The sequence below is a fragment of the Streptomyces sp. NPDC100445 genome (genome assembly GCF_044759735.1).
Classification (GTDB): domain Bacteria; phylum Actinomycetota; class Actinomycetes; order Streptomycetales; family Streptomycetaceae; genus Streptomyces.
In genome coordinates, this window is sequence record NZ_JBIVZV010000003.1 from 487930 (window position 1) to 540599 (window position 52670).

Here is a 52670-nt window from a genome sequence, read left to right on the forward strand (position 1 = left end):
AGGAGCGGCACCTGCCCCCGGGGGGCGTACTGGCGTACGGCGCGACCCGCCGAAGGGCACCGGCAGGCAGTGCACCCACCGGCTGCGCACGGCGGCACCTGCGTGCGGCAGGTGGGGCGGCCGCGGGCGCGTGCCGAACGCAGGACCCGGGGCGTGCGGCGGGAGCCCGCTGGGGTTGCCGACGGGCCGTGCCGCCGGCCGGTGAGCGCGTGACAGGCGGAGCCGGCCGCGGGGACCCCGGACCGGTCGGGTGGTTATCGGCGGCGTAGGTCGGCGACCCGGCCGCGGTCGGGCCCGGCTGGTTGCTCCCCCAGCCCCGCGGAGCGGAGCGGCACGTGGCCTCGCCTGGGCCCCGGCAGGGGAGCGCGCCGCGCCGAGGGCCCCGGATCACCCCCCGGGTTCCCGCTCGCCCCGGTGACGGCGATCTGCACCCCCTGGTCGGCCAGCGCCTGGAGCTCCGTGGCGGCGCGGTCGTCGTGCGGTGGCGGCTCGTCGGTGACCAGGCGGGTGATGAGGTCCGTCGGCACGGTCTGGAACATGGTGTCCGTGCCGAGTTTGGTGTGGTCGGCGAGGACGACGACTTCGGCGGCGGCCTGCACGAGTGCCCGGTCGACGGAGGCCGAGAGCATGTTGGACGTGGACAGCCCGCGCTCGGCGGTGAGCCCGCTCCCGGACAGGAAGGCCCGGGAGACGCGCAGCCCCTGGAGGGACTGTTCGGCGCCGGAGCCGACCAGGGCGTAGTTGGACCCGCGCAGGGTGCCTCCGGTCATCACGACCTCCACCCGGTTGGCGTGGGCGAGGGCTTGCGCCACCAGCAGGGAGTTGGTGACGACGGTCAGTCCGGGCACCCGCGCGAGCCGTCGGGCCAGCTCCTGCGTGGTGGTACCCGCGCCGACCACGATGGCCTCGCCCTCTTCGACGAGGCCCGCGGCGAGGTCGGCGATGGCCGTCTTCTCGGCCGTCGCGAGATGGGATTTCTGCGGAAAGCCGGACTCCCGCGTGAAACCGCCCGGCAGTACCGCACCGCCGTGCCGGCGGTCGAGGAGTCCTTCTGCCTCCAGTGCGCGCACGTCCCGCCGTACGGTCACTTCGGAGGTCTGGACGACGCGGGCGAGTTCACGGAGCGACACCGCACCGTTCGCTCGCACCATTTCGAGGATCAATTGGCGACGTTCAGCAGCGAACACGAAACTGACAGTAACCCCAGCGACCGTCTGGTTTCAGCAGTATGCGCCGAATAACAGAAGTTGTTCGCATGGTGGGGGCGGAAGTGATATAGGGCCTATCCGCCCCGACTATGCCGTTCGCACAGGCCACGACTCTTCGTGACCGGCGGCGCCCCGGTCCGGCGGCCGGTCAGGCCTCGGCGCCCGCCTTGCGCGTGTGCAGCTGCCGCGCGACCTCGGCGATCGACCCGGACAGGGACGGGTACACCGTGAACGCCTTCGCGATCTGCTCGACGGTCAGATTGTTGTCGACGGCGATCGAGATGGGGTGGATGAGTTCCGAGGCGCGCGGCGCCACGACCACGCCGCCGACGACGATGCCCGTGCCCGGCCGGCAGAAGATCTTCACGAAGCCGTCCCGGATGCCCTGCATCTTCGCGCGCGGGTTGCGCAGGAGGGGCAGCTTCACGACCCGGGCGTCGATCTTGCCCGCGTCGACGTCGGCCTGCGTGTAGCCGACGGTGGCGATCTCGGGGTCGGTGAAGACGTTGGAGGACACCGTCTTCAGGTTCAGCGGGGTGACCGCGTCGCCCAGGAAGTGGTACATGGCGATGCGTCCCTGCATGGCGGCGACGGAGGCGAGGGCGAACACCCCCGTCACGTCACCGGCCGCGTAGACGCCGGGAGCGGTCGTCCTGGACACCTTGTCGGTCCAGATGTGCCCGGACTCGCGCAGCTTGACGCCGGCCTCCTCCAGGCCGAGCCCGGCGCTGTTCGGGATGGCGCCGACGGCCATCAGGCAGTGGGAGCCGGTGATGACCCGGCCGTCGGCGAGCGTCACCTCGACCCGGTCGCCGACGCGCTTGGCGGACTGCGCGCGGGAGCGGGCCATGACGTTCATGCCGCGGCGCCGGAAGACATCCTCGAGGACGGCGGCGGCGTCCGGGTCCTCGCCGGGCAGCACCCGGTCCCGGGAGGACACCAGGGTGACCTTGGAGCCGAGGGCCTGGTAGGCGCCCGCGAACTCCGCGCCGGTCACGCCGGAGCCGACCACGATCAGCTCTTCCGGCAGCTCGGTGAGGTCGTAGACCTGCGTCCAGTTCAGGATGCGCTCGCCGTCGGGCTGGGCGTCGGGCAGCTCGCGCGGGTGACCGCCGGTGGCGATCAGGACGGCGTCGGCGGTGAGGGTCTCCTCGGTGCCGTCGGCGGTGCTGACGACGACCTTGCGGGACCCGTCGAGGGACTGCATGCCGTCCAGCCGGCCGCGTCCGCGCATGACCCGGGCGCCGGCCCGGGTGACGGAGGCGGTGATGTCGTGGGACTGGGCGAGCGCGAGGCGCTTCACCCGGCGATTGACCTTGCCGAGGTCGACGCCGACCACCCGGGCCGCCTGCTCCAGCGGCGGGGTGTCGTCGGCGACGATGATGCCCAGCTCCTCGTAGGAGGAGTCGAAGGTGGTCATCACCTCGGCCGTCGCGATTAGGGTCTTCGACGGCACGCAGTCGGTCAGGACCGACGCTCCGCCCAGACCGTCGCAGTCGACGACGGTCACCTCCGCGCCGAGCTGGGCGGCCACCAGGGCCGCCTCGTATCCGCCGGGTCCGCCACCGATGATCACGATCCGAGTCACGTACCCCATTGTCCCGCACGCTTCAAGGTGCGACTGCCCCGGGGCGTCACGGATGTGTTCCCGGGGCGCGGGAGGCGCCCGGTGCGGCTGCCGTACGCTCTGTCCATGGCGCTCTATGCCGCGTACGCCGGCAACCTCGACGCGCGGCTGATGTCCCGCCGCGCCCCGCACTCCCCGCTGCGCGCCACCGGCTGGCTGAACGGCTGGCGGCTGACCTTCGGCGGCGAGCAGCTGGGCTGGGAGGGCGCGCTGGCCACCCTGGTCGAGGACCCGCTGGCGCAGGTCTTCGTCGGCCTGTACGACCTCGCGCCCATGGACGAGGAGTCGCTCGACCGGTGGGAGGGCGTCGGCCTCGGCATCTACCGGCGCACCCGCGTGCGCGCCCACACCCTGGACGGCGAGGAGCCGGCGTGGGCCTACGTCCTGGACGGCTACGAGGGCGGCCTGCCCTCCGCGCGCTACCTCGGCGAGATCGCGGACGCGGCGGAGTCGGCCGGGGCCCCGCACGACTATGTGATGGAACTCCGCAAGCGCCCCTGCTGAGCCGCCCCTTTTCCCCTTTTCCGGGCGTCCTGCCCCTTTCTTCCGTCCTCTCGTGGAAAACGACAAGACAACGAAAGCATTCCCGTGGGGTCTGTCATCTACGCGCGTAGGCGAAGACCGGTTACCCTCGACGGCGTGAACGCATCTCTCCTTCCGGACGCAATCCAGGGCGATCCCTACGCCGCCGCCGACGCCGCCGCCGCGCGCCTGCGCGCGCTGACCGGTGCCGAGACCCACGACGTCGCCCTCGTGATGGGCTCCGGCTGGGCTCCGGCCGTCGACGCGCTGGGCGCACCCGACGCCGAGTTCCAGGTCACCGAGCTGCCCGGCTTCCCGCCGCCGGCCGTCGAGGGGCACGGCGGCAAGGTCCGCTCGTACATCTTCGGTGACAAGCGGGCCCTGGTCTTCCTGGGCCGCACCCACTACTACGAGGGCCGGGGCGTCGCCGCCGTCGCCCACGGGGTGCGCACCGCCGTCGCCGCCGGCTGCAAGACCATCGTCCTGACCAACGGCTGCGGTGGCCTGCGCGAGGGCATGCGCCCCGGCCAGCCGGTGCTGATCAGCGATCACATCAACCTGACGGCGACCTCCCCGATCGTCGGCGCGAACTTCGTCGACCTGACGGACCTCTACTCGCCCCGCCTGCGCGCCCTGTGCAAGGAGATCGACTCCACGCTGGAGGAGGGCGTCTACGCCCAGTTCCCCGGCCCGCACTACGAGACCCCGGCCGAGATCCGCATGGCCCGCGTCATCGGCGCGGACCTGGTCGGCATGTCCACGGTCCTGGAGGCCATCGCCGCCCGCGAGGCCGGCGCCGAGGTGCTCGGCATCTCCCTGGTGACCAACCTCGCCGCGGGCATGACGGGCGAGCCCCTCAACCACGAGGAGGTCCTCCAGGCCGGCCGTGACTCGGCCGCCCGGATGGGCCAGCTGCTGGGCCAGGTACTGGGCAAGCTGTAAGCGCCGTCCGGCTCATCCGCCCACCTCTCAGCCGACCCGGTCGGGTGGGGCGGTGGGCGAACGGCTGTCCGGGGGCGCGGCCCCCGGCGGAGACTAGGAGAGGTTGATCCCAAGGTGCACGACGATCTCATCGCCCGGGCCGAGGCATGGCTCGCCGAGGACCCCGACGCGGAGACCCGCGACGAACTGGCCAAGCTGATCGAGACCGGTGACACGGCGGAACTGTCCGCCCGCTTCAGCGGCACGCTCCAGTTCGGCACCGCCGGCCTGCGGGGCGAGCTGGGCGCCGGTCCGATGCGTATGAACCGCAGCGTCGTCATCCGCGCCGCCGCGGGCCTCGCCGCGTACCTGAAGAAGAACGGCCACTCCGGCGGACTGGTCGTCATCGGCTACGACGCCCGCCACAGGTCCGCCGACTTCGCCCGCGACACCGCCGCCGTGATGACCGGCGCCGGCCTGCGCGCGGCCGTGCTCCCGCGTCCCCTCCCGACGCCCGTGCTGGCGTTCGCCGTACGGCACCTGGGCGCGGTCGCGGGCGTGGAGGTCACCGCCAGCCACAACCCGCCCCGGGACAACGGCTACAAGGTGTACCTCGGCGACGGCTCCCAGATCGTCCCGCCCGCCGACGCGGAGATCGCCGCCGAGATCGACGCGATCGCCTCGCTGCGCGACGTACCGCGTCCGGAGTCCGGCTGGCAGACCCTGGACGACGCCGTCCTGGACGCCTACCTGGCCCGTACGGACGCCGTCCTGGGCGCCGGCTCCCCGCGCACCGCCCGCACCGTCTACACGGCGATGCACGGCGTCGGCAAGGACGTCCTGCTCGCCGCCTTCGCCCGCGCCGGGTTCCCCGAGCCGGTGCTGGTCGCCGAGCAGGCCGACCCGGACCCGGACTTCCCGACCGTCGCGTTCCCCAACCCGGAGGAGCCGGGCGCGATGGACCTGGCGTTCGCCCGGGCCCGCGCCACCGATCCGGACCTGGTCATCGCCAACGACCCGGACGCGGACCGCTGCGCGGTGGCCGTACGGGACGGCGGCGACTGGCGCATGCTGCGCGGCGACGAGGTCGGCGCCCTGCTCGCCGCCCACCTGGTCCGCCGCGGCGCGCGGGGCACATTCGCCGAGTCGATCGTCTCCTCCTCCCTGCTCGGCCGGATCGCCGGGAAGGCGGGGCTGCCGTACGAGGAGACGCTGACCGGCTTCAAGTGGATCGCCCGCGTCGACGGCCTGCGCTACGGCTACGAGGAGGCCCTCGGCTACTGCGTGGACCCCGAGGGCGTGCGCGACAAGGACGGCATCACCGCCGCGCTGCTCATCACCGAGCTGGCGTCCGCGCTCAAGGAGGAGGGCCGCACGCTGCTCGACCTCCTGGACGACCTGGCCGTCGAACACGGCCTGCACGCCACCGACCAGCTGTCGGTCCGGGTGAAGGACCTCTCGCTGATCGCCGACGCGATGCGCCGGCTGCGGGAGCGGCCGCCGGCCGAGCTGGCCGGCCTGCCCGTCACCCGGGCCGAGGACCTCAGCCTCGGCACGGACCGGCTGCCGCCCACCGACGGCCTGCGCTACACCCTCACCGGCGCCCGCGTCATCGTCCGGCCCAGCGGCACGGAACCGAAGCTGAAGTGCTACCTGGAGGTCGTCGTACCGGTCGCGGACCACGCCGGCCTGCCGGCCGCCCGCGCCCGCGCGACCGAGCTGCTGACCGCCGTCCGGCGCGACCTCTCGGCAGCCGCCGGCATCTGACCGCCCCCGGCCCACCCCTGCCCGGGGCGGAGGAGCACGCGCCCCCCAGCGCGCCCTCCCCCCCCGGGCGGACAGCCACCGACACGACCCCGCCCCGCTGTCCCGCACCGCCCGGGCGCAGAGGGCTACGCGCCTCACGGCACGCCCTCCGGCCACGCCCGACGGGACCCGGTCACCGTCCCCCTGCTCCAGAAGGCCCACCCCACCGCCCGGCACCGCCCACCACGGTCGAGCGCGCCCGGACCGGGACAGAGGGCGGTGATCCGCACCGACGGCCCCCTCAAGGGGCTGCGCGAGTCGCGGCACGCCCTCCGGCCACGCCCGACGGGACCCAGTCACCGTCCCCCTGCTCCAGAAGGCCCACCCCACCGCCCGGCACCGCCCACCACGGTCGAGCGGGGCGGACCGGGACAGAGGGCGGTGATCCGCACCGACGGCCCCCTCAAGGGGCTACGCGAGTCGCGGCATGCGCTCCGGCCCCGCCCGACGGGACCCAGTCACCGCCCACCCGGCCGAAAAGCCCCGCCCCACCGCCCACCACGGTCGGACACACCCGAACCCAGGCCGAGAACGGTCATCCGCGCCGACGGCCCCCTCAAGGGGCTACGCGCCTCACGGCATGCACGCCGGCCACGCCCGACGGGACCCAGCCCGCGTCCGCCCCGATGGAAAAGGCCCCCCACCCGGCACGGCCCACCCCACCGCCCGGCACCGCCCACCACGGTCGGACACACCCGGACCGGGACAGAGGGCGGTGATCCGCGCCGACGGCCTCCTCAAGGGGCTGCGCGAGTCGCGGCATGCGCTCGGCCCCGCTGCCGAGAGGGGCCGCCCGCCGTCCGGTTCCGGTGCCACGGTCGAGGGATAAGCCCTGGTCCTACCCTGCGGCCCTCTCGCCGTGCCTCCCGCGACCGGCCTGCCGTCGCAGCAGCGGGGCGGTGGCGCTCAGCCGACCAGCAGCAGGATCGCCAGCAGGACGGCGCCCGCCACCGCCGGTGCGGCCACCTCGTACGCCCAGCGGACCGTGGGCTCGCCCTGGGCCTGGTCGGCCTCCGCGCGCCGCTCCCGGATCTCGTTCAGGTCGTCCATGATCTGGTCGGTCTCCGCCCGGGCGGGCCCGGTCTCGCCGCCGCGCAGGCTGAACCCGCCGAAGCCGAAGCCGCTCGGCGCGAGTCCCCCACCGCCGGAGCCGCCCGGCGTGATGCCGCGCGCCGCGTCCGCCGCCGCCCGGCGCTGGCGGTGGGCCGCCTTCTTGCGGGCCCGCAGGGAGACGGGGACGGCCCACAGCTGGTACTTGGCGCCGGACCTGGTGACGACCTCGTTGGTGAAGCCGGAGCGCAGGCCGGCGACCTCGCCCCAGGGCAGGGTGATGATCCGGAAGGGGTTGCGGACGCGCAGCCGGTCGTCGTTGGCGAAGACCGCCGGGCGGAGCGTGAACGCGATCAGCAGCGGCAGGACCAGGATCATCGCGGCCAGCGCCAGCCAGGGGGTCCGGCCTTGGCCCTTGAACAGCGCGTCGAAGCCCAGCCAGAGCACGACCACGAGCAGCAGCGCACCGCCCGTGAGCGCCAGGGGCGAGCGGTAGACCCGGTCCTTGACGGCGGGTGCCGGCGGCTGTGACGCGGGGGACGGGTGGTCGGGGGTGGTCATGGCCCCGATTCTGCCCGACAGGGCCGCGACGCGGTCACGCGCCCGGCGTCCGGGGCCGTTCCGTGATCCGCGCGGCGGCACGGGAATGCTGCCGAGGGGGCGGGGGTGTACAGCCGCTACGCGCGTAGATATGCTCGTCTGGTGACCATGCCCCGTACTGCATCCACCGCACAGTCGCCCACTGCCGACCGCCCGGGAGGTAGCCCCCTCGCCGACGTCACCGCGTCCGACAGCACGCTGCGCCGCTTCCTGCACGGGCTGCCCGGCGTGGACGCGGTCGGCCTGGAGGCACGCGCCGCGTCGCTCGGCACCCGTTCGATCAAGGCCGCCGCGAAGGCGTACGCCATCGACCTCGCCATCTCGATGGTCGACCTGACGACGCTGGAAGGCGCGGACACCCCGGGCAAGGTCCGGGCGCTCGGCGCGAAGGCGGTCCATCCCGACCCCACGGACCGGACGGCCCCGGCCACGGCCGCGGTCTGCGTCTATCCCGACATGGTGGCCGCCGCCAAGGAGGCCGTCGCCGGTTCCGGCGTGAAGGTCGCCTCGGTGGCCACCGCCTTCCCGGCCGGCCGTGCCGCGCTCGACGTGAAGCTGGCCGACGTGCGGGACGCCGTCGCCGCCGGTGCCGACGAGATCGACATGGTCATCGACCGGGGCGCGTTCCTCGCGGGCCGGTACCTGAAGGTGTACGACGAGATCGTCGCCGTGCGGGAGGTCTGCGGGACGGACGCCCGGCTCAAGGTGATCTTCGAGACCGGCGAGCTGTCGACGTACGACAACATCCGCCGCGCCTCCTGGCTCGGCATGCTCGCGGGCGCGGACTTCATCAAGACCTCCACGGGCAAGGTCGCGGTCAACGCCACGCCGGCCAACACGCTGCTGATGCTGGAGGCCGTACGGGACTTCCGCGCCCAGACCGGGGTCCAGGTCGGTGTGAAGCCGGCCGGCGGCATCCGCACCTCCAAGGACGCCGTCAAGTTCCTCGTCCTCGTCAACGAGACGGCCGGCGCGGACTGGCTGGACAACCACTGGTTCCGCTTCGGCGCCTCCTCCCTCCTGAACGACCTGCTGATGCAGCGGCAGAAGCTGGCCACCGGCCGTTACTCCGGCCCCGACTACGTAACGGTGGACTGATCACCATGACCATCGAGAAGCGGTCTACCGCATTCGAGTACGCACCGGCGCCCGAGTCCCGCTCCGTCGTCGACATCGCCCCCTCCTACGGCCTGTTCATCGACGGCGAGTTCGTCGAGGCGGCCGACGGCAAGGTGTTCAAGACCGTCTCGCCGGCCACTGAGGAGGTGCTGTCCGAGGTCGCCCGGGCGGGTGCCGAGGACGTGGACCGGGCCGTCCGGGCGGCCCGCGCGGCGTTCGAGAAGTGGTCGGCGCTGCCGGGCTCCGAGCGCGCCAAGTACCTGTTCCGCATCGCCCGCATCATCCAGGAGCGCAGCCGCGAGCTGGCCGTCCTGGAGACGCTGGACAACGGCAAGCCGATCAGGGAGACCCGCGACGCGGACCTCCCGCTGGTCGCCGCGCACTTCTTCTACTACGCGGGCTGGGCGGACAAGCTGGAGCACGCCGGGTTCGGTGCCGTGCCGAAGCCGCTGGGCGTGGCCGGCCAGGTCATCCCGTGGAACTTCCCGCTGCTGATGCTGGCGTGGAAGATCGCCCCGGCGCTCGCGACCGGCAACACCGTCGTGCTGAAGCCGGCGGAGACCACCCCGCTCTCCGCGCTGTTCTTCGCGGACATCTGCCGCCAGGCGGGCCTGCCCAAGGGTGTCGTGAACATCCTCCCGGGCTACGGCGACGCGGGCGCCGCGCTCGTCGCGCACCCCGACGTGAACAAGGTCGCCTTCACCGGTTCGACCGCCGTCGGCAAGGAGATCGCGCGGACCGTCGCCGGCACGCGCAAGAAGCTCACCCTCGAACTGGGCGGCAAGGGCGCCAACATCGTCTTCGACGACGCCCCGCTCGACCAGGCCGTCGAGGGCATCGTGACCGGCATCTTCTTCAACCAGGGCCAGGTCTGCTGCGCGGGCTCCCGCCTGCTGGTGCAGGAGTCGGTCCAGGAGGAGCTGCTGGACTCCCTCAAGCGGCGCCTGTCCACGCTCCGCCTCGGCGACCCGCTGGACAAGAACACCGACATCGGCGCGATCAACTCCGCCGAGCAGCTCGCCCGGATCACCGCCCTGACCGAGCGGGGCGAGGCGGAGGGCGCCGAGCGCTGGTCCCCGGCCTGTGAACTGCCGTCCGCCGGTTACTGGTTCGCGCCGACGCTGTTCACGAACGTCACGCAGGCGCACACCATCGCCCGCGACGAGATCTTCGGCCCGGTGCTGTCGGTGCTGACCTTCCGCACGCCCGACGAGGCGGTCGCCAAGGCGAACAACACGCAGTACGGCCTGTCGGCGGGCATCTGGTCCGAGAAGGGCTCCCGCATCCTGGCCGTCGCCGGCAAGCTGCGCGCCGGTGTCGTCTGGTCCAACACGTTCAACAAGTTCGACCCGACCTCGCCGTTCGGCGGTTACAAGGAGTCGGGCTTCGGTCGCGAGGGCGGCCGTCACGGCCTGGAGGCGTACCTCGATGTCTGATCACAACCGTCTGAGCGTCTTCAAGACCTACAAGCTGTACGTCGGCGGGAAGTTCCCGCGTTCCGAGAGCGGCCGGGTGTACGAGGTGACGGACTCGAAGGGCAAGTGGCTGGCCAACGCTCCGCAGTCCTCCCGCAAGGACGCCCGGGACGCGGTCGTGGCCGCGCGCAAGGCGTTCGGCGGCTGGTCCGGCGCGACCGCCTACAACCGGGGCCAGGTCCTGTACCGCGTGGCGGAGATGCTGGAGGGCCGCCGGGGGCAGTTCGTCCGCGAGGTCGCCGACGCGGAGGGCCTGTCGAAGTCCGCGGCCGCCGAGCAGGTGGACGCCGCGGTGGACCGCTGGGTCTGGTACGCCGGCTGGACCGACAAGATCGCCCAGGTGCTCGGCGGCGCCAACCCGGTCGCGGGCCCGTACTTCAACCTCTCCTCGCCCGAGCCGACGGGCGTGGTCGCCGTCCTGGCCCCGCAGGAGTCGTCGTTCCTCGGCCTGGTCTCGGTGCTGGCCCCGGTGATCGCCACCGGCAACACCGCGGTCGTGGTGGCCTCCGAGAAGGCCCCGCTGCCCGCGTTGTCCCTGGCCGAGGTGCTGGCCACCTCCGACGTCCCGGGCGGCGTGGTCAACATCCTGTCCGGCCGTACGGCGGAGATCGCCGCGCCGCTGGCCGCGCACCAGGACGTCAACGCGATCGACCTCGCGGGTGCCGACGCGGAGCTGGCGAGGGAGCTGGAGGTCGCGGCGGCGGACAACCTCAAGCGGGTCCTGCGTCCACAGCCTGTGGACCATTCCCGGACCCCGGGGACCGAGCGGCTGGCGGCCTTCCTGGAGACCAAGACCGTCTGGCACCCGACGGGATCACTGGGCGCGTCCGGTTCGTCGTACTGACGTACCCGGGGTGAGCGGGCCGGACGGGACGCGACGGGGCACCGCCGGCGTCCCGCCCGGCCCGCCCCATTGCCCCGCACGGGCCCCCGGGGCCACCGTCAGTGGCCCAGCACGCCCAGTACCTGGCCCACCACCGGGATGCTGCCGATCGACGGGGCCTGGGCCAGCGGGCCCGTCAGCGCCTTGGACGTGAGGGGCCGGAAGTCGGCGAGCTGGGTGCCCACGCCGTTGTCCAGCGGGTCCACGCCGGTGCCCGCCAGCGGGTTGGGCTTGAGACCGGCGACCGGACCGGTGACGTAGCCGAGGATGCCCGTCGCGGCGTGCGTGCCGGCCTGCGGGTCGACGTTGCCGAGGTCCACGGGCCGGTAGGTGAGGCCCACGGCCGGGATCGAGTCGGCGGAGGCCGTCGCCGCCCCCGCGCCCAGGGCCGCTCCGGCGGTCGCCAGGGCGATCAGGACGCGCTTCGCGGCGGAATGCTGGTGGGAGGTGTGTCGGGCCATCGCTGGTGCCACCTTCTGGTGCGCAGGGTGAGGCTGTCGACACGTAGGGTAGTTGAGGCGCGTCTCACGCTCAAAAGCCGACCCGCGGGGTCGGCAGGGCGCTCCCCATGGGTCAAACTGGTGTTCCGTGAGCCTTCATCTCCCGGTCCCCGCCCAAGTCGTGCTGCTCTGCGGCCCCTCGGGCTCGGGCAAGTCACTCGTCGCCGCCCGTTCCGGGCTCCCCGTCCTGCGCCTGGACGACTTCTACAAGGAGGCCGACGACCCGACGCTGCCGCTGGTGGCCGGGAGTTCCGACATCGACTGGGACCACCCGGACTCCTGGGACGCGGACGCCGCCGTCGAGGCCGTCGTCCGGCTGTGCGCCACGGGGTCGACCCCGGTGCCGGTGTACGACATCGCGCTGAGCGCCCGTACCGGCGAGGAGACGCTGCGCACCGACGGGATGCCGCTGTTCATCGCGGAGGGCGTGTTCGCCGCGGAGATCGTCGACCGCTGCCGGGAACGGGGCGTGCTCGCGGACGCCCTGTGCCTGACCCGGGGCCCGTTCACCACGTTCCGGCGCCGCTTCCTGCGCGATCTGCGGGAGGGCCGCAAGTCGGTGCCGTTCCTGCTGCGCCGCGGCTGGCGCCTGATGCGCGCGGAACGCTCGATCGTCGCCCGCCAGGTGTCCCTGGGCGCGCACCCCTGCGACCGGGACGAGGCGCTGGGCCGGCTCGGGGCAGCGGCGGTGGGCCCGCGGACACGGCAGCGGACGGCGGCGTGAGAGCCGTCCGCCCCTGACACGACGGGAGCGGGACCGGTCGGACCCCCCGGCCACCGGTCCCGCTCCTGTCGCTCCCCCGTGTCCCCCGTGGCCCACCCCCCAGTGGTCCCCGGTTCTCCCCCGCCGGTCCGGTCGCCCTTGCTCAGGCGACCAGTTCGCCGAAGGCGTGCTCCTCGTCACGGCCGAAGCTGAGGACCTCGTCCTCGCGCAGCCGGCGCAGCGACCGCCAGATGCTGGACTTCACCGTGCCGACGCTGATGCCGAGTATCTCCGCGATCTCCGGGTCGGTGCGGCCCTCGTAGTAGCGCAGGACCAGCATGGTGCGCTGGAGTTCGGGCAGCCGGGCCAGCGCCTGCCAGAGGACCGCGCGCAGCTCGGTGCCGCGCATCGCGTCCGTCTCGCCGGGCGTCTCCGGCAGTTCCTCGGTCGGGTACTCGTTGAGCTTGCGGCGCCGCCAGGCGCTGATGTGCAGGTTGGTCATGGTGCGGCGGAGGTATCCGCCGACCGCCGCCTTGTCGCTGATCCGTTCCCACGCCCGGTACGTCGAGAACAGCGCGCTCTGGAGCAGGTCCTCGGCCTCGAAGCGGTCCCCGGTCAGGTGGTAGGCGGTGGCGTACAGGGAGGCGCGGCGCTCCTGGACGTAGGCGGTGAACTCCGCCTCCGACAGCGAGCGACGCTCCCCCGGGTCCTCCCCGTACGCCTCTCCCCCGTGCGTCTCCCCCGTGTGCGCGTCAACCACCGTCATGAGCCCGGTGTGCTGACGCCCCGTGCCGGTGCGGGCGCATCCCCGCCCTCCCCCGAGCTCGCGAGCGCGCTCGAGCAGGGAGGTGCCCGTACCGGCACCGGCCTTCTCCGGTCCCCGGTGCACGTCGTGCAGACGCGTGACCACTGCGCTCGTGCTCATGCCGTGCAGCGTGTTCATCTCGCGCTCCCCGTGGTGGACTTCCGGTGACTCGGTCGTACCGGGCCGGTTGTGGCCGGTGGCCCCTGCCCGTGACCAAAAGACTGCCGGGGGACCTTCATCGCCGTGTCCGTCGACTGTCACAGACCTGTCACAGGGGCCCCTCCCGGTGCGGTGACAGCGTGCGCACAGGTGGTCGCGCCGGGGAGGAAGGGGTGCCGACGGGTGTGGGACACCCCGTCCATGGGCCAGAATGAGCCCGTGCCTTCCCTGTTGCTGATCGAGGACGACGACGCCATCCGTACGGCCCTGGAGCTGTCCCTGACACGCCAGGGTCACCGGGTCGCCACCGCTGCCAGCGGCGAGGACGGTCTGAAGCTGCTGCGTGAGCAGCGCCCGGACCTGATCGTGCTGGACGTGATGCTGCCCGGCATCGACGGGTTCGAGGTGTGCCGCCGCATCCGGCGCACCGACCAGCTGCCGATCATCCTGCTGACCGCGCGCAGCGACGACATCGACGTCGTGGTCGGGCTGGAGTCCGGCGCCGACGACTACGTCGTCAAGCCGGTGCAGGGGCGGGTGCTCGACGCCCGGATCCGGGCCGTGCTGCGCCGCGGGGAGCGCGAGTCCAGCGACTCCGCGTCGTTCGGCAGCCTCGTCATCGACCGGTCTGCGATGACCGTCACCAAGAACGGCGAGGACCTCCAGTTGACCCCGACCGAGCTGCGGCTGCTGCTGGAGCTGAGCCGGCGGCCCGGTCAGGCGCTGTCCCGGCAGCAGTTGCTGCGGCTGGTGTGGGAGCACGACTACCTGGGCGACTCCCGCCTGGTGGACGCGTGTGTGCAGCGGCTGCGGGCCAAGGTCGAGGACGTGCCGTCGTCCCCGACGCTGATCCGCACCGTCCGCGGTGTCGGCTACCGCCTGGACGCCCCTCAGTGACGGGCACGCACGGGGGGCTGCGCGGCTGGGCCGCGGGGCGGCGCGGAGGTCTGTCGCGGCTGAGGCTCACCAGTCTCCGGCTGCGGCTGGTGCTGGTGTTCGGCCTGGTCGCGCTCACCGCCGCGGTGTCCGCGTCGGGGATCGCCTACTGGCTCAACCGGGAGGCCGTCCTGACCCGCGCCCAGGACGCGGTGCTGCGCGACTTCCGGCAGGAGATGCAGAACCGGGCCGGCGCGCTGCCCGAACACCCCACCCAGGACCAGCTCCAGCGGGCGGCCGGGCAGATGGGGGCGAGCAGCCAGCGGTTCAGCGTGCTGCTGGTCGCCGCGGACGCCACCGGCAAGAAGGTGTACGGCACCTCCGGCGGCATCAACGGCTTCGCGCTGGAGGACGTACCGGCCTCGCTGCGCGCGGCCGTGACCAGGCGCCAGCCGGTGACCGACACCAACAAGGAGCCGTACCACCTGTACTGGCAGCGGGTCGTGGACCGCGGCACGCCCTATCTGGTGGCCGGCACGCGCGTCATCGGCGGCGGCACCACCGGCTACATGGCGAAGTCCCTGGAGCCGGAGGCCAAGGACCTCAACTCGCTGGCCTGGTCGCTGGGCATCGCCACCGGACTGGCGCTGATCGGCGCGGCGCTGCTCGCGCAGGCCGCCGCGACGACCGTGCTGAAGCCGGTGCACCGGCTCGGCGTGGCCGCGGGGCGGCTCGGCGAGGGCCGGCTGGACACCCGGCTCCAGGTCTCCGGCACCGACGAACTCGCCGACCTGTCCAGGACGTTCAACCAGGCGGCCGAGGCGCTGGAGAAGCGGGTCGCGGAGATGGCCGCGCGGGACGACGCCTCCCGGCGGTTCGTCGCCGACATGAGCCACGAACTGCGGACCCCGCTGACCGCCATCACCGCCGTCACTGAGGTGCTGGAGGAGGAGCTGGAGTCGGAGGCGGGGGGCATCGACCCGATGGTGGAGCCCGCCGTCCGGCTCGTGGTCAGCGAGACCCGGCGGCTGAACGACCTGGTGGAGAACCTGATGGAGGTCACCCGCTTCGACGCGGGCACCGCCCGGCTGGTCCTGGACGATGTCGACCTCGCCGACCAGATCACCGCCTGCATCGACGCCCGGGCCTGGCTCGACGCGGTCGAACTCGACGCCGAGCGCGGCCTGCACGCCCGCATCGACCCGCGCCGCCTGGACGTCATCCTCGCCAACCTCATCGGCAACGCCCTCAAGCACGGCGGCTCGCCGGTGCGGGTGTCGGTGCGCAAGGCGGACGACGCCGTCGTGATCCAGGTCCGCGACCACGGGCCCGGCATCCCGGAGGACGTCCTGCCGCACGTCTTCGACCGCTTCTACAAGGCGAGTGCCTCCCGGCCGCGCTCCGAGGGCAGCGGCCTGGGCCTGTCCATCGCCCTGGAGAACGCCCAGATCCACGGCGGCGGGATCACCGCCGCCAACTCGCCCGACGGCGGCGCCGTGTTCACGCTGCGGCTGCCGCAGGACCCCGCCGCCCTCGCCGAGGACGACGCCGAGGGCGCCGAGGACACCGCTGCCGGCACCGGCACCGGCCGCACGGGAACGGAGGGGTCATGACGACCGTACGACGCCTGCTGGCGCTGCCCCTCCTGGGCGCGCTCCTGACCGGCTGCGGCATCCGGGCCACAGAGGTGCCGACCGACTTCGGCGCGGCACCGTCCGGGGTGCAGTGCTCGCTGGCCGGCCCCGACCTGTCCACGCAGTCCTCGCACGGGGTGCCGGTGCAGGTCTTCCTGCTGTGCGGGGCGTCCCTGGTCGCCGTCGACCGGACCGTCCGGGTGCCCGACGGCACCCCGGACGCCCGGCGCCGGGTGATGGTGGCCCAGGGACTGCTGGACCAGCTGGCCGCGTCACCGTCGGCGGCGGAGCGCTCCGCCGGCTACACCACCCGGGTGCCGGGCGGTCTCGGCGTCAGCGGGCCCGCCCCGAAGGACCCCGACGAAACGCTCCGGCTGAGCACGCCGCCGTCCCGCCTCACCTCCTACGCCGTCGCCCAGCTGGTGTGCACCCTGTCCGACTCGGCGGCGACGGAGGGCGACGGCTCGGTCGTCCTGGGCGGACCGGACGGGGGCCCACTCCGCCGCTACGAGTGCACGGACGACGTCCGCGACCACCCGGGAGCGACCCGTCCCCCGTCCACCCCGATCACGGACCACTAGGCGGTCCGTGCTCGGGTCGGCGGGGCGGCGGGGCGGCGGTCAGGGCGTGAGGACGACCTTCTCGCAGCGGTCCTTCTTGTTCTTGAACAGGTCGTAGCCGGTCGGTGCCTCGCTCAGGGGCAACCGGTGGGTGATGACCCGGGTGGGGTCGAGCAGGCCCTGCTCGATCTTCTCCAGCAGTGGCTTCATGTACTTGTGGACGTGGCACTGCCCGGTGCGCAGGGTCAGGGACCGGTTCATCCAGGCACCCGCCGGGAACTTGTCGATCAGCCCGCCGTAGACGCCGATGACCGACACCACGCCGCCGCTCCGGCAGGACATGATCGCCTGGCGCAGGGCGTGCGGCCGGTCGGTCTCGGAGCGGACCGCCTGCTTCGCGCGGTCGTAGAGGTGGACGTGGGAGGCGCCGTGCGTGGCCTCCAGGCCGACCGCGTCGATGCACTTGTCGGGACCCCGGCCGCCGGTGAGGTCCAGCAGGGCCGACCGTACGTCGACGTCCTCGAAGTCGATGGTCGTGTAGCCCTCGGCGGCGGCCATGTCCAGCCGGTAGGTCTCCTTGTCGATCGCGATGACCTTCTCCGCGCCCAGCACCCGGGCGCTGTCCATCGCGAACTGGCCGACCGGCCCGGCGCCCCAGACGGCGACGACGTCGCCTTCCTGGATGTCGCACATGTCGGCGCCCATGTACCCGGTCGGCAGGATGTCGGACAGGAACAGCACCTGCTCGTCGGTGAGCTCCGGCCCGATCTTCAGGACGTTGGCGTCGGCGAGCACCACGCGGGCGTACTCGGCCTGACCGCCGGCGAAGCCACCGGTGAGATGGGAGTAGCCGTAGATGCCGGCGGTGGGGTGGCCGAACAACTTCTCCGAGATGCCCGCGTTGGGGTTGGTGTTCTCGCAGCACGAGTACAACTCCGCGCGGCAGGCCGCACAGGAGCCACAGGCGATGGGGAAGGGGACGACGACCCGGTCGCCGACGCGCAGTTTGTCGCTGACGCCGGGGCCGACCTCGACGATCTCCCCCATGAACTCGTGGCCCATGATGTCCCCCTTCTCCATGGTGGGGACGTAGCCGTCGAGCAGGTGGAGGTCGGAGCCGCAGATCGCCGTCGAGGTGATCTTCACGATGGCGTCGCGGCTGTTCAGGATCGACGGGTCGGGGACGTCGAGCACCTCGACGGAGTTGCGTCCGGTCCAGCAGTTCGCCTTCATGCCAGGGCCTCCTTCAGTTCGTCCTCGGTCAGCGGCCGGGCCGGGTGCTGCGGGAACTCGCCGCGGGCCCGCTTGCCGCCGGGCGCGCCCTCGGAGCGGACGACCTCGCCGACCTCCACGATCTGCTTGAAGCGGCGGAGGTCGTCGTCCAGCTGCTGGTGCGGTTCCTCGCCGAAGTAGCGCGCCGCGGCCTTGCCCAGCGCCCCGCCGGGCAGGGCGTAGCGCAGCTTCACCCGGATCTCGGTGCCGCGGCCGCCGGGGGCGGGCACCAGGCGGACCTCGCCGGAGTTGTCGATGTCGGCGCCGTCCACCGACCGCCAGGCGATCACCCGGCCGGGGACGTCCTGCGTGGTCTCGGCGTCCCATTCGACCGTCCTGCCGAACGGCGCGCTCGCCCGCCAGTGACTGGTGCCCGGGCCGGTGACGCGCACCTCCTCCAGGTGCGCCATGAAGTCCGGCAGTCGCTCCAGGTCGCTCCAGAGGCGGTAGACCTCCTCCGGGGTCTCCACGACGGTGGTGGACGCGGTCAGTTCCATGGGGGACCTTCCGGAGGTGCGGGTGACGGCCGCGTAGACGTCCGTGGCGGCGATGGCGGTGACCGCGGCGGTCGCGGCGACGGTACGGCCGAGGCCGCGGCCGTCGTGGTTCCTCAGGGCCCGGGCCAGCATCCCCAGGTCCATCAGGTCACCACCGACGCGGCTCCAGAGCCAGGCGGGGTGCGGCCGTCCCAGCAGCCCGGCCGCCGCCCCCAGCTCGCGCACGCCGACGGCCGTCGTGGCCAGGCGCTGCCGGGAGCTGTCGCCGACGCCCAGGACCCGGGCGAAGCCCGCCGGGGCGACGACCTGGGGCACGCCGAGGAGCACGCTGGCCCAGCCGAGGCCGCGGACGAGCGGATCGTGCCGGAGGCGGGAGGTGGAATCGGTGTCTGTCTTCATGGGTGCTCCTCACATGAGGTGAAGTGCGGTGAGGGGAAGGCGGGGGCCGCCGTCCGACCGGGGAGGTCACCCCGCTCCCCCCGGACCGGTCCGGGGGGAGCGGGCGGGGCGGCGGCCCTCTCGTTCCTCAGCTCTTGTGGCCGTTGCCGTGTCCGTCGGGGTGCAGGACCACCTTGGTCCAGCCCTCGTCACGGGCGTCGAAGTGCTCGTAGGCCATGGGAGCCTCGTCCAGGCTGAGCTCGTGGGAGACGACGAAGCTCGGCTTCGCCTTCCCGCCGGCGATCAGATCCCGCAGCGCCCGGTTGTACTTCTTCACCGGCGCCTGCCCCGTCCCCATGTGCTGGCCCTTGAACCACATCATGCCGAAGTCGATCGGCACCTTGCCGTGCGCCTCCAGCTCCCCCTGGGCCTCGGCACCGCCGGGGTCCTCGGGCAGGAACACACCCACCACCCCGATGTCGCCCGTGAACCTGACCGAGTCGATCAGTCCGTTGAGCGTGAGGCTGGCGTCCTCGTGTCCCTGGGGATCATGTGCCTGGTAGCCGACACACTCGCAGCCGTTGTCGGCACCCAGACCGAGGGTGGCCTCCTTGACGACCTCCGACGGATCCTGCTCGGCGGTGTTGATCGGGATGGCCCCGATCTCCTCCGCCTTGCGCAGCCGGTCGGGCTGGTGGTCCGCCACCCAGACGCGGCCGGCGCCCTTGAGGAGCGCGGAGTAGGTCGCCATCAGCCCGACGGGTCCGGCCCCGAAGACGATGGTCTGGTCGCCCGGTTCGACGTGGGCCATCTCGGTGGCGTGGTAGCCGGTGGGGAAGATGTCGGCGAGCATCACGTAGTCGGTCTGCCGTTCGGCGGCGTCCTCGCCCAGCCGCAGCGCGTTGAAGTCGCCGTAGGGCACGCGCAGCAGTTCCGCCTGTCCGCCCTGGTAGGGGCCCATGTCGGCGAACCCGAACGCGGCTCCGGCGAGGGCCGGTTCCGGCTGCATGGTCAGGCAGTAGTTGGTCAGACCCCGCTCGCACTGCTTGCAGAAGCCGCAGGCGATGTTGAAGGGCAGGACCACGTACTCGCCGACCTGGACCTTGCGGACGGCCGAGCCGACCTCCACGACCTGGCCCATGTTCTCGTGTCCCAGGGTGCGGCCGGATTCGAACGAGGTGCGGCCCTCGTACATGTGCAGGTCCGAACCGCAGATGTTGGTGGCGGTGATCTTGACGATGATGTCGCAAGGATGTTCGATCTTCGCGTCCGGCACGTCCTTCACCGTGACCGTCCGCGGACCTTCGTATACCGCTGCCTTCATGATCGCTCCCCTTGGTGCCGCGGCGGCAGGACCGCGGTTCACCGGTGCTGGAGACGGCACTACGAGCCTGACTCCCGGGAGTTCTCACGGCAGGTCCATGACTCCGGCACGCCTCTGCGGGCCGTCCACCCGGCTCGGATGGAACGGTGGTGCCGCCGCCGGTCCACCATGCGGAGCATCGGCGCTCCGGCAGCGTGGGGCCCGGGTATCCGCCGCCCCCGACGCAAAACCGCCGCGTACCGGCGCCCGGTGGTCCGGATTAGTCGTCGGCGCCGTCGTCGTCGTGGAGCACGCGACGACGCTCCTGTTCGCGTTTGGAGTAGGCGGCCGCCCGGATCGCCTCGCCGCTCTCCAGACCCGATCCCAGGGCACCGCCCACCGTGGCGATCGACGCGACGAACCAGGACAGCGTCCAGTACTCCGTGGCGTGCAGCGGGGTGCGTGTCATGGAGGCGAACACCCGGTCGTTGAGGATGAAGAGCGCCCACACCACGTTGACGAGCAGCAGGCCGGCGTAGCAGACGAGTACGCCGATGCCCACGGTCAGGACCGTCGAGGCGTTGTAGAGCGCCGTCCTCTTCCTGGCCTCCGGCGAGACCCGCGCCGACCGGTGCCACAGGTGCGCGTCCACGATCAGCCAGCCGATCATGAGGGCCACCGAGCCCACCATGGCGATCGTGAGGCGCGCCGTGCTCAGGGCCTCGGACAGGCTCCAGAGGGTGGAGTTCACGGTGGCGACGGCCCCCGTGGCGAGCGCGGCGGCCAGGGCTTTCGACAGGCCCGGTACCAGCCGCCACGGCCGGTTGGCGCGGACCATGCCGGCGAGCACCCTGAGGTAACCGCGCGGCCCGCTGACGACGTACCGCAGGTCGGCGGTCTCGTCCTCGTCGACGGGCCCCGGACGGACGGGCGCGAAGCGACCGGCGAAGGGGCCCGGCAGCGACCGGCCGCCCGCCGGGCCCTCGGCGCCGCCCGCCCGGGAACCGGCCAGGTCGAGCACGGCCTCCTCCACGGCCCGGGCGGCCCGCGTCTGAAGGCGCCAGCCACCCAGGGACGGGAGTGACAGCAACGCCATGCCTGCTTCGTGGCTCAGCTCCACGACGAGCTTGTGCCCGTGCGAGTGCAGCGGGAGGTCGGTCAGGGCCACGACGACGTCCCAGTCCTCCTCGCTCGCACGGTCCATGATCCGGCGCACCAGCGTGGGCGGCTCCTCGGTCCCCGAGGTGAAGGGCTCACTGATCACCCGCACGTCGAACCGTCGCCCCCCGCCCGACCGCTCGCCGAGCCGCGTGGCGAGCGGTCGGGCCATGCGCCGCGCGATCTCCGTCGGCGCGTCCGGATCCGCCAGGAGAGCTACGACCGTAACGCCCTCGGACGGCATGACCGGCCCCTTCTCGTCGGCTGTCCCCGTGATCACAGGTGCCCACAGGATGCCTCCGGGGTGATGCCGGCGCCGCGTGACACGCTGTGGCCCGGTGCGGGGCGCGGGCGGGGTCACGGGTGGGATGTTTGCGGCGCGGAACCAAGTGGACCCGGCCCGGCGTCTAGGGGGTCGTGCAGCGTCAAGGCTCCATCGGCGGCAGCGCCGCGATCCGCATCCGTGTGACGGGAGGTGTCCTCCTCGTCGCACACCTCGGCCTCGTCGCCTGGCTGATGCTGCGCCCCCTGGACGTCCCCTGGGTGATGCCCCCCAACCTGCGTCCGCTGGCCGGCATCCGCGCCGACCTCGCGCTGGGCTGGCCGCGGGCCGCGCGACCGCTCGGGGAGGGGCTCGCGCTGCTCGCCCCGCTGGGGGTGCTGCTGCCGATGGCGCACGGCAGGCTGACCGTGTCCCCCTCGGCGTCACTGGTGCGTACGGCCGCGACGGGCACCCTGGTCTCCCTCGGCATCGCGCTGCTCCAGACGGGAGTGCCGGGCCGCGTCGTCGATGTCGACTCGCTGCTGCTGAACACGGCGGGGGTCGCCCTGGCCCACCTGGCCGTCGTACCGGCGGCGCGTGCCGTGCTGCGGCGGCGCGGTGTGCGGGAGCCGGCTGCGGCCGGACCGCCGGTCACCGTCCAGGAGGAGTTCTCTCAGGGGCGTACCCCGACGATTCCCAGGGTCGGGATCGCCCCGTAGAGGGACGCTTCGTCCCCTTGGTCCGCCTACCGTGGAGATCAGTGGGGGACGCCGTCCGGGCGGCCCCGCCCCCCGGTCCGGGAACGGTCCGGCGACCACGGAGGAGTCCTCATGAGCGCCCTTGCCCGCCCCACCCACGGCCGCGTGATCGGCGGAGTGTGCGCCGCGCTGGCCCGGCGCTTCGGCACCTCCGCGACGACGATGCGGGTGATCTTCCTGCTGTCCTGCCTGCTGCCGGGCCCGCAGTTCGTGCTCTACATAGCGCTGTGGGTCCTGCTGCCCGCGGAGAACGGCCCCCGTACCGCCTGGTGAACCGGCGGTGCGGAGGCGGGGGCGAGCACACCACGGGGGCGCTCCCGGACCCGCCGGAGCGCCCCGCCCGCGTCGTGCGGAGGCCGGCCTCAGCCGAGCGGGATGCCGTTGACCGGCACGCCGTGCGTGGGCAGGCCCTTGAGCGGCAGCCCGCCGAGCAGACCGCTGACCGGCCCGGCCGGACCCTTGGCGAGGACGCTGCCGACGACCGGCTGGGCCGCGGCCACGCCCTTGCCGGCGGCCGGGACCCCGGCGGCGACACCGGCCTTGGCCAGCGGCTTGAGCAGCTTCACCGCGCCGCTGTCGGGGAGGGCGTCGACGAGCTGCTCCGGCGGCAGGGCCGTGGTGACGGTCTTCAGGGTCTGGCCGGCGTCCGGGGTGGCCGGGGCCGCGTTGGCCGTGCCCGCGCCCACGGCGGCGACGGCGGCACCGAGGGCGGCGACGCCCAGGGTCTTGGCAGCAGACTGCTTCATGGTGATGGCGTCCTTGAATGCGGAGACGGGGATCACGAACGATCCGAGCGGTCCCCGACCTAAACACGCCGGCGAATGCACCGCAAACACCGAAATGCGGGCACTTCCTCGAGACGTGTCCGCATTCCGGGTCGGCGAACCGGCCGCGCCTACCCCGGCATACCGGTGGAACCGCTGGTCGACGCGGTCTGCTGGAACAGCCATTCGGATTTCAGCTCGGCATATCCGGGCTTGACGACGTCATTGATCATCGCGAGTCGTTCATCGAAAGGGATGAACGCTGATTTCATCGCATTGACGGAGAACCACTGGAGGTCGTCCAGCGTGTAACCGAACGCCTCGACGAGGTGCTCGAACTCCCGGCTCATCGTGGTGTGCGACATCAGTCGGTTGTCGGTGTTCACGGTGGCCCGGAAGTGCAGCCGGCGCAGCAGCCCGATCGGGTGCTCGGCGTAGGAGGACGCGGCGCCGGTCTGGAGGTTGGAGCTGGGGCACAGCTCCAACGGGACGCGCTTGTCGCGCACGTAGGAGGCGAGGCGGCCGAGGACGACCGAGCCGTCCTCGCGGACCTCGATGTCGTCGATGATCCGCACCCCGTGCCCGAGCCGGTCGGCGCCGCACCACTGCAACGCCTGCCAGATGGACGGCAGTCCGAACGCCTCACCGGCGTGGATCGTGAAGTGGTTGTTCTCCCGCTTCAGGTACTCGAAGGCGTCCAGGTGCCGGGTGGGCGGGTAACCGGCCTCGGCACCGGCGATGTCGAAGCCGACGACGCCCGAGTCCCGGTGCCGGTTGGCCAGTTCGGCGATCTCCAGGGAGCGGGCCGCGTGCCGCATCGCGGTCAGCAGCGCGCCGACCCGGATCCGCCGGCCGTTCTCCCGGGCAAGCCGCTCCCCCTGCCGGAACCCCTCGTTCACGGCCTCCACGACCTGCTCCAGGGTCAGTCCCCGGTCGAGGTGCTGCTCCGGCGCGTACCGCACCTCGGCGTAGACGACCCCGTCCTCGGCGAGGTCCTCGGCGCACTCGCGGGCGACCCGGACCAGGGCGTCCCGGGTCTGCATGACGCCGACGGTGTGCCGGAAGGTCTCCAGGTACCGTTCCAGCGACCCGGAGTCGGCGGCCTCGTGGAACCAGGTCCCCAGCTTCCCGGGGTCGGTGTCGGGAAGTCCCTCGTAGCCCGTCTCGCGGGCGAGTTCTACGACGGTCCCCGGGCGCAACCCGCCGTCGAGATGGTCGTGCAGGACCACCTTGGGCGCCCGCCGGATCTGGTCCGGCGTCGGAACGTGTACCGGGATGGCCGCCGGGACGGCCCCCGTCGGTGCAGTCTGGCTCGTCATTTCCGCACTCTAACTCCTACGCGCGTAGAGGGAGGGGGGCGCGCGGCAGCCGGTCGCCGTTGCTTTTCCGTCGATACGCAACGGTGACCGCACGTACGGGTTTCGTACACCGCGCCTTCTGACACTGTTCTGTCATGGGACAGCAAGCGATTCCGGCCCGAACGGCCGGGCTGGGAAAGGCGGTCGGCCCGGAGCCGGCGTCGGTGGGCGCGGCGGTGCTGCTGCTGCCCGGCGGGGAGGAGGTGTCCGCCCGCCGGCCGTCCCCCGTCCGAGCGCTGACCCTGGTCCACGCCCTGGGCCGGGCGTTCGCCCGCGCCGGCCGGACGGAGGGCCTGGCCGTCCACCCCGTCCAGTACCGCTACCGGGGGTGGAACGGCAGCGAGGCGCATCTGGCGGCGGACGCCGGCTGGGCCGCCGACGAGGTCGTGCGCCGGTACGGGGACGTGCCGGTCTGCCTGGTCGGCGTGGACATGGGCGGGCGGGCGGCGCTGCGGGCCGGGGGGCACGAGGCCGTCAACTCCGTGGTCGCGCTGGCCCCGTGGCTGCCGGAGGACGACGTCGCCGCGCCCCCCGAGCCGGTGCGGCAACTGGCCGGGCGCCGGGTACTGATCGTGCACGGCACGAACGACGAACGCACCGACCCCGAGCTGTCGTTCCGGTTCGCGGCGCGGGCCAAGAAGGCGAACCGGGAGGTGTGCCGGTTCGAGGTCCACTCCGACGGGCACGGTCTGCACGGCCACCGGTCCGAAGTGGTCAGCCTGGGCGTGGACTTCGTGCTCGGCGCCCTGCTGGGCCGCCGGGTGTCGCGGCCGGTGGAGGACGCGCTGGCCGCGCCGCCGCCGATCGGCCTGCGGATGCCGCTGGCGGCCGGGTTCGGCAGGTCGTTGCGGCGGTGAGCCGGTGCGGGCCGCGGCGCCCGGCAGCGGGCCCCTCGCCGGCCCGGGTCAGGGCAGCAGGCTGCCCCGCCGGGAGAGCAGGAACTTCTTGAAGGCCGCCACGGGCGGGGTGTCCGGTCGGTCAGCCAGCCAGGCCACGCCGATCTCGCGGGCCGCCCGCGGCGCCGTGACCGTCAGTTCCACCACCCCGGGACGCGGGACGGTCGGCGGCGGCAGGAGTGCCACCCCCAGCCCCGCCGCCACCAGTCCCCGCAGCGTCTCCGCCTCCTCGCCCTCGAAGGCGACCCGGGGTGCGAAGCCGGCCTCGCGGCACAGGTCGTCCGTGATCCGCCGCAGGCCGTAGCCGGGCTCCAGGGTGACGAAGGTGTCGTCCGCCGCCTCGGCGAGGCGGACGCGGCGCCGGCCGGCGAGCCGGTGGTCGGCGGGGACGACCAGGCGCAGCTTCTGCTCGTCCAGGCGGCGGGCGACGAGGTCGGGGGCGTCGGGGACGGGCGAGGTGAGGCAGAGGTCCAGCTCACCGGCGCGCAGCCGCTCCAGCATCGCCTCGCCGTAGTTCTGCACCAGGCTGAAGCGGACGCGCGGGTGGTCGGCGCGGAAGGCGTGCAGCAGGCCGGGCACGGTCTCGGCGCCCATGGTGTGCAGGAAGCCGAAGGCGACCTTGCCGGTGGCCGGGTCGGCGTCCGCGCGGATCTCCCCGGCGGCCCGGCCGACCTCCGCGAGGGCCCGCTCGACGGCGGCGAGGAAGGTGCGGCCGGCGGTGGTGAGGGAGACCGTGCGGCCGTGGCGGGCGAACAGGTCGACGCCCAGGTCCTGCTCCAGACGGGCCATCGCCCGGGACAGCGTGGACTGGGGGACGTTCATCTCCCGCGCGGCCCGGGTGACGTGCTCGGTGCGGGCCACGCCGGCGAAGTGGGCGAGGCGGGGCGCCAGCAGCCGTACCGTCTCCGCCATGTCTTCTGTGTCACCGGACGGTGACAGCCGCCCCGGTGACCTCCGCTGATGCGCCATGGGAACGATTATGGCGATTCCATGCATTGGACGCATGAGAGGGGTGGTCCTACGGTCGAGGCATGTCTCCCGCCAGTACCCCGGCGTCCACCGGCGTGGACGCCGCCTCCCCCGTCCCTCCCCCCGCCCCCGCTCCCGCCGCGGCCTCCGGTGCCGACTCCCGGCTGACCCCGGGCGGCCCCGGCTACCGCCGGATGAGCCTCGCCCTGTTCCTCGCCGGGGTCGCGACCTTCGCCCTCCTCTACTCCACCCAGGCCCTGCTGCCGCTGATCTCCGGGGAGTTCGGCGTCGAGGCGAGCGAGGCGAGCTGGACGGTGGCCGCCGCGACCGGTGGCCTGGCCCTGTTCGTGCTGCCCATGAGCGCCCTGTCGGAGCGGTTCGGCCGCCGTACGGTGATGACGGCCTCGTTGGCCGTCGCCGTCACGGTCGGGATGCTGGTGCCCTTCGCGCCCTCGCTCGGTGCGCTCGTCGTGCTGCGGGCGGTGCAGGGTGCCGCGCTCGCCGGGGTCCCGGCCTCCGCGCAGGCGTACCTGGCGGAGGAGGTGCGGCCGAAGGCGCTGGTCACCGCGATCGGTCTGTTCGTGGCGGGCAACAGCGTCGGCGGGATGAGCGGCCGCGTGATCACCGGCTGGGTCGCGCAGGAGTGGGGGTGGCGGGTCTCGGTCGGCGTGATCGGGGCGCTCGCGGTCGGGTGCGCGGTGGCGTTCCGGCTGCTGCTGCCCGCCCCGCGGCACTTCACGGCGGGTTCGCTGCGCCCGCGGGTGCTGCTCGGCACGGTCCGCGGCCACCTCGCCGACCCGCTGCTGCGACGCCTGTACGCGATCGGCGCGCTGTTCATGACGGTGTTCGGCGGCGTGTACACGGTGATCGGATACCGGCTGACGGCCGAGCCGTTCGGGCTGCCGCAGGGCATCGTGGGCTCGATCTTCCTGGTCTACCTGGTGGGCACGGTCTCTGCGTCCACCGCGGGCCGGCTGGTGGGCCGGTTCGGCCGCCGCGGCTCGCTCTACCTGGCGGGCGGCACGACGGCGGCGGGTCTGCTGCTCTCCCTGGCCGCGTCCCTGCCGCTGGTGCTGCTGGGCCTGGTGCTGATCACGGCCGGGTTCTTCGCCGGGCACGCGGTCGCCTCCTCGGCGGTCAGCCGGACGGCCACCCACGGCCGCGCCCAGGCGTCGGCGCTGTACCAGTCCGCCTACTACATCGGCTCCAGCGTCGGCAGCACGGTCGGCGCGGTGGCGTTCCGCGCGAACGGCTGGTCCGGCACGGTCGGCGTCGGACTCCTCGCGGTCCTCGGCGTCGTCGCGATCACCGTGCTCGGCAGCCGGGCGGCCCGGACGGCGGCCCGCCGGGAGCCGGCCACCCCTCGCTGAGCAGGCGTTTCCCCGACTCGGTGGGCCATTGTCAGTGCGCTGCGGTAGCTTCCAGATGCTGGGGCGCGACGACGCGCGGACAGGACGGCCACAGGGGTGGGTGGACGATGGGCGACAGCACGGCGACGGCGGACCTGGACGTCGCACTGGAGAAGCACCGGACCGAGCTGACCGGGTACTGCTACCGGATGCTCGGTTCCTCCTTCGAGGCCGAGGACGCGGTGCAGGACACCCTGGTGCGGGCCTGGCGCAGCCACGCCAAGTTCGAGGGCCGGTCCTCGCTGCGGTCGTGGCTGTACCGGATCGCGACCAACGTGTGCCTGGACATGCTGGCGGCGGGCAACAGACGGGCGCGTCCCATGGACCTGACCGAGTCGACCCCGCTCGCCCGGGCCGCGCTCACGCCGCGCCCGGACAACACCTGGCTGGAGCCCATGCCGGACGCGCGCGTGCTGCCCACGACGGACGACCCGGCCGAGGCAGCCGTCGCCAAGGAGTCCGTCCGGCTCGCCTTCATGGCCGCCCTCCAGCGGCTGCCTGCCAAGCAGCGGGCGGTGCTGATCCTGCGCGAGGTGCTGGCCTGGCGGGCGAGCGAGGTCGCCGAACTGCTCGACACCACGGTCGCCTCGGTCAACAGCGCCTTGCAGCGGGCCCGGGCCACGCTCGCGGAGCGCGCCGACGCGGGCGCCGAGGGCGCGGTGTCCGACCCGCTGGACGAGGAGCAGCAAAAGCTCCTGGAGCGCTACGTCAAGGCGTTCGAGGGGTACGACATGGCGGCGCTGACGGCACTGCTCCACGAGGACGCCGTCATGACGATGCCGCCGTTCGACCTGTGGCTGCGCGGCACCGCCGACATCACCGGTTTCATGACCACCATCGGCGCCTCCTGTGCCGGTTCCCGACTGCTGCCGGTGCGGGCCAACGGCCTGCCGGGCTTCGCGCACTACAAGCCGGACCCGGAGAGCGGCGGGTTCACCCCGTGGGCGGTGCAGGTGCTGGAGATCTCAGACGGCCGGATCACCGGTTTCCACTGCTTCCTCGACACCGGGCGCTGGTTCCCCCTGTTCGGACTGCCCCTCCACCTGGAAGCGGAGCCCGACGAGGTCCAGCAGGGCGTGTAGCGCGGGGGCGGCGCCCCGCAGCGAGATCCGCCCACCGGCCCGGCGGGCGGCCAGCTCCAGCCGCGCCAGCAGATCGACGGCGGCCAGCCCCGGTGGTCCGAGCCCGCCCACGTCACAGACGACGTGTCCCCCGCCGCCGTCGGCCAGCAGCGCCCGCACGTCGCTACAGAGCCCGCTCACCTCGTCACGGCCGACGGGCCAGGGCAGCACAAGAACGGCTGGGGTCTCGGCATCCACGCCACTTAGACCCACGGACCGGCCGGAACTCATCGCGCGCCGGCACGAGCGGGCGCGCGGCCCCGGACGGCGGGAGTAGCCGGAGATCACATTGACCGGTCGGGCGTTCACCCGTGAGGGTGAGGTTCGTGGTGGGGGTGCTGAGCGGGTTCGCGGTGATCGCGGTCGTCATCGGGGTGGGCTACCTGCTCGGGCGGCGCGGGACGCTCGGCGAGCAGGGCGGCGAGGTGCTGACCAGGTTGGCCTTCACGGTCGCGGGTCCGGCGCTCCTCTTCACCACCCTCGCGCGCGCCGACCTCTCCGCCCTCTTCTCCAGCCGGCTGCTGGTGACGGCCCTCAGCACGGCCGCGGTCAGCGGGGTCTTCGTGGTGATCGGGGTGCTGCGGGGCTGGGAGGTGGGCCGCACGACGATCGGCGCGCTGTGCTCCGGCTACGTCAACTCGGGCAACCTCGGTATCCCCATCGCCGCCTACGTGCTGGGCGACGCGTCCCTGGTGGCGCCGGTGCTGCTCTTCCAGGTCGTCCTGGTGACCCCCGTGGCCCTGACGGTCCTGGACCTGTCCGGAGCCGACGACGCGGGCACGGTGTGGCGGCGCCTGCTGACCCCGCTGCGCAATCCGATAGCCCTCGGCTCCCTGTCCGGGGTGGTGGTGTCGGCGGTGGGCCGGCCGCTCCCCGGGCCGCTGATGAATCCCCTCACCCTGATCGGGCACATGTCCGTCCCGGCGGCCCTGTTGGCGTTCGGCATGTCGCTGCACGGGAGCGCGGCCCCCGGCCGGGGCCGGGACCGGTACCCGGTCCTGCTCTCGGTGGCACTGAAGTCGGTGGGTCAGCCGCTGGTCGCCTGGACACTGGCGACGGCCGTCTTCGGACTGCGCGGCGCGCCCCTGCTGGACGTCGTGGTCACCGCGGCCCTCCCGGCCGCTCAGAACCTCTTCACCTACGCCAGCCGCTACCGCGTGGCCGAGTCCCTGGCCCGCGAGTCGATCCTGCTCTCGACGGTGGTGTCGGTACCGGTGATGGTGGGGGTGGCGACGGTGCTGGGCTGAGAGGCGGGCGGTCGGTCCACGGGGAACTCGCCGGTGTCCACGGTGATCGCGAACGGCTCCGGCAGCGCGATGGGGTCCCCGAGCTTCACCGCGGAGAGCACCCGGTAGACCTCGCCCTTCGGCTCGCCGTACAGCGTCGCGGTCGGACCTCCCGGGGCCCAGCGGTCGATGAGGAGGTGGAGCGGGATGCCGGCGGTGGCGTAGGCGGCGGGCTTGCTGACGCGGTCGTGCCGGGCGTCGGACCTGGAGGTCACCTCCACGACGAGTTCGGCGAGGGCGGCGGGGATGTGGGAGTCGGCTTCCGGACGGTCCTGCACAGGAGTCACCACGAGGTCCGGGATGAGCATCCCCAGACGCGACGGCACGGCGACGGCCAGCGTCCGGTCCCAGTTCTGGTCGGGGTCCTGGCTCACGGTGAGTGCGCTCACGGCGGTCTCCAATCGGGGCGTCACCGATCCCAGCATGCCGAACGGGACCGGCGGAGGTTCACCGGTCCCGTTCACCCGAAGGGGGTCAGACGTCCGTCAGGCGATGCGCTCCAGCACCACCGGCGTCGCCGTGAAGTCGGTGCCGGGCGCCGCGATGTCGTACGAGCCCGTCACCGCCTGGAGCGCGTAGTCGAAGCGCTCGGGAGTGTCCGTGTGGAGGGTGAGGAGCGGCTGGCCCTCGGTCACCGTGTCGCCGGGCTTGGCGTGCAGCTCGACGCCCGCCGCCGCCTGCACCGGGTCCTCCTTGCGGGCACGGCCGGCGCCCAGGCGCCAGGCGGCGATGCCGATGTCGTAGGCGTCGAGGCGGGTCAGCACGCCGGAGGAGGGCGCCTTGATGACGTGCTGCTCCTTGGAGGTGGGCAGCTCGGCGTCCGGGTCGCCGCCCTGGGCCGCGATCATCCGGCGCCACACGTCCATCGCGGAGCCGTCGGCCAGGGCCTTCGCCGGGTCCGCGTCCTTGATGCCGGCGGCGTCGAGCATCTCGCGGGCCAGGGCGACCGTCAGCTCCACGACGTCCGCCGGGCCGCCGCCCGCCAGGACCTCGACCGACTCACGGACCTCCAGGGCGTTGCCCGCGGTGAGGCCGAGGGGGGTGGACATGTCGGTGAGGAGGGCCACCGTCCGCACGCCGTGGTCCGTGCCGAGGCCGACCATCGTGGACGCCAGCTCGCGGGCGTCGGCCAGCGTCTTCATGAAGGCGCCCGTGCCGACCTTCACGTCCAGGACCAGGCTGCCGGTGCCCTCGGCGATCTTCTTCGACATGATCGAGGAGGCGATCAGCGGGATCGCCTCGACCGTGCCGGTCACGTCCCGCAGGGCGTACAGCTTCTTGTCCGCGGGGGCCAGGCCGTCGCCGGCCGCGCAGATCACCGCTCCCGTGGTGTCCAGGACGTGCAGCATCTCCTCGTTGGAGAGCAGGGCGCGCCAGCCGGGGATCGACTCCAGCTTGTCCAGGGTGCCGCCGGTGTGGCCGAGACCGCGGCCCGAGAGCTGGGGCACCGCGGCACCGCAGGCCGCGACCAGCGGGGCCAGCGGCAGGGTGATCTTGTCGCCGACGCCACCCGTGGAGTGCTTGTCCGCCGTCGGGCGGGACAGCGCGGCGAAGTCCATGCGCTCACCGGAGGCGATCATGGCCGCGGTCCAGCGGGCGATCTCGCGGCGGTTCATGCCGTTGATCAGGATCGCCATGGCGAGCGCGGACATCTGCTCGTCGGCGACCTCGCCGCGGGTGTACGCGTCGATGACCCAGTCGATCTGCTCGTCGCTCAGCTCACCGCGGTCCCGCTTGGTGCGGATGACGGAGATGACGTCCATGGCCATGGCTGATGGCTTCCTTCCGGGAGGTGCGAAGTGCACGGCCCCCCTGAGCGGGTCAGGGGGGCCGTACGGGAGTTACTTGGTGAGATGGTCCGGGCCGAAGGCCTGGGGCAGCATCTCGGCGAGCGGGAGGACTCCCGCGGGGGTGTCCAGCAGCAGGTCGGGGCCGCCGAACTCGTAGAGCAGCTGGCGGCAGCGGCCGCACGGGACCAGCAGGGCGCCGGTGCCGTCCACGCAGGTGAAGTGCGTGAGCCGGCCACCGCCGGTGCGCTGGAGCTGGGAGACCAGGCCGCACTCGGCGCACAGGCCGATGCCGTAGGAGGCGTTCTCGACGTTGCAGCCGGTGACCGTGCGGCCGTCGTCGACCAGGGCGGCCACGCCGACCGGGTAGCCGGAGTAGGGGGCGTAGGCGTGGGACATGGCCTCCCGCGCCTCGGCGCGCAGCGCCTCCCAGTCGAAGTCGGCTGCTTCCCGCGTCACTTGCCCTGACCCTTCCGGTACCGCATGCCGTCCGCCTTCGGCATCCGCAGGCGCTGCGCCGACAGCGACAGCACCAGCAGGGTGACGACGTACGGGGTGGCGCCCACGAAGTCGCTGGGGACCTCGTCGGTCAGCAGGTACCAGACGAGGACCAGCGCGGCCATGACGGCACTGATCACGCCCTGCCACAGCGCCTTCTTGTACAGCTTCCACCCGGCGAGCAGCGCCAGCAGGACGACCAGCAGCAGGAGCAGGGCGTGGACGGTGACGCCGCCGTTGCGCAGCTGGAGCGCGTCGGAGTAGCCGAACAGGCCCGCGCCCATCGCGAGACCACCGGGACGCCAGTTGCCGAAGATCATGGCGGCGAGGCCGATGTAGCCGCGGCCCCCGGTCTGGCCCTCCAGGTAGGTGTGCGAGGTGACCAGCGCGAGGAACGCGCCGCCGAGGCCGGCGAGACCGCCGGAGACGGCGACGGCCGCGTACTTGTAGCGGTAGACGTTGACGCCGAGCGACTCCGCGGCGGTCGGGTTCTCGCCGCAGGAGCGCAGCCGCAGTCCGAACGGGGTGTGCCACAGCAGCCACCAGCTGCCGACGAACAGCAGCGCGGCCAGGACCGTCACCACGGACAGGTTGGTGATCAGGCCGCCGAGGATGCCGGCCAGGTCGGAGACCAGGAACCAGTGGTGCTTCTCGACCGACGCGAGGGCGTCCGAGAGTCCGGGGAGGGTGACGTCGGGCAGCGAGTCCGCGGGCGGGGACTGCTTGGGGTTGCCGCCCGCGTCGGCCGCGTGGCCACCGGCGAAGAACAGCTTGGCGAGGTACTGGGTGGCGCCGAGCGCGAGCAGGTTGACGGCGACACCGGAGACGATGTGGTCGACGCCGAAGGTGACGGTGGCGACGGCGTGCACCAGGCCGCCGAGGACACCGAAGCCGATGCCGCACAGCAGGCCCAGCCAGGGGCTGGACTGCCAGCCGATCCAGCCGGCGCCGAAGGTGCCGAGGATCATCATGCCCTCGAGGCCGATGTTGACGACACCGGCCCGCTCGGACCACAGGCCGGCGAGACCGGCGAGGCCGATCGGGACGGCGAGGGCGAGGGCGGCGGCGACCTGTCCGGCGGAGTCGAGCTGGTCGGCGCCGGTGATCACGCGGACCGCGGCGAGGAGCAGCAGCGCACCCGCGACGATCATGAGGGTCATGCCCAGGGGGCGGCCGGAGCGCCGGGGGGCGCCCGCCGTCCTGGGGGCCGCCGGCGGCGGCGCGTCGGTCATCGTGGCAGTCATCGCGCCACCTCCTGCTTCTTCGTCGCGGCGGCCTGGGCGGCCAGTTCGGCGCCCACCTTCTGCTGCTGGCGCTTGAGGCCGTAGCGCCGTACGACCTCGTAGGCGATCACGACGCAGAGGACGATGACGCCCTGGATGACGCCGAGGATCTCCTTGTCGTAGCCCTGGAACTCCAGGTGGTTGGTGGTGCGCTCCAGGAAGCCCCAGAGCAGCGCGCCGAGCGCGATGCCGATCGGGTTGTTGCGGCCGAGCAGCGCGATGGCGATGCCGGTGAAGCCGATGCCGTTGGGGAAGCTGTTGTCGTACTGGTGGCTCTCGTTCAGCAGCGTCGGCATGCCGATCAGACCGGCCACCGCACCAGAGATGATCATGCTGGTGGCGATCATCTTCTTCACCGAGACACCGCTCGCGGAGGCGGCGCTCTCGGACTGGCCCACGGTGCGCAGGTCGAAGCCGAACCGGGTGCGGCCGAGCACGAACCAGTACGCGAGGCCGACGACCACGGCGACGACGATGAAGCCGTCCAGGACGCCGGCGGGACCGGTGTCGAAGTTGAAGAAGTGCGCCGACGACGGCAGCGGCTTGGTGGAGACGAGGGTGCCCGCCTCGTCGAGCTGGCCGAGCTTGCCGGGCTGGAGCAGGTAGCCGATGATCGCGGTGGCGATCGAGTTCAGCATGATGGTCGCGATGACCTCGCTGACCCCGCGGGTCACCTTCAGGACGCCGGCGATGGCCGCCCACAGGGCGCCGGTCGCCATGGCGCAGATGATGATCAGGGGGATGGCGAGCCAGCCGGGCACGGTGAGCGCCCCGCCGAGGACGGCGGCGACGAACGCGGCGAGCCGGTACTGGCCGTCGACACCGATGTTGAACAGGTTCATGCGGAAGCCGATGGCCACCGCGACACCCGCGAGGTAGTAGGTGGTCGCCTTGTTCAGGATGAAGACCTGGCTGTCGCTGGCGAAGCCGTAGGTCATCATGTCGTGGAAGGCGGGACCGGGGTTCTTGCCGGTCGCGGCTATCACCAGGGCGGTGACGACGAGCGCGGCGACGACCGCCAGCAGCGGCGCCGCGATCCCGAGGAGCATCCGCTCCTTGTCGATCCGTGAGGTCAGCTTCTTCATCGCGCGGCGTCCTCTGTGTGCTCCAGGTGCCCGGTGGCCGCACCCGTCATGGCGGAGCCCAGCTCTTCGGGGGTGATCGTGGCGGGGTCGGCGTCGGCGACCAGGCGGCCGCGGTACATCACCCGCAGCGTGTCGGAGAGGCCGATCAGCTCGTCGAGGTCGGCGGAGATCAGCAGCACGGCCAGGCCCTCACGGCGGGCCTCGCGGATGTGGTCCCAGATCGCCGCCTGCGCGCCGACGTCCACACCGCGGGTGGGGTGGGCGGCGATCAGCAGCTTGGGGTGGTGGCTCATCTCGCGGCCGACGATCAGCTTCTGCTGGTTGCCGCCGGACAGCGAGGCCGCCGTGACGTCGATGCCGGGGGTGCGCACGTCATAGGCCTCGACGATGCGCTGGGTGTCGGCGCGGGCCGCCTTGGGGTCGAGCAGTCCGCCGCGCGAGTTGGGCCGCTCGGTGACGTGGCCGAGTATGCGGTTCTCCCACAGCGGTGCTTCCAGGAGCAGGCCGTGGCGGTGGCGGTCCTCGGGGATGTAGCCGATGCCGCCCTCGCGGCGGTCGCGGGTGGGCGACTGCGAGATGTCGGTGCCGTCGAGGGTGATCACGCCGGCGTCGGGCCGGCGCATGCCCATGATGGCCTCGACCAGCTCGGACTGGCCGTTGCCCTCCACACCGGCGATGCCCAGGACCTCCCCCTTGTGGATGGTCAGGGAGATCTCGTCCAGGATGACGCGCTCGACGCCGTCGAGGTCGGTCTGGGTGAGGTGCACGCCGTCCAGCGTCAGCATCGGCACCTCGGTGACCGTGGACTCCTCGGTCTCCGGCGTGGGCAGCTCGCTGCCGACCATCAGCTCGGCGAGCTGCCGGGGAGTGGTGCCCTTCGGCTCGACCGTGCCGACGGTGGTGCCGCGGCGGATGACGGTGATCTCGTCGGCGACGGAGAGCACCTCGCCCAGCTTGTGGGAGATGAAGATGACGGTGAGGCCCTCGGCCTTCAGCTCGCGCAGGTTGGCGAAGAGGGCGTCGACCTCCTGCGGCACCAGGACGGCGGTGGGCTCGTCCAGGATGAGGGTGCGGGCACCGCGGTAGAGGACCTTGAGGATCTCCACGCGCTGGCGGTCGGCGACGCCGAGCTCCTCGACCAGGGCGTCGGGCCGGACGCCGAGCCCGTAGGCGTCGGAGATCTCGGTGATCCTGGCGCGTGCCTTGCCCCCGATGCCGTGCAGCTTCTCCGCGCCGAGGACGACGTTCTCCAGCACGGTGAGGTTGTCGGCGAGCATGAAGTGCTGGTGCACCATGCCGATGCCGCGGGCGATGGCGTCGCCGGGGTTGCTGAGGACGACCTGTTCGCCGGCGACCGTGATGGTGCCCTCGTCCGGCTGCTGCATGCCGTAGAGGATCTTCATCAGGGTGGACTTGCCGGCGCCGTTCTCACCGCACAGGGCGTGGACGGTGCCCGTGCGGACCGTGATGTCGATGTCGCGGTTGGCGACGACGCCGGGGAAACGCTTGGTGATGCCGCGCAGTTCGACGGCAGCGGGAGGGCTGGACGCGTTGATGGCGCACTCTCCTCGGGGAAAGGGGCTGCGGGGAGGGGGCAGGCGTCGGCGACGCTAGCGCGGCAACTCCGTGCTACACGCGTAGAGTTGACACATTGTTATGGCTCGGCCGGGGGCTCCGGGAGGTGCCCCCGCGCCGAGCCTCGAGTCCGGTGGGACCCGTCAGGTCACGGGGTGGTCTTGACCTTGATCGAGCCGTCGACGATCTTCTTCTTCGCGGCGTCCAGCTTGGCCTGGATGTCGCCGATGAAGCCGCCGCTGGTGGCCAGCTTCACGCCGTCCTTGGCCAGCGAGTAGCTGTTGGTGCCGGTCAGCGGCTTGCCGTCGTGGACGGACTTGATGAAGTCGTAGACGCCGACGTCGACGTTCTTGACCATGGAGGTCAGGATCGACTGCTTGTACTTGGCCAGACCCGGGATGTTGTACTGGTCCGAGTCGACGCCGATGGCCCAGGCGCCCTTCTTGCCGCTGACGGCCTCGATCGCGCCGTTGCCGGAGGAGCCGGCCGCCGTGTAGATGACGTCGGCGCCGTTGTCCAGCATGCCCTGCGCGGCCTCCTTGCCCTTGTCGGGGCTGGCGAAGCCGGAGGTGTCCGAGCCGTGCGACAGGTACTGGGTGTCGACCTTGATCTTGGAGTTCGTGTCCTTGACGCCCTGGACGTAGCCCGCCTCGAACTTCTTGATCAGCGGGACGTCGACACCGCCGACGAAGCCGACGTGCTTCGACTTGGTCTTCAGCGCGGCGGCGACACCGGCGAGGTAGGAGCCCTGCTCCTCGGTGAAGTTGATGCTGTCGACGTTCTTGGCGTCCACGACCGAGTCGACGATGCCGAAGCTGGTCTTCGGGTACTTCGCCGCGACCTTGGCCATGGAGGCGGCGTAGGCGTAGCCGACACCCACGACGGGGTTGTAGCCGGCCTCCGCCAGGTCGGACAGGCGCTGCTCGCGGTCGGCCTCGGTGTCCGAGGTCTTGGCGGTCAGCTCCTTGATACCGCCGCCGAACTCCTTCTTCGCCTGGTCGGCACCGCGCGCGGCGGAGTCGTTGAAGGAGCGGTCACCACGGCCGCCGACGTCGAACGCGAGGCCGATCTTGACGCCCTTGCCGTCACCGGAGGACGACGGGCTGTCGTTGTCGGAGGAGGTGCTGCCACAGGCTGTGGCAGTCATTGCGAGTGCTGCGGACGCGATACACGCAGCGGAAAGCTTGGCTACCCGGCGCACGGGAAGGCTCCTTCACCTGACCTGAGCGCCATGTCGGCGCTTGATGTGAGCACCGTGTCGGCGCTCCAGCCGGTACGCCCCTTCGGCGTCGGCTTCGCGGCATCGTAACGCGCGTAGATGTCAGAAAAACACCTCTCGCGAAGCCGTTATCGATTCGAGGCAAACAGTGCCTGAACTCGCGCTCGCGGCCCTGTCACGCCCGTGTCGCGCACCGTGCACGATTGGCTTGTATCCGTGTTGCGCCGGGCCGGGGGACGGCCCCCGGGGGAGCCGACCCACCCGCCGGGGACTCAGCCCCGGGCCGTGCCCATGTCCAGGAAGGCCGCCGCGGTGAACATCTCCACGCCCACCGTGATCGCGTACTCGTCGGCGTCGAAATCGCCCTGGTGCAGGTCACGCACCGTGCGCTCGCCGGGCCGGCGCACCCCGAGGCGGGCCATCGCGCCGGGCACGTGCTCCAGGTACCAGGAGAAGTCCTCGCCGCCGAGACTCTGCTCGGTGCTCTCCACGGCCTTCATGCCGCGCCGGGCGACCATGGCGCGGCGCAGCACCTCGGTGGACTCCCGGTCGTTGACGACGGGCGGCACCCCGCGCACGTAGTTGATCTCTGACTTGGCCCGGTGCAGCGTGGCGACCTCGTCGATGGCCGCGTGCACGATGTCGGGCGCCTGCCGCCACGCCTCCAGGTCCAGGCAGCGCACGGTGCCGGACAGCTCGGCGTGCTGCGGGATCACGTTCGGGGCGTGGCCCGACTCGATACGGCCCCAGGTGAGGGCCAGACCGGCGCGGGTGTCGACCCGGCGGGCGATCAGCGCGGGCACGTCGACGGCGACCCGGGCGGCGGCGGTGACCAGGTCGGTGGTCAGGTGGGGGCGGGCGGTGTGGCCGCCGGAGCCGTCCAGCGCGATCTCCAGCCGGTCGCAGGCGCTGGTGATCGCGCCGTGCCGAAGGCCGATCCGCCCGGCGTCCACCCGGGGGTCGCAGTGCACGGCGAGGATGCGACCCACGTCGGTCAGCGCGCCGTCCTCGATGGCGCTCAGGGCGCCGCCGGGCAGGACCTCCTCGGCGGGCTGGAAGATCAGGCGCACCGGGCGGGGCAGCAGGTCCTTGGCGTGCAGGTCGGCGAGGACGAGGCCGGCGCCGAGGACGACGGTCGTGTGGACGTCGTGGCCGCAGGCGTGCGCCCGGTCGGGCACGGTCGACCGGTAGGCGCAGTCCGCCTTGGTGTCCGGGATGGGCAGGGCGTCGATGTCGGCGCGGAGCGCGAGCAGGGGTACGGCCGGTCGCTCACCGTGTGTGAGCCCGATGTCACAGACGAGTCCGGTTCCGGTGGCGAGGACACGGGGTCGCAGACCGGCCCGCTCCAGCCGCTCCTTGATCGCGGCGGTCGTGCGGAACTCCTGGTTGCCCAGCTCCGGGTGCATGTGCAAGTCGCGCCGGAACGCGACCAGTTCGGCGTGCAGGGACTCGCTCAGCACGCCGGGGAGCACATCGCCCGGGAGGCCGGCCTCGGACTCTGAGGACATCAATTGCTTCACCCTCTGAAGGGTAGGACGCCCGGCCGGTCAACTACCCCTTGTTCAACAAAAGTTCAGCCCGTTAGGGGGATAAAATCTGACCGTCGGGCGCATGGCGGCGGACTCTGTTGGGTAGGACATCTTTTTCCTCCTTCCACGCATACCACGCCTCACGGGTCTCACGCGCGCCATGTCCACAAACCGGACCCCCGGACGGCCCACCGGCCGAGGGGCCGCCGTTCCGGCGCGACGGGGCGAGTCCACGCGCAGTCGCTAGAAGTACTCGACCTTCTGGCCTTCGGGCACCTTGTAGCAACCGGAGACGACAGTCAGGTCGAGCTTGGGCCGCTCTCTCTTCGGCATCTTGGCGATGTGCACGCCGGCCTTCTCCGCGTCGTTGTCGGCGATCAGGACGATGTTCCTGTTCCTGCTGGTGTCCGGCCCGTACTCGACGATCTTCCAGCCGTGCTTCGGCAGTCGTTCCTTGAGCTGTTCCATGGCAGCGTCGAGATCGCTGGGCGACGTGGGGTAGAAGCTCCACGGGTGGAACACCTTGAAGTACGTGTCGCTGTCCTTGCCGGGACACTCCTCCACGCCCGCGCGGCTGTCGGAGGCTTTGCCCTTGACCTCGATCAGGTCGTAGATGCCGCTGGATATCTTCTCCAACGCGTCGGCGGCGTCACTAGAGGTGCTGGTACCGGCGGAAGGGACGTCGTCGGTCTCTTTGTCAGTCATGCCGCATCCGGTGAGGGTGGTGAGTACGAGGGGCAGGGCGACCGCGAAGGTGCTCAGTCTGATCTTCATGTCAGGGTGTCTCTCCTACTTCACACGCGCCCAGTAACCGGGCGGGTCGAAGGTATCGGGCTGCGGCTTCAGCTTCACGTCGTCGCCCCTACCGACGACGACCAGCGCCTGGTTCAACAGGCTCTTGGAGCCGGCGTTCCAGTACCCACCGTGGCCATGCGTGTCCGTCACCATCTGATTCGCGCCGAAGTCCGGGTCGCTCGGGATGACGAAGCCGTCACCGCCATGGCCGTAGCGGCCGATGTCCGGAACCGGGTCCGAGCCACCCTCCTCGTTCCACACGTGCCCCTTGGGAACGTCCAACTCGTCAGCGCCCGACACTTTGACGCCGGGACTGCCGGCGAAGATGATGTCGTCCGCGTTGAGCGTGCCCTTCTGAGCGGCGGCGCCGATCAGGGTCGATCCGTACGAATGGCCGATCAGGGTCCGGTGCGGGGGCGTGTCACCGGTGTGTGACGCTTCGAGTCCGTCCAGGAACTTATTGAAGGCCGGAGCACCGTCATAGGCGTAATGCTCGAACGGTGCGTCCTTGACGACATCGTCCGGTGCGTCGTAGCCGAGCCAGGTGATCGTGGAGACGGCCTTGCCATCGGCCTCGTTGTCGGCCCGGCGCCAGACATCGGCCATCCGGTTGATGTTGCCGCCGATACCGTTCAGGTCCGACGTCGTACCGGGCACGTAGACGGCCTGGTGGTCCGCGGTGTCCGGGTTTCCGTTGGCCACGATCGCGCGGCCGTCGTCATCGGCGCTGAATCCCAGCAGGTAGGCCTCGGGGAGCCCCCGCTCACCGGTCTTGTCGAAGCGCTCCTGGATGCTCTTCATGCCGTTGAGCGCCTTGGTGAGGTGGTCGTAGCGCTCGCCGTACTTGTTGTACCAGTCCATGTATTCGTCGGTGTGCACCTTGGAGGCCCAGCCGTTGGAGGCTATGTAGGTCCACTCGTTCATGGGCTGCTTCGGCAGGGAGTCGAGTTCCAGCTGGTAGCGGGCCCGGGTCTCGTCGAGGACCACACGGTTGGCCTCGTCGCGGACCGTGGAGGGCAGGCCGTCCATGGCCCCCACGGAGTCGGGGTGCAGGGAGATGTAGGCCGACCTCTGCCCGTCGTCCAGCCCCTTCCACCACGCCGCGTTGTCCTTCGGGCTGCCGTCCCTGGGTGGCTGCGGAAGAGAGGCCAGGTACTTCTTGCCGGCGTCGCCCACTGCGTCCTGGTCCGACTTCACATCCGCCCAGTCCCGGTCGGAGACCACCAGATCGTCGTCGGCCTTCAGCGTCCGCAGCTTCGGTGCCCACTTGGCGTCCGCCTCCGTGGCCTCCCGCACCGCGTCGCCGATACGGTTCGCGAATCCGACGGCTTTGCCGAAGTTCGGGTTCGGGTGCATGTTCACGGCCTGGCGTTCGATCGCCGCCGCCGTCGGGTCGGTCGTGCTGGACGACGGCGACACGGTGCCGCCCTCGGGCACCTTCCCGTCGGTCTCCTTGCCGCCGGCGGGAAACGACACCGACCCGTCCGCGCCCACCGTGCAGCCGGCCGCCTGCGCGTCCTCGAGCGCCGCCTCCAGCTTCTTCCTGGCCGCGGCCATGTCGAAGGCGAAACCGTTCAATGCCGTGGCGGCCAGCGCGCACTCGGTCTGGATGTAGTGGAAGTTCTTCCCCAGCTCCTTCAGTTCCCGCAGGGCAGCGTCCGCCGCATCACCCCTGAGCTGGTTACGAATGCTGGCGGAGATCCGGTTCTCGACCTCGTCCTTCGCGGTGCTCGCCATGTCGCTCGTAGCGCGATACCCGTCGGCGGCCTGCTGATACTCCGTGGGCTTGAGGGCCTTCAGCGTCGCGATGTCCATGACCCGCCCGTCACCGGCCCTTCGCCCGGCCGCCGACGGCCTCGGTGTCCTGGTACTTGATCCGCAGCTTGTCCAGCTCTGCCTTGACGTCGCCGTCCGTCTTCGCCAGGTCGTGTCCGGACCGCTCCATCACCCCACCGAGTTCGCCGGCACGGCTCCGCACGTCACCGACGTACTTCTTCCACGACTCGTACAGCTCTTCCTGCGCCGCCGCGGAAAGGCAGCCCGCGGTGTCGCCGAGCCCCGCCTGCCCGTCGTCCAGCTTGCCCAGCGCCTTGCCGATGTCGCCCCGGAGGCCCCGGGTGTCCTCACCGGCCTTCGTCCAGGTCTTCTTGTCCGACTTCAGCTTCCCGGATGCACCGCTGCCACCCGGATCCATCGGCACATGATTCAACTGCGTGTGGGTGGAGCCGCGGGCCGCCGCGTCCGCTTTCAAGTGCTCCCACTCGTCCCAGGCCATACGTCTGGTCCTCCCCGTTTCCCCGTTGCCGGCATCCCCCGCCGGCATCCGCCATGCTCGCCACGGGTGAGGGGGAAAATCAAATCGCTTGGGGGCTACGCCTGTCCCGTGGCCGGGAGGCGGTGGATGTTTCGGGCTGTGCCTGTGACGCCGGAGAGGAAGCCCTGGGCGCGGGGGGAGGCGGTGTCGGTGAGCCAGCTGGGGTCGATGTCGCAGACCGCGACGCGGACGCCGGTGCCGGCCAGGGCCAGCGGGAGGGTGTGGACGACCGTCGACGGGAAGCTGAGGACGGTACGGCCGATCGGGCCGCGCCGGGCGATCAGCTCCAGCGGGAGGTCGGGGCGGACGACCTCCAGGCCGGTCTCGGTGGCCAGCCGGTGCAGTTTGGCGGCGCTCTCGCGGCGGTGGGCGAAGTAGCGGGTGGCGCCGTGGGCCGCGGCCAGGTCGCGGACGGCCGTCAGGTAGCGGTCGCCGTCGACGACGCCGGTCTCCACCAGGGATGTGCCGACCAGGTCCGCGCCCCGGGTGAGCCGGGGCGGGCCGAAGCGGGCGCGGGTCCAGGCGAAGTCGTTGGCGGTGACGGCGACACCGTCCGGGGCCTCGGTCACCGGCATGGAGGAGAACACCTCGACTCGGCGGCGCCCGCCGGGGGTGAGCCGGCGGCGGGCGGAGGACGACACGGGCGCGAAGAGCAGGTCCCGGGCGCCGGGACGGCCGCCCTTGCGGTGCCAGCGGACCAGCCGCTCCCCGCGGGCGAGCTGGGCGACGAACTCCATCGTCGCGGTGCCGTCGTCCACGACCACGAGGTCGCGGGCGCGGGTGATGGTCAGCAGGAGCTGGACGTAGCGGGAGAAGGGGTCGCCCATCACGATCCGCTCGGCGCGGCGCAGCGGGCCGGCGAGGCCGCCGATGGTGTGGAAGGGGGCGGTGGTGCCGCCCCGCGCCTCCTCCCAGCGCACCCGGTACCCCTCGTCCCGGGCCAGGTCGGCCATGCGGCGCAGCTGGCCCCGGGTCATGGGGTCGGTCGGGGACAGGACGACGAGGGTGAGCTGCGCGCCGGCCGGGCCCGGCCGGTCCCGCCCGGCGGCGCCGTGCGGGCCGTGGGCGTGGGCCCACTCCAGTACGTTCAGCAGCTGTACCGGGCTCTCCACGAAGGCGAGCGTCTGGGCGGGGTGGCCGGTGCGACCGGCGCGGGGGCTCATCGTGCGTACGACCGTCCCGTCGTAGGGCAGTAAGGCGGTCAGGGCGGTCAGACCGAGACCGGCTCGCCCGCGGCCGCGGCGATCTCCGCCTCGGCGACGGCGCCGGCGACGCGGCGCAGCTTCTTCATGGGGCCCAGCTCGGAGTCGTAGACCTTCTTGACGCCGTCGCCGAGGGAGGCCTCGATGGTGCGGATGTCGCGGACCAGGCGGGTCAGGCCCTGCGGCTCGACGGAGGCGGCCTGGTCGGAGCCCCACATGGCGCGGTCCAGGGTGATGTGGCGCTCGACGAAGGCGGCGCCGAGGGCGACGGCGGCCAGCGTGGTCTGGAGGCCGGTCTCGTGGCCGGAGTAGCCGATCGGGACGTTCGGGTACTCCTTCTCCAGCGTGTTGATCACGCGGAGGTTCAGCTCCTCGGCCTTGGCCGGGTAGGTGGAGGTGGCGTGGCAGAGAAGGATGTTGTCCGAGCCGAGGACCTCGACCGCGTGGCGGATCTGCCTCGGGGTGGACATGCCGGTGGAGAGGATGACGGTGCGGCCGGTGGCGCGCAGGGCGCGCAGCAGCTCGTCGTCGGTCAGGGAGGCGCTGGCCACCTTGTGGGCGGGGACGTCGAACTTCTCCAGGAAGGCGACGGCCTCGGTGTCCCACGGGGAGGCGAACCAGGCGATCCCCTTCTCCTTGCAGTACTCGTCGATCCGGCGGTACTCGTCCTCGCCGAACTCCACGCGGTGGCGGTAGTCGATGTAGGTCATCCGCCCCCAGGGGGTGTCGCGCTCGATGTCCCACTGGTCGCGCGGGGTGCAGATCTCCGGGGTGCGCTTCTGGAACTTCACGGCGTCGCAGCCGGCCTCGGCGGCCACGTCGATCAGCTTGAGGGCGTTCTCCAGCTCACCGTTGTGGTTGATGCCGATCTCACCGGTGATGTAGACGGGGCGGCCGGGGCCGGCCTCGCGGGAACCGAAGGTGCGCATACGGGAGTTGGTGCTCATCAGGGTGTTCCTTACTTGGGGAGGGAATCGAGAGAGGGGCCGAGGATCCAGCTGGCGATCTCCCGGATCGCGCCGTCACCGCCGGGAACGGTGGTGACCGCGCGTGCGGCGCCGCGTACGACGTCGTGGGCGCTCGCGACCGCCACGGGCCAGCCGACGAGGGCGAAGCACGGGAGGTCGTTGACGTCGTTGCCGACGTAGAGCACGCGCTCCGGCGCGATGCCCTGCTCCTCGCACCACTGCTTCAGCGCGAGGTCCTTGCGGTCGATGCCGTGCAGCACGGGGATGCGCAGCTTGCGTGCGCGGGCGGCGACGACCGGGTTCTGTTCCGTGGACAGGATCAGCATCCGCAGCCCGCTCCTGCGGAGGGCGGCGACGCCGAGGCCGTCGCCGCGGTGCACGGCGACGAACTCCCGTCCGTCGGAGTCGATCAGCACCCGGTCGTCGGTCTGGGTGCCGTCGAAGTCGAGTACGACCGCGTCGATGTCGTCGGCGGTCGGCAGCGCGCCGGGCCGGTCCGCGTCGAACAGCGGGGCGAGGGCGCGGGCGCGGGCCAGGTCGTGCGGGTCGTCGATCTCCAGCACCCGGGCCGGGTCGGTGCGGACCAGCTCGGTGCGGCCGAAGAAGCGGTGCCGGTGCTCGCGGAAACCGGCCACGTCCATCGCGTAGGCGGCGCCGGTCTCCAGCAGGTCCTGGGGGCGGTCCTGGCGGCGGGGGCGGAAGGACTTGTCGTGGTTGACGCCGTGGCCGCCGGCGGCTGCCGCGCCGGCCCCGTCGCCCTCGCCGGCCCCGTCACCGTCGCCGTCGCGCCAGACGAAGCCGTGGAAGGGGGCGACGGTGACCGCGGTGTCGGCGCCGTCCTCGGCGACGGCGGCGGCCACGCCGTCGATGTCCTCACGGACCAGGAAGGGGCTGGTGCACTGCACCAGGAGCACCACGTCGACGGGGGCACCGTGCAGTGCCTCGTGGGTGTCCACGGCGTGCAGGACGGCGGCCTCGGAGGTGGCCGTGTCGCCGGCGATGGCGGCGGGCCGCAGCACCACCTCGGCGCCGGCCTCGCGGGCCGCGGTGGCGATGGCCCGGTCGTCGGTGGAGACGACGACGTCGGTGACCAGCCGGGCCGCCCGGCACTCGCGCACCGCGCGCGCCACCAGCGGGACACCGCCGACGGGGGCGAGGTTCTTCGCGGGGACGCCCTTGGAGCCGCCGCGCGCGGGGATCACCGCGAGCACCCGGCGGACCGGGGTTCCCGGGCCCGCTTCCGAGTGGGACATGGGGTCTACTCCTTGGGAAGAGGTCACAGCTCGCCCATCCGCCGGATCACCGGGGCGACCCGCTGGACGCCGTGCCGGTAGGCGCCGCGCGCCGCCCGGCGCACGATCTGCCGGACGGGTCCGGGCGCCCTGTCGGCGGCGGGCGCGCCGGGCAGCGGGGCGCCGTCGGGGCCGAGGTGGTGGCGGGCGAGGATGCCCGGCAGGTAGCCGGGCGCGGTCTCGGGGGTGTAGTAGGGGTTCAGCGGGGGCAGCCGGCCCGAGCGGTCCAGCAGCTCGGCGATGCGCGCGCGGGCCGCGTCGAACGCGGTGGCGTACGACTCCTCGCCGGCGGCGACGCCCTGCCGGGCCACCCATTCCTCGTCCGGCACCGGCAGGTGCCCGGCGTCGAGCTGGTTCCAGGAGGCGAGGCAGCCGGAGCCGGTGAAGTGGTGGTTGCCGAGCGCCTCGCGCACCCCGAGGTCGGTGAGGACGGCCGTCGGCACCCGGCGGTGCAGGGCCTCCAGAGCGGCCGTGGAGCTGACCGTGACCAGCAGGTCGGTACGGTCCAGCACGTCCCCCATGTGCCCGTACACCAGGCGCAGGTTGGCGGGCAGGTCGATGCCCTGGGCCAGCTTCTGGTACGGCACTTCCTCGATGTGGGTGGTGTGTTCGCCGGGCCGGGAGCGCAGTTTGAGCAGCACCTCGCGGTCCGGGTGCCTGCGGGCGTGCCCGATGAGCCGGTCGAGCAGGTAGGCGCGGTCCCGGCGGTTGTCCGGGACGGACGGCTGAGCGGCGAACACGACGGTGCGGGGCTCGCCCCCGCCGGTGTGCGGGGCGCCGCCGAGGAAGGGCAGCGCGACCTCCGTGATGGCCGAGGCGTCCGCCCCGACCCCCTCGTACACGGCCCGGAACCGCTCCGCGTCGTGGCGGGAGTTGGCGAGGACGAGGTCCGCGCCGTGCCGCAGCAGCAGCCCGTCGGCGAGCTTCTCGTAGACGACACCGACGTACCCGGTGACGACGACGGGCCGCCTCCCGGCGCCCCAGGCGTTCCTCAGCCCGTGCAGTACGGCCTGCACGCCGCCGCCGACCAGGGCGAGGACGAGGACGTCGTACGGCTCGCCCGGGTCCTCGGTCATCGCCCGCAGGAACTCGACGGCGGTGACCTCGCGGAGGGAGTCCGCGGGGACGCCGATCTCGGTCAGCTGGCGGGCGGTCGGGGTGGCGCGCCCTCGCAGGAGGTAGCCGTCGAGCCGGACCTCGGCAGCCGGCGGAGCGAGCCGGCGCGCGGTGAGCGCGCCCCACTTCCACCGGGTGTCGGAGTCCGCGAGAACGGCGACCCGGAGTGACTTCGTTGCACTTGCTGGCACACCGAAGACGCTAGGAAGCCATTTCGAGGTCCCGCCCAACCCGAGTGCAACAAACGGTTAACAGCACATCGCCGAATGGGGAACCGGGCCGCCGTCCGGCACGGAAAAGGCCTGGTTCACAGGTTCGCCATGCGCCGTTCACCGGGTGTCAAGCGGACGGTCAAGACGAATGACGGGCCGCGCCCTAACGTCCCTGACGTGGTCAAGCTCTCCGTCATCGTGCCGTTCTACAACGTGCGGCAATACGCGCCCGACACGCTCAGAAGCCTGAAGGCGAATGCGCGTGAGGACTTCGAATTCATTCTCGTCGACGACTGCTCCCGCGACGGGACACCAGAGATCCTCGCGCACGCGGAGCGCGAGCTGCCGGGCGCGGTCCTGGTCCGGCACGAGCGGAACGGAGGGCTGGCGACCGCGCGCAACACCGGTATCGACCGGGCGCGCGGCGAGTACCTGACATTCCTGGACGGCGACGACTGGCTCGCCGCCGGCTACCTCGACCGGCTGGTCACCGCCATCGAGGAACTGGGGTGCGACTTCCTGCGCACCGACCACGTGCAGTGCACCGGCCGGTCGCGCAGCGTGCACCGGGTGCCGGTGGGCCGGCGGAACACGGTGCTGGACCCGCGCGCGGCGATCCTGCCCGCCGACCGCTCCACGTCGGTGGACTACGCCTTCGCCTGGGCGGGCGTCTACCACCGCCGGCTCGTGGACAAGGGGCTGCTGCACTTCACCGACGGGCTGCGCACCGCCGAGGACCGGCCGTGGATCTGGAAGCTGCACCGGGAGGCGGAGTCGTTCGCCGCGGTCGGCCTGCTCGGCGTGTTCTACCGGCGCGGGGTCGCCTCGTCGCTCACCCAGATCGGTGACGTCCGGCAGCTCGACTTCATCCGCGCCTTCGACCAGGTCGTCGCCGAGACCGCGGCCGACCGGGAGGCCGGCACGCTGCTGCCGAAGGCCGTTCGCACCTACTGCGCGATCATCTCCCATCACCTGGGATCCATCGAGAGGTTCGAGCCCGTGGTGGCCAAGCAACTCAAGTCCCTGAGCGCCGCCGCCCTGCGGCGCATGCCGCAGGACGTGCTCGACGAGGCACTGGACTCCATGGACCTCCAGCGCGCCACCCGGTTGCGCCGGCTGCGCCGCCGCCCCACCCCCGCGGGAGCCGCCGCGTGACCACCCAGATCTTCCAGGCGTCGACGCTGTACGGCACGGCCACGCTCGCCGCCGCCCTCGACTCCGGCTGCTTCCGCCCGGCCGACCGGCGCATACTCCTGGTCTGCAACAACGCGGCCACACCCGAGACCTCCCCCGCCCTGGACGAGATGCCGGGGTTCGAGGTGCTGCGCGACCGGTTCGACGACGTGGTGTCGTACAACGCGGCGATCTTCCCGTTCCACCCGGGCGGCTGGTCCCCCCGCGGGGACGACCTGCCGCTGTGGGAGCGCTACCTGCGCCACGAGTGGCGGCTCGGCACCGACGACGTCGAGCTGGCGGTCGAGTCGATCCAGGTCAACCCGTCGCTGGCGCTCGCGCAGATCTTCACCGGCGCCCCGGTCACCGTCTACGCCGACGGCCTGATGAGCTACGGCCCCACCCGTAACAAGATCGACCCGCTGGTCGGCACCCGGGTGGACCGCGTCCTGCACCTGGACCTGGTGCCGGGCCTGGCGCCGCTGCTGCTCACCGAGTTCGGCGTGCCCGGCGCGATCGTGCCGTCGCCCGCCTTCACCAAGGTCCTCGCCGCCCTGGCCGCCTCCGGCGAGGGGCTGCCGGAGATCGCGGAGCCCGCGCTGCTGCTCGGCCAGTACCTGTCCGCGCTGGACATCCTCACCGCCGAGCAGGAGGAGGACCTGCACGTGCGGATGGTGCGGGGCGTGGCCGCGCTCGGACACCGCAGAGTGGTGTTCAAGCCGCACCCGTCCGCCCCGGCCCGCTTCACCCGCTCGCTGGAGGCGGAGGCGGAGCGGCTGGAGGTGGAGCTGACCGTCCTGGACACTCCGGTGCTCGCGGAGGTGCTGTACCAACGGATGCGTCCCGCGCTGGTCGTCGGCTGCTTCTCCACCGCCCTGCTCACGGCCTCCGCGCTGTACGGCCTGCCCGTCGCCCGACTGGGCACCGAGCTGCTGCTGGAGCGACTGACGCCGTACGAGAACAGCAACCGCGTGCCGGTGACCGTCGTGGACGCGCTGCTGCCCGACCTGACCGACCGGGCGGCCGTCGCCGCGCAGCGCCGGGGCACGGACGTGGCGACGCTGGGCGCGCTGGTGCGCGCGGTGGGCTTCGCGATGCAGCCGAAGATCCTGCCGGGGCTGCGCGCGGAGACGGAGAGCTGGCTGGGCCGGAACCTGGACGAGCGGACGCTGCGCTATTTCAAGCGCAGGCGGCTGACCGCGCTCGCCCTGCCCGGCGGGGTGCCCGCGCAGCTGGCGTTCATTCCGCGCAATGCGACGGTCCGCCGGGTGGCGCGCAAAGCGCGCAGTCTGCGCCGGACCGTACGGCGCTGAATACGACGCTCGATTCCGTCCGCCCGCGAATCGAACGGTAAGGAAAGAAGAAGAACGGGTTGACGGACGGGGGTGGCCGGGTGAACGGTGCCCGCGCGGCGGAAATACCGCTCGACGTGCCACGGAAATTCACATGAATATCCGAGCGAGGCAACGTTTGTTCGGGAAGATACCGAGCATCATGCCTCCTTCGCCCACCACGCTCACCGACGCTCCGCCGGTGCCCGGGACGGCTCCCGCCCCGCCCGTCCCCGGCCGCCGCCAGGACCGCGGCCGCCTGCTCGCCCTGGACGGCCTGCGGCTCGTGGCCGCCCTGATGGTCTGCCTGTACCACTACGCCGGCCGCGGCGGCCCGGTCTCGGCGTCCTGGCACCAGAGCCCGGACCACGTCTTCCCGACCCTGTCCCGGGCGGCGGCCTACGGCTGCCTGGGCGTGCAGTTCTTCTTCGTCATCAGCGGCTTCGTCATCTGCATGAGCAGCTGGGGACGCACCCTCGGCGACTTCTTCCGCTCCCGCGTCTCGCGTCTCTACCCCGCCTACTGGGTCGCCCTCGTCCTGGTCACCGCGGCGGCCTTCGTCCTGCCCGTCGTGGTCCACCCGGTGCGCACGGACGAGTTCCTCGTGAACCTGACGATGCTCCAGCAGCCGATGGGCGTCACCCGCGTCCTCGGCGTGTGCTGGACGCTCTGGGTCGAGGTGCGGTTCTACGCGCTGTTCGCCCTCTTCGTCGTCGTACGCGGCGTCACCTACCGGCGGGTCGTGGTGTTCTGCTGCCTGTGGACGCTGGCGGCGGCGGTCAGCCGGACCTCCGGCAACGCGCTCACGGACCAGTTGCTCGTGCCGGAGTACGCCCCCTTCTTCGTCGGCGGCCTGGCCCTCTACCTGATCCATCGCTTCGGCAGCGACCTGCTGCTGTGGGGCATCGTCGCGGTGTCCTGGCTGCTCGGGCAGAGCACCGCCACCAGTGGCCTGTGGCACCCCGGCGCGCACGGCGGCCTCCACCGGGACCCGCACGTCATCCTGGGCATCGTCACCCTCGCCTTCGCGGCGGTGGCCGCCGTGGCACTGGGCTGGACGCGCTGGGCCTCCTGGCCCTGGCTGGTCACGGCGGGCGCGCTGACCTACCCGTTCTACCTGGTGCACGAGCACCTGGGCTGGTTCGTCATCCGGGTGCTGCACCGGGGACTGGGCCTGCCGCCGTGGCCGACGCTCGCCGTGACCGTGCTCGGCATGCTGCTGCTGGCGTGGCTGATCCACCGGTGGGTGGAGAAACCTTTCGGTCCCCGTCTCAGGAGGGCGTTGAAGAAAGCCGGGGCACCGACGTCCACCCGGGAACCCGCCGCCCCGGCGTCCGGCGGACCTGGCCGCTGACCACGCGTCCGGGACCGCCCGACCCGTCTGGGACCACCGGGGCCCCCGGACCACCGGGATCCCCAGGAGGGTTCGGGACCGCCAGGACCCCTGGGGCCGCCCGGACCCCTGGGGCCGCCCGGACCACGGAACCCCCAGGACGGTCCGGGACGACCGGGTGCGCCGGGACAGTCCGGGGCCACGGGACCGATCGGGACCGCCGTGCTCGTCCGACTCAGAAGGTGTCGGGGGGTGTGTGGCTGCCCCAGACCTGGCGGAGCGCCCCGCACACCTCGCCGACCGTCGCCCGGCCGCGCAGCGCCTCCCGCATCGGGTACAGCACGTTGTCCTCCCCCTCGGCCGCCTTCTTCAGCGCGTCCAGTGCCGAGTCCACCGCCCGCCGGTCCCGCCCGGCCCGCAGCGTGGCCAGCCGTTCGGCCTGCCGCGCCTCGATCGCCGGGTCGACCCGCAGCGGCTCGTACGGCTCCTCCTCGTCCAGCCGGAAGCGGTTGACGCCGACGACGACCCGCTCGCCTGACTCGGTCTCCCGGGCGATGCGGTACGCGTTCCGTTCGATCTCGGCCTTCTGGAAACCCCGCTCGATCGCCGCCTCCGCGCCGCCCATGTCCTCCACCCGCCGCATCAGGTCCAGGGCGGCCTCCTCGATGTCGTCCGTCATCCGCTCGACCGCGTAGGAGCCGGCGAAGGGGTCCACCGTCGCCGTCACGTCCGTCTCGTGGGCGAGCACCTGCTGCGTCCGCAGCGCCAGCCGGGCGCTGCGCTCGGTAGGCAGGGCGAGCGCCTCGTCGTAGGAGTTGGTGTGCAGGGACTGGGTGCCGCCGAGGATCGCGGCCAGGGCCTGGACGGTGACGCGGGCCAGGTTCACCTCCGGCTGCTGGGCCGTCAGCTGCACCCCGGCGGTCTGCGTGTGGAAGCGGAGCATCAGCGACTTCGGGTTCCGGGCGCCGAAGTCGTCCCTCATCACCCGCGCCCAGATCCGCCGCGCCGCGCGGAACTTGGCGACCTCCTCCAGCAGGGTCGTGCGGGCCACGAAGAAGAAGGACAGGCGGGGCGCGAAGCCGTCGACGTCCATACCCGCCGCGATCGCCGTGCGGACGTACTCGATGCCGTCGGCGAGGGTGAAGGCGATCTCCTGGACGGGGCTCGCGCCCGCCTCGGCCATGTGGTAGCCGGAGATCGAGATGGTGTTCCACCTCGGGATCTCGGCGGCGCAGTACCGGAAGATGTCCGCCGTCAGCCTCAGCGAGGGCCGGGGCGGGAAGATGTAGGTGCCCCGCGCGATGTACTCCTTCAGCACGTCGTTCTGCACGGTGCCGGTCAGCCTGTCCGCCGGGACGCCCTGCTCCTCGGCCACCAGCTGGTAGAGGAGCAGCAGCAGCGCGGCGGGCGCGTTGATCGTCATGGACGTCGAGACGCGGTCCAGCGGGATGCCGTCGAACAGTGCCCGCATGTCCTCGACCGAGTCGATGGCGACGCCGACCCGGCCGACCTCGCCGTGCGCGAGGGGCGCGTCGGAGTCGTGGCCCATCTGGGTGGGCAGGTCGAAGGCGACGGAGAGACCGGTGGTGCCGTGGGCGATCAGCCGGCGGTAGCGGGCGTTGGACTCCGCGGCCGTGCCGAAGCCCGCGTACTGGCGCACGGTCCAGGGACGGCCGGTGTACATGGTCGGGTACACGCCGCGGGTGAAGGGATAGGCGCCCGGGACGCCCAGTTTCCCGTCGGGGTCCCAGCCGGTCAGCTCGGCCGGCCCGTAGACCGGCTGGATCGGCAGGCCCGACTCCGACTCACGCGCCATGATGCCTCCGCGGTACGACCACTACCCCTCACCATGCACCGTGGTCCGGCGCCGGTCACGCGGGGAGCGTCGTGGGAGTGGGGCGAGGAGGGGCCGGCGGGGGCCGGGAGGGTGAGGAGGTTGCGGGGCGGGGGGGGGGGGGGGGGGGGGGGGGGGGGCCCCCCCCCCCGCCCCGCGGCGCCCCCCGGGGGGGGGGGGCCCCCCGCCCCCCCGCCCCGCACCCCACACCCAAACCACCAAAAGAAAACAAAGACACGCAAAAA

The 52670-nt window shown here is 72.3% G+C and carries 47 protein-coding genes and 1 pseudogene; 19 read left to right on the plus strand and 29 right to left on the minus strand.

Translation table 11 applies throughout. The annotated features are described in order from the left end of the window. Nucleotides 1–254: 254 nt before the first annotated feature. Together ACIQVT_RS11205 and ACIQVT_RS11210 are read right to left on the minus strand one after the other, a co-directional pair. Nucleotides 255–1187 carry a DeoR/GlpR family DNA-binding transcription regulator gene (locus tag ACIQVT_RS11205; protein ID WP_403750712.1) on the minus strand — a complete coding sequence of 311 codons (933 nt, stop codon included), beginning with the start codon at nt 1185–1187 and terminating at the stop codon, nt 255–257. Nucleotides 1188–1356: 169 nt separating this feature from the next. Then, on the minus strand, nt 1357–2805 hold the full coding sequence (locus tag ACIQVT_RS11210) for an NAD(P)H-quinone dehydrogenase (protein WP_403750714.1): 1449 nt from the start codon (nt 2803–2805) through the stop codon (nt 1357–1359). A gap of 96 nt (nt 2806–2901) precedes the next feature. Between ACIQVT_RS11210 and ACIQVT_RS11215 the strand changes: the two genes are divergently transcribed. The 3 genes from ACIQVT_RS11215 (at nt 2902) to ACIQVT_RS11225 (ending at nt 6045) form a co-directional block, all read left to right on the plus strand. Further along, a complete protein-coding gene (locus tag ACIQVT_RS11215; protein ID WP_403750716.1) occupies nt 2902–3339 on the plus strand; it encodes a gamma-glutamylcyclotransferase in 438 nt (145 codons plus the stop codon). A 135-nt stretch (nt 3340–3474) separates the two neighbouring features. After that, nucleotides 3475–4299: a purine-nucleoside phosphorylase gene (locus ACIQVT_RS11220; protein WP_403750718.1), complete on the plus strand. Its 825-nt coding sequence runs from the start codon at nt 3475–3477 to the stop codon at nt 4297–4299. A 114-nt stretch (nt 4300–4413) separates the two neighbouring features. Beyond that, nucleotides 4414–6045: a phospho-sugar mutase gene (locus ACIQVT_RS11225; protein WP_403750720.1), complete on the plus strand. Its 1632-nt coding sequence runs from the start codon at nt 4414–4416 to the stop codon at nt 6043–6045. A 945-nt stretch (nt 6046–6990) separates the two neighbouring features. Here the strand turns inward: ACIQVT_RS11225 and ACIQVT_RS11230 are convergent. After that, nucleotides 6991–7695, minus strand: coding sequence for a PH domain-containing protein (locus tag ACIQVT_RS11230; RefSeq protein WP_403750722.1), 705 nt, complete (start codon nt 7693–7695; stop codon nt 6991–6993). A 147-nt stretch (nt 7696–7842) separates the two neighbouring features. On the opposite strand from ACIQVT_RS11230, the gene deoC reads away from it, so the two are divergent. The 3 genes from deoC to ACIQVT_RS11245 are packed head-to-tail and all read left to right on the plus strand — an operon-like array spanning nt 7843 to nt 11172. After that, nucleotides 7843–8832 carry a deoxyribose-phosphate aldolase gene (deoC, locus tag ACIQVT_RS11235; RefSeq protein WP_403750724.1) on the plus strand — a complete coding sequence of 330 codons (990 nt, stop codon included), beginning with the start codon at nt 7843–7845 and terminating at the stop codon, nt 8830–8832. A 5-nt stretch (nt 8833–8837) separates the two neighbouring features. After that, the gene (locus ACIQVT_RS11240; protein ID WP_403750726.1) at nt 8838–10289 is read left to right on the plus strand and encodes an aldehyde dehydrogenase family protein; all 1452 of its coding nucleotides are present in this window, start codon (nt 8838–8840) and stop codon (nt 10287–10289) included. Next, nucleotides 10282–11172: an aldehyde dehydrogenase family protein gene (locus ACIQVT_RS11245; protein WP_403750728.1), complete on the plus strand. Its 891-nt coding sequence runs from the start codon at nt 10282–10284 to the stop codon at nt 11170–11172. The genes ACIQVT_RS11240 and ACIQVT_RS11245 overlap by 8 nt, the downstream gene beginning before the upstream one ends. Before the next feature lie 98 nt (nt 11173–11270). On the opposite strand, the gene ACIQVT_RS11250 is transcribed toward ACIQVT_RS11245, so the two are convergent. Further along, complete coding sequence (locus ACIQVT_RS11250; RefSeq protein WP_403750730.1) at nt 11271–11672, minus strand: hypothetical protein; 402 nt, start codon at nt 11670–11672, stop codon at nt 11271–11273. A 127-nt stretch (nt 11673–11799) separates the two neighbouring features. On the opposite strand from ACIQVT_RS11250, the gene ACIQVT_RS11255 reads away from it, so the two are divergent. Then, nucleotides 11800–12435 (plus strand): uridine kinase, encoded by a 636-nt coding sequence (locus tag ACIQVT_RS11255; protein WP_403750732.1) that lies wholly within the window; start codon nt 11800–11802, stop codon nt 12433–12435. Between the two features lie 142 nt (nt 12436–12577). On the opposite strand, the gene ACIQVT_RS11260 is transcribed toward ACIQVT_RS11255, so the two are convergent. Continuing rightward, on the minus strand, nt 12578–13357 hold the full coding sequence (locus ACIQVT_RS11260; protein ID WP_403750734.1) for a SigE family RNA polymerase sigma factor: 780 nt from the start codon (nt 13355–13357) through the stop codon (nt 12578–12580). Between the two features lie 240 nt (nt 13358–13597). On the opposite strand from ACIQVT_RS11260, the gene afsQ1 reads away from it, so the two are divergent. The 3 genes from afsQ1 to ACIQVT_RS11275 are packed head-to-tail and all read left to right on the plus strand — an operon-like array spanning nt 13598 to nt 16469. Beyond that, nucleotides 13598–14275, plus strand: coding sequence for a two-component system response regulator AfsQ1 (afsQ1, locus tag ACIQVT_RS11265; RefSeq protein WP_365248795.1), 678 nt, complete (start codon nt 13598–13600; stop codon nt 14273–14275). Further along, a complete protein-coding gene (locus tag ACIQVT_RS11270) occupies nt 14272–15867 on the plus strand; it encodes an ATP-binding protein (protein WP_403750736.1) in 1596 nt (531 codons plus the stop codon). Before afsQ1 ends, ACIQVT_RS11270 begins: the two co-directional genes overlap by 4 nt. Next, a complete protein-coding gene (locus ACIQVT_RS11275; RefSeq protein ID WP_403750738.1) occupies nt 15864–16469 on the plus strand; it encodes a hypothetical protein in 606 nt (201 codons plus the stop codon). The genes ACIQVT_RS11270 and ACIQVT_RS11275 overlap by 4 nt, the downstream gene beginning before the upstream one ends. A 39-nt stretch (nt 16470–16508) precedes the next feature. Here the strand turns inward: ACIQVT_RS11275 and ACIQVT_RS11280 are convergent, their stop codons facing one another. From ACIQVT_RS11280 to ACIQVT_RS11295, 4 genes are all read right to left on the minus strand, one after another. Then, complete coding sequence (locus ACIQVT_RS11280) at nt 16509–17681, minus strand: zinc-dependent alcohol dehydrogenase (RefSeq protein ID WP_403750740.1); 1173 nt, start codon at nt 17679–17681, stop codon at nt 16509–16511. After that, nucleotides 17678–18616 carry an SRPBCC family protein gene (locus ACIQVT_RS11285; RefSeq protein WP_403750742.1) on the minus strand — a complete coding sequence of 313 codons (939 nt, stop codon included), beginning with the start codon at nt 18614–18616 and terminating at the stop codon, nt 17678–17680. The genes ACIQVT_RS11280 and ACIQVT_RS11285 overlap by 4 nt, the downstream gene beginning before the upstream one ends. Nucleotides 18617–18743: 127 nt before the next feature. Then, entirely contained in the window at nt 18744–19919 is a 1176-nt protein-coding gene (locus ACIQVT_RS11290; protein ID WP_403750744.1) for a glutathione-independent formaldehyde dehydrogenase, read from the minus strand. A gap of 259 nt (nt 19920–20178) precedes the next feature. Further along, entirely contained in the window at nt 20179–21300 is a 1122-nt protein-coding gene (locus ACIQVT_RS11295) for a hypothetical protein (protein WP_403750746.1), read from the minus strand. Nucleotides 21301–21473: 173 nt separating this feature from the next. Here ACIQVT_RS11295 and ACIQVT_RS11300 point away from each other — a divergent pair, with 173 nt between their 5' ends. Next, on the plus strand, nt 21474–22037 hold the full coding sequence (locus ACIQVT_RS11300) for a VanZ family protein (RefSeq protein ID WP_403750748.1): 564 nt from the start codon (nt 21474–21476) through the stop codon (nt 22035–22037). A gap of 111 nt (nt 22038–22148) precedes the next feature. Beyond that, nucleotides 22149–22349, plus strand: a complete 201-nt coding sequence (locus tag ACIQVT_RS11305) for a PspC domain-containing protein (RefSeq protein WP_403750750.1) — start codon at nt 22149–22151, stop codon at nt 22347–22349. 89 nt (nt 22350–22438) lie between these two features. Here ACIQVT_RS11305 and ACIQVT_RS11310 read toward each other — a convergent pair whose 3' ends face one another. Both ACIQVT_RS11310 and ACIQVT_RS11315 read right to left on the minus strand, forming a co-directional pair. Next, on the minus strand, nt 22439–22822 hold the full coding sequence (locus tag ACIQVT_RS11310; protein WP_403750752.1) for an ATP-binding protein: 384 nt from the start codon (nt 22820–22822) through the stop codon (nt 22439–22441). A 149-nt stretch (nt 22823–22971) separates the two neighbouring features. Next, the gene (locus ACIQVT_RS11315) at nt 22972–24159 is read right to left on the minus strand and encodes an adenosine deaminase (RefSeq protein ID WP_403750754.1); all 1188 of its coding nucleotides are present in this window, start codon (nt 24157–24159) and stop codon (nt 22972–22974) included. 134 nt (nt 24160–24293) lie between these two features. Here ACIQVT_RS11315 and ACIQVT_RS11320 point away from each other — a divergent pair, with 134 nt between their 5' ends. After that, the gene (locus ACIQVT_RS11320; protein WP_403750756.1) at nt 24294–25055 is read left to right on the plus strand and encodes an alpha/beta hydrolase family protein; all 762 of its coding nucleotides are present in this window, start codon (nt 24294–24296) and stop codon (nt 25053–25055) included. A gap of 48 nt (nt 25056–25103) precedes the next feature. Here ACIQVT_RS11320 and ACIQVT_RS11325 read toward each other — a convergent pair whose 3' ends face one another. Beyond that, nucleotides 25104–26063 (minus strand): LysR substrate-binding domain-containing protein, encoded by a 960-nt coding sequence (locus ACIQVT_RS11325; RefSeq protein ID WP_403750758.1) that lies wholly within the window; start codon nt 26061–26063, stop codon nt 25104–25106. A 62-nt stretch (nt 26064–26125) separates the two neighbouring features. Between ACIQVT_RS11325 and ACIQVT_RS11330 the strand changes: the two genes are divergently transcribed. Together ACIQVT_RS11330 and ACIQVT_RS11335 are read left to right on the plus strand one after the other, a co-directional pair. Next, nucleotides 26126–27433 carry an MFS transporter gene (locus ACIQVT_RS11330; protein WP_403750760.1) on the plus strand — a complete coding sequence of 436 codons (1308 nt, stop codon included), beginning with the start codon at nt 26126–26128 and terminating at the stop codon, nt 27431–27433. A 107-nt stretch (nt 27434–27540) separates the two neighbouring features. Next, a complete protein-coding gene (locus tag ACIQVT_RS11335; protein ID WP_403750762.1) occupies nt 27541–28554 on the plus strand; it encodes a sigma-70 family RNA polymerase sigma factor in 1014 nt (337 codons plus the stop codon). Here the strand turns inward: ACIQVT_RS11335 and ACIQVT_RS11340 are convergent. Beyond that, nucleotides 28438–28824, minus strand: a complete 387-nt coding sequence (locus ACIQVT_RS11340; RefSeq protein ID WP_403750949.1) for an STAS domain-containing protein — start codon at nt 28822–28824, stop codon at nt 28438–28440. The genes ACIQVT_RS11335 and ACIQVT_RS11340 overlap by 117 nt on opposite strands. Nucleotides 28825–28919: 95 nt before the next feature. Between ACIQVT_RS11340 and ACIQVT_RS11345 the strand changes: the two genes are divergently transcribed. After that, nucleotides 28920–29840, plus strand: coding sequence for an AEC family transporter (locus ACIQVT_RS11345; RefSeq protein ID WP_403750951.1), 921 nt, complete (start codon nt 28920–28922; stop codon nt 29838–29840). Between the two features lie 14 nt (nt 29841–29854). On the opposite strand, the pseudogene ACIQVT_RS11350 reads toward ACIQVT_RS11345, so the two are convergent. The 15 genes and pseudogenes from ACIQVT_RS11350 to ACIQVT_RS11420 form a co-directional block, all read right to left on the minus strand. After that, a pseudogene (locus tag ACIQVT_RS11350) lies at nt 29855–30343 on the minus strand (Uma2 family endonuclease); the annotation flags it as partial. 21 nt (nt 30344–30364) lie between these two features. Next, entirely contained in the window at nt 30365–31642 is a 1278-nt protein-coding gene (locus ACIQVT_RS11355; RefSeq protein WP_403750953.1) for a thymidine phosphorylase, read from the minus strand. A 78-nt stretch (nt 31643–31720) separates the two neighbouring features. Then, nucleotides 31721–32125, minus strand: coding sequence for a cytidine deaminase (locus ACIQVT_RS11360; RefSeq protein WP_403750764.1), 405 nt, complete (start codon nt 32123–32125; stop codon nt 31721–31723). Further along, nucleotides 32122–33408 (minus strand): ABC transporter permease, encoded by a 1287-nt coding sequence (locus ACIQVT_RS11365; RefSeq protein ID WP_403750766.1) that lies wholly within the window; start codon nt 33406–33408, stop codon nt 32122–32124. The genes ACIQVT_RS11360 and ACIQVT_RS11365 overlap by 4 nt, the downstream gene beginning before the upstream one ends. Then, nucleotides 33405–34532 (minus strand): ABC transporter permease, encoded by a 1128-nt coding sequence (locus ACIQVT_RS11370; protein ID WP_403750768.1) that lies wholly within the window; start codon nt 34530–34532, stop codon nt 33405–33407. The genes ACIQVT_RS11365 and ACIQVT_RS11370 overlap by 4 nt, the downstream gene beginning before the upstream one ends. Beyond that, nucleotides 34529–36055 carry an ABC transporter ATP-binding protein gene (locus ACIQVT_RS11375; protein ID WP_403750955.1) on the minus strand — a complete coding sequence of 509 codons (1527 nt, stop codon included), beginning with the start codon at nt 36053–36055 and terminating at the stop codon, nt 34529–34531. Before ACIQVT_RS11375 ends, ACIQVT_RS11370 begins: the two co-directional genes overlap by 4 nt. 200 nt (nt 36056–36255) lie before the next feature. After that, the gene (locus ACIQVT_RS11380) at nt 36256–37308 is read right to left on the minus strand and encodes a BMP family protein (RefSeq protein WP_403750770.1); all 1053 of its coding nucleotides are present in this window, start codon (nt 37306–37308) and stop codon (nt 36256–36258) included. A gap of 290 nt (nt 37309–37598) precedes the next feature. Further along, nucleotides 37599–38834 (minus strand): amidohydrolase, encoded by a 1236-nt coding sequence (locus tag ACIQVT_RS11385; protein WP_403750772.1) that lies wholly within the window; start codon nt 38832–38834, stop codon nt 37599–37601. 264 nt (nt 38835–39098) lie between these two features. Next, nucleotides 39099–39629, minus strand: coding sequence for a hypothetical protein (locus ACIQVT_RS11390; RefSeq protein ID WP_403750774.1), 531 nt, complete (start codon nt 39627–39629; stop codon nt 39099–39101). A gap of 15 nt (nt 39630–39644) precedes the next feature. Beyond that, nucleotides 39645–41465: an alpha/beta hydrolase gene (locus tag ACIQVT_RS11395; protein WP_403750776.1), complete on the minus strand. Its 1821-nt coding sequence runs from the start codon at nt 41463–41465 to the stop codon at nt 39645–39647. Nucleotides 41466–41475: 10 nt separating this feature from the next. Beyond that, complete coding sequence (locus ACIQVT_RS11400) at nt 41476–41925, minus strand: hypothetical protein (protein WP_403750778.1); 450 nt, start codon at nt 41923–41925, stop codon at nt 41476–41478. Between the two features lie 95 nt (nt 41926–42020). Beyond that, the gene (locus ACIQVT_RS11405; RefSeq protein WP_403750780.1) at nt 42021–43127 is read right to left on the minus strand and encodes a hypothetical protein; all 1107 of its coding nucleotides are present in this window, start codon (nt 43125–43127) and stop codon (nt 42021–42023) included. A gap of 47 nt (nt 43128–43174) precedes the next feature. Next, complete coding sequence (locus ACIQVT_RS11410; RefSeq protein ID WP_403750782.1) at nt 43175–44113, minus strand: N-acetylneuraminate synthase family protein; 939 nt, start codon at nt 44111–44113, stop codon at nt 43175–43177. An 11-nt stretch (nt 44114–44124) separates the two neighbouring features. Next, complete coding sequence (locus ACIQVT_RS11415) at nt 44125–45387, minus strand: cytidylyltransferase domain-containing protein (RefSeq protein ID WP_403750784.1); 1263 nt, start codon at nt 45385–45387, stop codon at nt 44125–44127. Between the two features lie 23 nt (nt 45388–45410). Then, entirely contained in the window at nt 45411–46733 is a 1323-nt protein-coding gene (locus ACIQVT_RS11420) for a DUF6716 putative glycosyltransferase (protein ID WP_403750786.1), read from the minus strand. A 198-nt stretch (nt 46734–46931) separates the two neighbouring features. On the opposite strand from ACIQVT_RS11420, the gene ACIQVT_RS11425 reads away from it, so the two are divergent. The 3 genes from ACIQVT_RS11425 to ACIQVT_RS11435 all read left to right on the plus strand — a co-directional run bounded on the left by ACIQVT_RS11425 (nt 46932) and on the right by ACIQVT_RS11435 (nt 50612). Continuing rightward, nucleotides 46932–47909 carry a glycosyltransferase family 2 protein gene (locus ACIQVT_RS11425; protein WP_403750788.1) on the plus strand — a complete coding sequence of 326 codons (978 nt, stop codon included), beginning with the start codon at nt 46932–46934 and terminating at the stop codon, nt 47907–47909. Next, complete coding sequence (locus ACIQVT_RS11430) at nt 47906–49240, plus strand: polysialyltransferase family glycosyltransferase (protein WP_403750790.1); 1335 nt, start codon at nt 47906–47908, stop codon at nt 49238–49240. Before ACIQVT_RS11425 ends, ACIQVT_RS11430 begins: the two co-directional genes overlap by 4 nt. Nucleotides 49241–49421: 181 nt before the next feature. Then, on the plus strand, nt 49422–50612 hold the full coding sequence (locus tag ACIQVT_RS11435; protein ID WP_403750792.1) for an acyltransferase family protein: 1191 nt from the start codon (nt 49422–49424) through the stop codon (nt 50610–50612). A 214-nt stretch (nt 50613–50826) separates the two neighbouring features. On the opposite strand, the gene ACIQVT_RS11440 is transcribed toward ACIQVT_RS11435, so the two are convergent. After that, the gene (locus ACIQVT_RS11440; RefSeq protein ID WP_403750794.1) at nt 50827–52407 is read right to left on the minus strand and encodes a methylmalonyl-CoA mutase; all 1581 of its coding nucleotides are present in this window, start codon (nt 52405–52407) and stop codon (nt 50827–50829) included. Between the last annotated feature and the right edge of the window lie 263 nt (nt 52408–52670).

Bases quoted from the DNA above. Each gene is read 5' to 3' on its own strand.
- ACIQVT_RS11355 (WP_403750953.1), bottom strand. From the start codon at position 31,642: ATGGACGTCATCTCCGTCATCCGCACCAAGCGGGACCGCGGTGAGCTG.
- ACIQVT_RS11245 (WP_403750728.1), top strand. From the start codon at position 10,282: ATGTCTGATCACAACCGTCTGAGCGTCTTCAAGACCTACAAGCTGTAC.
- ACIQVT_RS11325 (WP_403750758.1), bottom strand. From the start codon at position 26,063: ATGGCGCATCAGCGGAGGTCACCGGGGCGGCTGTCACCGTCCGGTGAC.
- ACIQVT_RS11215 (WP_403750716.1), top strand. From the start codon at position 2,902: ATGGCGCTCTATGCCGCGTACGCCGGCAACCTCGACGCGCGGCTGATG.
- ACIQVT_RS11415 (WP_403750784.1), bottom strand. From the start codon at position 45,387: ATGTCCCACTCGGAAGCGGGCCCGGGAACCCCGGTCCGCCGGGTGCTC.
- ACIQVT_RS11280 (WP_403750740.1), bottom strand. From the start codon at position 17,681: ATGAAGGCGAACTGCTGGACCGGACGCAACTCCGTCGAGGTGCTCGAC.
- ACIQVT_RS11295 (WP_403750746.1), bottom strand. From the start codon at position 21,300: ATGCCGTCCGAGGGCGTTACGGTCGTAGCTCTCCTGGCGGATCCGGAC.
- ACIQVT_RS11405 (WP_403750780.1), bottom strand. From the start codon at position 43,127: ATGAGCCCCCGCGCCGGTCGCACCGGCCACCCCGCCCAGACGCTCGCC.
- ACIQVT_RS11290 (WP_403750744.1), bottom strand. From the start codon at position 19,919: ATGAAGGCAGCGGTATACGAAGGTCCGCGGACGGTCACGGTGAAGGAC.
- ACIQVT_RS11260 (WP_403750734.1), bottom strand. From the start codon at position 13,357: ATGAACACGCTGCACGGCATGAGCACGAGCGCAGTGGTCACGCGTCTG.
- ACIQVT_RS11370 (WP_403750768.1), bottom strand. From the start codon at position 34,532: ATGAAGAAGCTGACCTCACGGATCGACAAGGAGCGGATGCTCCTCGGG.
- ACIQVT_RS11210 (WP_403750714.1), bottom strand. From the start codon at position 2,805: ATGGGGTACGTGACTCGGATCGTGATCATCGGTGGCGGACCCGGCGGA.
- ACIQVT_RS11320 (WP_403750756.1), top strand. From the start codon at position 24,294: ATGGGACAGCAAGCGATTCCGGCCCGAACGGCCGGGCTGGGAAAGGCG.
- ACIQVT_RS11240 (WP_403750726.1), top strand. From the start codon at position 8,838: ATGACCATCGAGAAGCGGTCTACCGCATTCGAGTACGCACCGGCGCCC.
- deoC (WP_403750724.1), top strand. From the start codon at position 7,843: ATGCCCCGTACTGCATCCACCGCACAGTCGCCCACTGCCGACCGCCCG.
- ACIQVT_RS11440 (WP_403750794.1), bottom strand. From the start codon at position 52,407: ATGGCGCGTGAGTCGGAGTCGGGCCTGCCGATCCAGCCGGTCTACGGG.
- ACIQVT_RS11340 (WP_403750949.1), bottom strand. From the start codon at position 28,824: ATGAGTTCCGGCCGGTCCGTGGGTCTAAGTGGCGTGGATGCCGAGACC.
- ACIQVT_RS11330 (WP_403750760.1), top strand. From the start codon at position 26,126: ATGTCTCCCGCCAGTACCCCGGCGTCCACCGGCGTGGACGCCGCCTCC.
- ACIQVT_RS11410 (WP_403750782.1), bottom strand. From the start codon at position 44,113: ATGAGCACCAACTCCCGTATGCGCACCTTCGGTTCCCGCGAGGCCGGC.
- ACIQVT_RS11400 (WP_403750778.1), bottom strand. From the start codon at position 41,925: ATGGCCTGGGACGAGTGGGAGCACTTGAAAGCGGACGCGGCGGCCCGC.
- ACIQVT_RS11335 (WP_403750762.1), top strand. From the start codon at position 27,541: ATGGGCGACAGCACGGCGACGGCGGACCTGGACGTCGCACTGGAGAAG.
- ACIQVT_RS11435 (WP_403750792.1), top strand. From the start codon at position 49,422: ATGCCTCCTTCGCCCACCACGCTCACCGACGCTCCGCCGGTGCCCGGG.
- ACIQVT_RS11230 (WP_403750722.1), bottom strand. From the start codon at position 7,695: ATGACCACCCCCGACCACCCGTCCCCCGCGTCACAGCCGCCGGCACCC.
- ACIQVT_RS11385 (WP_403750772.1), bottom strand. From the start codon at position 38,834: ATGTCCTCAGAGTCCGAGGCCGGCCTCCCGGGCGATGTGCTCCCCGGC.
- ACIQVT_RS11395 (WP_403750776.1), bottom strand. From the start codon at position 41,465: ATGGACATCGCGACGCTGAAGGCCCTCAAGCCCACGGAGTATCAGCAG.
- ACIQVT_RS11390 (WP_403750774.1), bottom strand. From the start codon at position 39,629: ATGAAGATCAGACTGAGCACCTTCGCGGTCGCCCTGCCCCTCGTACTC.
- ACIQVT_RS11305 (WP_403750750.1), top strand. From the start codon at position 22,149: ATGAGCGCCCTTGCCCGCCCCACCCACGGCCGCGTGATCGGCGGAGTG.
- ACIQVT_RS11285 (WP_403750742.1), bottom strand. From the start codon at position 18,616: ATGAAGACAGACACCGATTCCACCTCCCGCCTCCGGCACGATCCGCTC.
- ACIQVT_RS11275 (WP_403750738.1), top strand. From the start codon at position 15,864: ATGACGACCGTACGACGCCTGCTGGCGCTGCCCCTCCTGGGCGCGCTC.
- ACIQVT_RS11315 (WP_403750754.1), bottom strand. From the start codon at position 24,159: ATGACGAGCCAGACTGCACCGACGGGGGCCGTCCCGGCGGCCATCCCG.
- ACIQVT_RS11250 (WP_403750730.1), bottom strand. From the start codon at position 11,672: ATGGCCCGACACACCTCCCACCAGCATTCCGCCGCGAAGCGCGTCCTG.
- ACIQVT_RS11310 (WP_403750752.1), bottom strand. From the start codon at position 22,822: ATGAAGCAGTCTGCTGCCAAGACCCTGGGCGTCGCCGCCCTCGGTGCC.
- ACIQVT_RS11365 (WP_403750766.1), bottom strand. From the start codon at position 33,408: ATGACTGCCACGATGACCGACGCGCCGCCGCCGGCGGCCCCCAGGACG.